The organism is Streptomyces sp. BBFR2, from assembly GCF_044497305.1.
Lineage (GTDB): Bacteria > Actinomycetota > Actinomycetes > Streptomycetales > Streptomycetaceae > Streptomyces.
Window position 1 is genome coordinate 514,723 of the sequence record NZ_CP172415.1, and the last position, 57,671, is coordinate 572,393.

Sequence of the window (57,671 nt, forward strand, 5' to 3'; positions counted from 1 at the left end):
CGACGTCGCCGCCGGCTGCCGTCAGCGCTTCGGCGAGCCGGGCCGGTGCCCCGCGCTGGAGGCTGCGCAGTTCCTCGGCGGCGGCGTCCCGGCCGATGACGATCCGCGGCCGCCAGGGCAGGGCCGGGCCGTCGGCGGGGGCGGGCCCGGCGGCGTGCCCGGGGCTCTCCCGCCGCGCGGGCGCGGGCGCGCCGTCGTGGGCGCCGCCGAGGACCCCGGCGATCGTCTCCGGTGCGGCCGGCCGGGGCTCCCTCGGGTCCGCCGCGCCGCTCAGCACCGCCGAGATCAGGTCGCGGCGGACCGGCCGCGGCTCCCGGGCCCGGTCCGCGGCGTCGGGCGCCGGCCGGGTGTCCGGCGGCCGCGGGGCGGGGTCGTCGCCGCGCAGTACCTGCGACAACGCGCTGTTCTGGGAGGTGGGCCGGCCCGGTTCGCCGGGCGGTGTGCCGGGCCGGAGGGCGGGCGCGAAGCTGTCGGCGAGGGCGTGGGCCGCGTCGTCGCCGTGGCGGTGCAGTACGTGGGCGACCTGACGGAGCCGTACGGCCTGCTCGCCCGGCGCGTCGAGGTCGAGCGCCCGGTCCGGGACGTTCACCCCGCGGGCGGCGAGGAGGTCCCGGGCGGCGCCCATGACCTGCGCGTACTTCCCCTCGGAGAGCTTGCCGAGCGCCTTCAGGCCGCGGGCGACGTTCTCCGGGCTGATGTCGATGTGCTGCTCGGCGGGGGCCTCCCGGTCCGGGGTGTCCGGGCGCGGGGCCGGGTCACGGTCGGGGGCGGGCGTGTCGGTGGGCGGGGTGTCGGCGGGGCGGGGCGCGGGGGCGCCGGTGGCCGGGTCCGGCTCCGTACCGGGCGGCGGGTCGGCGGGGGCGGCGGGCTCCGGCGTCGTGCCGGGGTCGCGGGTGCCGGTGGTGGCGTCCGCCTCGAAGAGCGGCGCCTTCTCGGGGTGCACCAGCAGTTCCACGGAGTCCCTGAGCCGGAAGGTGAAGGAACCGTCCGGACGGGTGCCCGCGGCGGGCCGCCCGGACGTTTCGAGGGTGAGGGTGTAGGCGATGCCCGCGCGGACGTGCAGATAGACCTGTTCGGCCCGTTCGACGAACCTGTTCGGGCCGAGGAGGGCATGGGTGGTGACGCTGCTCGCGGCGGAGCGCGCCGAGGTCCGGCCGGCGGTCGGGGCTCCGGTGAGGCTCGCCTCTCCAGGTTTTCCGGTGGCCGTCCCGTCGGCGGTGGTGCCCGCGGTCCGGCCGGTGCCGGCGGAGCCGACCTGGCGGCTGCGGCCGTTGTCCTCCAGTTCGTGGTTGACGATGACCTGGCCGAGCGAGGTGGCGTCGAAGAGTTCGGCGCGCACCGTGAGGTGGCCGTGGGTGTCGCTGAGGACGCCGCCGCGGACGACTCCCGGCGGCTGGAACCCTTCCGTCGCCAGTGTCCGGTCGAAGAATCCGCTGAGGAAGGGGGACGAGAGGGCGTTGCGCAGGGCCTCCTCGGACATCGTGCCCCACTCCGTGAGCAGTTCGGCGTCGCTGGGACGGAGGCGGGAGAGCAGCCCGCCGCCGGACTCGCCGCGGAGTGCGCCGAGGAACTGCTCGTACATCTCACGGACCGACAGGTCGTCCAGTCCCTTGAGGACGAGGTGGCGCTCGTGCACCGCGCGCGGGAGTTCCGCCGCGGGGAGCGGGAACGGCCGCACCGGGGTGATGTCCGCGGCGCCGGTCAGCCGCTCCACGCCGGGGCGAGCGGGGCGGGCGAGGGCTCCGGTGTCGCTGTGCAGGGCCTCCGCCACCGCGACGTGCTGCTTCAGCGTCACCTCGCGGATGTCGTCCGGGTGCGGGTCGCCGGCGCGGTGGTAGGCGCTCCGTACCCGGTCCGGTACCCCGCCGAGGAGGGTGTTGAGCAGCATGGGCAGGGGCTGGGCGACGCGTTTGACGGCCAGCGTGACGCGCAGGTCGCCGGTGTAGAGCTGGGCGCCCTGCGGGAAGGTGACCGTGTCGACGAGGGTGGGGCCTTCGTACAGTTTCCGGGAGGTGGTGCGGGACCCGCCCCGGGCGAACGTCAGGTTGCCACCGGGCTCGGTGACCCGGCTGGTCCCCGGGGGCTTGCCGGTGCCGCCGAGGTGTGCGGAGAGTTCCTTGGCGCGGGTGGCGCTCTCGCTGGTGACCGCCCAGTCGAAGGTGTTGAGGTAGCGGCCGACGGACATGTCGGCGTCCGTCCCGACATGGGTCAGCTCGCCGACGGGTACCGCCGTCACCTCCACGAAGTACGGGCCGTCGGCGCCCAGCGGGTTCAGCCGCAGGCCGGTGCCGAGCATCCGCCGGACGGCGCCCAGCAGCGACGTCGGGCTGAGCATCTGGTGCAGCGACTCCACCAGCGCGCTCTCGGCCCGCAGCGGGACCCGGGAGTCGGCGGCGTCCCCCATCAGCTTCGCGAAGGCCGGGTGGTGGCGCAACAGCCCCACCACGGCGTCGACCAGCGGATTGTCTCCCGGTGCGCGCTCGTCTCCCGGGTGGCGGGCGGCGTCGTCGAACCGCAGGGCGTACGGCACCTGGGACAGCAGTGTGGTCCGGGCGTCGAGGGGCGAGCGGGCCGCGGTGCCGCTCGCCGGGGTCCGCGGGGCGCGGCGGAGGAACTCCAGCGCGTCCGGCACCTTGACGCTGCCGCGTTCGTGCACCAGCCGCTGGGACGAGCCGAGGGCCCCGAGCTCCCAGGTGCGCCGGTGTTCCACCTCCACCGTGTAGATGACGTCCGCGAGGTGGTGGGTGTGCGGCGCGTCGGCGATGTTGGTCAGACCGCCGGAGGTGACCTTCTGGAGGCGGGACATCCCCACCGCGCTGCCGCGGCTGTAGCTCCCGGCGACGCCGAACGACGGGGCGTAGCGCCACGGCAGCCCCACGCCGATGCCGGCGCCGGCACGGTAGGTGTAGTTCGTACCGGCCGCCATCCCCGCGGTGATCTGCGGGGTGGACTCGTGCAGGGACATCCTTCCGGCGGAAACCTCTCCGGGGAGGGCCCGTGAGGCGCCGAGTTCGGCGCGGATGCGTACGACGAGACCGTGTTCGCGCAGCGTCCGGCTGTCCCGGAAGAGTTCGGTGTGGACGGCGCCGTCGCCGATGCCGCGCTGGAACAGCGCCATCAGGCGTTCGGCGTCGGTGAGGCGGTCGACCACCGAGGCGAGTTCGTCGGCGGGGAAGGACGTGATCCGGGTCAGTATCCCGGTGAGCACTCCGGCGACCTCGGCCGCGCTGTTGACGCTGATGAGGAGGTCGTCGGGGCCGAGCTGTTCCCGCTCGCGGACGGTAGCGAACTCCCGCGGGTCGGCGGCGACTTCGGCCCGGCGCGGGCCGGAGTCCGGTGTCCGGGTGTTGAAGAGCAGGCTCTCCGGCGCCCAGAACCGCACCTCGCCGTCGTCGACGGAGGCGTGGCGGGTGACCACGCGGCGCAGGGCGGCCGCGGCCCGGGTGTGCTGCGGCGGGTGCCCGGGGGCGGACGGGTGCGGGCCGGTCCGCCCCCGGGGCCCGACGGTGACCGCGATGTCGAAGCCGGCGGCGTACGCGAGCCATTTGCTGGGGCCGGAGATCGCGGGGGCGCCGGTGGTGGCGAAGACGAAGTCGGAGGTGGCCAGGGAGTGGGTGACGCTCTGTGAATAGCCGGCGCCGGCGGAGAGGTCGACGGCCGCCCGGTGGGCGAGCTTCGCCGACACCTCGATGCCCGCGCGCTGGGTCCGCGTGAGCGTCCCGCTGTGTTCGACGGAGTGCGCCATCGCCTTCACCAGCCGGACGGTGCGGTCCGCGCGGACGCCGGAGGACAGCAGCGCGTCGGGGTCGAACCGGCCGGTGACGGTGACGGCGGCGCTCCTTCCGCTGGGCAGTTCCAGGACGCGCCGCAGCCCCCGGGGCGTGAAGAGTTTCCCGCCGTGCACGCTCAGCCCGGCGAGGGAGAAGTCGGGCGCCAACTGCCGGTGCAGATGGTGCCGTTCCAGCGGGGTGATCCGGCTGCCCTGTTCCTCCCATGCCGCGACGATCAGCTCCAGCGTCTTCTCCTGCACCTGGCGGGCGGAGCCGGAGAGTTCGACGTGGGTCGGTCCGGCACCCCGGTGCTCGCGGACGGCCGGCGGCAGCAGCGCGGCGTCGGACGGCGGGGGCGGCGGGCGTTCCGGGCCGGGCGGCTCGGAGCGGAGCGCGGCCTCGAACGCGCGGACGTCCGCCAGGGGCAGCCGCAGATGGACGGTGCCCGGGTGGGTGACCTCACCGGTGGCGCCCTTCAGGTTCGACCACAGCCGCGCGACGAGGGTGACGCCCAGTTCGTAGACGACGGACGGGCCCGTGGTGCTGAGCTGCTGCCAGGTCGCGGGGCCCTGGTCCAGCTCCAGGCTCCGGGCGGTGGATCCGCCGGTGTGGAAGTCGAGTTGGGCCTTGATGGTCGCGGCGGAGGTGACACTGCCGCCGGCCTTCGCGGCGAGGCCGCCTTCCGCGGCGTTCTCCCCGGACCGGGTGTTGATGGCGAAGTGCAGGGTGCGTTGCTGGATGGAGACCGTGGCACCGCCGGGCTTTTTTTCCGTGGCGCCGCCGGACTCCGTACGGTCACCGGGCTCCGTGCGGCCGTCAGCCTCCGTCCGGCCGCCGGGCTCCGTACGGTCACTGGTCTCCGTGCGGCCGCCGGGCTCCGTACGGTCACCGGACTCCGTGCGGTCTCCGGACTCCGGACGGTCACCGGTCTCCGTGCGCTGGCCGGACTCCGTGTGGTCGACGCGCCGTGCGGAGACGAGGTGGGCGCGGACGGTGACGCCCACCTCGTGCGCACCGCCGTTCAGCGGGAACGTCTCGGAGGCGTGGCCGATGCCGGAGTGGTGGACGATCCCGTACAACTGGACGCGTTCGCTCAGGAAGCGGCGCAGCCGCCAGGCGGCTTCGGAGCCGCGGGTGAGCGCGGTGGTGTCCGGGTGGCCGTCGGGGCCGCGGTAGGCCCGGTCGAGGTGGTCGAGCACCCGTGCGTGGAGCCCTTCCAGGCCGTCGATGGCCTCGGGGGCGGCCAGGTGCGTCCACATGGCGTCGTCGAGCCGGCGCTGTTCGGCGGCGGTGCGGGGCCCGTCGCCGGTCAGGACGTACGTGTCCCGGGGGCGCGGGTGGAGCGGCAGTCCGTCGCGGAGAGGGGCCTCGGGCACGAGCGAGCCTGCCGCCTCGATCCGTACGTCGAACGGCGCGGAGCGCACGGCGGGGGCCGGGGGTGCGGCGGGCGCCGGGCCGGTCGCGGGCGGCTCCGCGGGACCACCGGTGGCTTCGCGGCGGACCGTGACCTCGGCCTGTACGCCGGAGAAGGTGAAGTGGACGGCGTCGCCGGTCGGCGGGGTGAGCCGGGCCGCGCCGATGGACATGTCACCGCTGCCGACGGAGGTGGTGCGGCTGCCCGAGAAGGGGATGCCGATGGTCGGGGCGAACGTGGCCGGCGGCATGACGTCGGTGACCGAACCCCCGAGCTTCCAGGTGACCGCCTTGCCGCGGGTGCCCGTGACCCGGGAGTCGTACTCCGGGTCCCAGGACTTCCCCAACCGCTTCACCTCCGTGGCCTCGACCGTCGCCGGACGGATCTCCCGGACGGCGTCCCGGTCCGCCGGCAGCAGCAGTCGCGCGTGGACGCGGTAGCGCCCGGCGTCCGGCAGCGCGGTGGTGACCTCGTAGCCGCCGTGGGCGAGCCAGTCGCCGAACTCCTCGTCCCCCACCGCCCGGCGCGCCACGTCGAACCGGCTCAGCGCCTGCCCGACGAGGGACTCCGGATGGCCGCCCTGCCGGACCGCGTCGGCCAGCACGCCCGCGAGCCGCTCGTACACCACCTCGGTATCCATCAGCCGGATCGCGGTCCCGAACCGGCCCGCCACCGCGAGCCCCGCGGGCAGCCCGCGCGCCGAGGGGCCGCCGGACGCGGCCGGGGGTGCGTCGTCGCCCGCGGGGACGGGCGTTTCGGGGGCGCGGGAGGACGTCTCGCGCGGGGGCGCGGCGTCCTCGGAGCCGTGGAGTGGCGGCGGTGCGCCGGAGTCGGGTGGCGTCGGCCGGTCCTCGGAGCCGTGCGCGGGTGCGTCGTGCGGCGCCGGAGAGTCTTCCGGGGCGCGGGAGGACCTGTCCCGCGAGGGGGCGGCGTCCTCGGAGCCGTCCCGTGCCGGCCGGTCCTCCGGGTCGTGGGCAGGTGTGGGCCGCGGCGGCTCGGGGGCCGTCCCGTGGGGAGCGGCGGTGGGCGCGGGCGGCGTCTCCCGGGGTGGCGCGGCGTGCGGGGCCGCGGGTTCCTCCGTACGGGATACCGCGGCGAATTCGTCACGCGGGGGCGGTGTCACGGCGGCGGACCGGTCGCCGGACGCGGCGGGGCGCGGTGCGGCGGCCGGTGCGGGGGCGGCGGGCGGCGGGGAGTCCGGGCCGGGGCGGAGGGCGGTGCCGGTCGCCGGGGGCTCCGGCGAGCGCGCCGACGGGCCCGTCGGCGCCGACGGGGAAGTCTCGTCCGCCACGGGCTCCTCCGCGGCACGCGGCCGGGGGGTCCCCTGCTCCGGGGCCCGTTCCTCGCTACGGGACGGGAAGGGCCCCTCCTCCGCAGGCCGTTCACCGGCACGGGGGGCGAACACGCCGTCCGCCGCGGGGCGTTCACCGGCGCGGGGCGAGAACGGGGATTTCCCCGAGGGCTGTTCCTCGGCGCGGGCCGAGGCCGCCTCCTCTCCCGGGCGGTAGTCGCGCCACACCGGCGTACGCCCTTCGGGGCCGTCCGCGGTGGTGGGGCGCAGGCCGTCGGGGGTTCCGGCGCGGCCGGGGGACCAGGCGCCCTCGGCCACGCGGAGGGTGAGGCCGTGGGTGTCGGCGAGGCGTTGGAAGGCGTGGTGGGCGGAGGCGGCGGCGAGGTCGGCGCCGGGGCGGCCGGGCAGGACGGCGTCCGCGGCCGGGTGGGAGACGAGCAGCCTGACCCGCGCGGCCGTGTCGGGCCGCGCGGAGAGCCGGCCGAGCACCTGGTCCAGAGCGGTCCGGGTGCCGGGCGCCGCGGGGTCGGCGGTGACGACCACGACCGGGCCCTCCGCCGACGGTGCGAGGGCCCGGATGTCGGCCGCGGCGGGCATACCGGGGTGGGCGGCGGCCGGGTCCGTGGCCGCGTCGATCCAGAGGCCGGCCGCCACGGACCGCAGCCGGGCGCCCGTGACGGGGACGGCAGCGGCGTCCTCGGTCGCCTCGTGCCAGGCGAGCGGCGGGAACACCGCGCCCTCGGACGCCGTCTCCCGCCCGGGGCGGAACCGCTGCCAGTGGCCGCCGTCGGGCCCGGTGACCAGGGACGCGCCGCCCTCCAGGACGTCGATGCGGCCGTCGGGGGCCGTGATGTCGACCTGGTAGCGGTCGGCCAGGTCCTGGAGGAAGCTGCGGCCCCGCTTGCCGGTGGCGAGGGCCGCTCCGTCCCAGGCGAGCCGCAGCGCGCGGGTGCCGGGCAGGGCCGCCAGGTCGCGCACCGTGTCCTCGACGCGTCGGCGCACCTCGGGCACGTGGAGGTCACCGTGGCCCGCGACGGTGACGCGGCCGGGGTCGGGCAGCAGCCGGGCGGCGTCGAAGGCCCCGGCGGGGGCCGGGCCGGTCAGGACCAGGCCCGCCGGGATCCGCTCCAGCCCCTCGGGGGTGCCGTACCGGGTGGCCGTGGTGAGGATCTGGTCCCAGGCGGGCGAGGGGAAGAGGGCGCCGACCGGTTCGGCGGTCAGATCCGGCCGCGGTACGGCGCCGGGCGCCGGCTGCTCCTCGGTGCGGGTGACGCGCTGCCACTGGCCCGCGCCCGCCGCACCGGATCCCGGGGTGCCGTGCTCGGGCGGCAGGACATGGGCGTAACCGGTTCCGGTGAGCTTGACGGGCCCGTCGGCGGCGATCACCTCGCGGATGCCGGGGACCGTCCGCAGCAGGCTCGCGGCGTGGTCGAGGCCGCGTTCCGGCATCACCAGCCGCAGGCTGTCGCGGGCGCCGGGCGGCAGCGCGTCGACGAGCGTGTGCAGGGCGCGCGCGGCCGCGGCGTCCGGCGCGATCACGGTGAGGCGCCGCGGATCCGGCGCGAGGGACCGCAGCATCGCCGCGACCTCGGGCCGTTCGAACAGCCCGGCGCCGCCCGCCGGATCGCGCAGCAGGATGCCCGCCGGTATCCGCTCGGCCCGCATCGCGCCCAGCCGCTCCGCCGCACCGGCGGGCAGTCCGCTCCCGTCACCGTGCGCCTGAAGCGCCCGCTCCCAGGCCGGGGCGTCGAGCACCGCCCCGGCGACCCGGGTACGCACCGGCCCCGGAGGCGGCCCGTCGGGGGTCCGCTCCCCCGGTACGGGTGCCGCGGGGCCAGGGTCCGGCGGCGGGGTGCGGTCCGCGGGGGACGCGGGAGCGTCCGGGCGCGCCGCGGGGGTGGCGCTTTCGGCGCCCGGGAAGGGTGCTTCGGTCGCCGAGTGGCCGGGAGCTCCGGCGGTGCCGGAGGACGGCATCTCGGCGGAGGGGTGACCGGGGGCTTCGGCGACGGGGGCCCGGGCTTCCGTGGCCCGGGGACCGGCGGCCGGTTGGCCGGTGGTGGCCCGCTGCCCGGAGGACGGCGCCTCCGCTCCGGGCAGCTCGGTGGTGTGGTGGCCGGCGGCGGGTGCCTCGGCGGCGGCCCGGTCGCCGGAGGGCGGGGTCAGGGCCTCGCCCTGCGGTGTCCCACCGGCCCGGCCCCCGGGCGCGGGGATCTCGGCGGCCTGAACCTGCGCGCTCCCCGGACCGGCGCCCGGAACCCCGGCGGTCCGCTGCCCGGCGTCCGGGGCACCGGCCACCGGCCCCGGCGCCGCACCGGCCGTGGCCGTCTCGCGGGACGCCCCGGTCTGCGAAGCGCCGCCGCCCGTCGCCCGCTCGCGGGACGCGCCCGCGTCCCGCCCCGTGGTCTCCGTGCTGTGCACATCGGCCCAGGCCGCACCCGTACGGCCCGTGGCCGGGGCACCGGCCCCGGCCACCTGCTGGGAGGCCGGCAGCGGGCCCGTCCGGCCCTCGGCGGCTCCGGGCATCCGGGGCGCCGGCGGCACCGCCCGCTCGGCGGTGGCGGGGTGTCCGGCGGCGGGTGCGGCGGCGGTCGGCGGGGCCGGGGCGGGCGTCCGGTGTCCGGCCTCGTCGGACGGCGGGGAGAACGTCGTCCAGCGTCCGCCGGCGGCGTCGCCGTGTCCGCTTCCGGTGACGAAGAGCGCGCCGTCCGGACCGGCGAGCACCGGCCCGCTGGGTACCCGCACCTCGACCTGATGCTGTGTCACGAACGCGTGCAGGGCGGGAAGCTCGGCCTCGGTGACGGGGGTGGCCAGGACCACCCGATCCGGCAACCGCGCCGGTGCGTCCGGTGCCGCCGCGATCTCCCGCCAGGTGGACTCCAGGTGCGCCACACCGCTCCCCGAAGGCAGTTCGGGGGTGCCGACCACCATGCGGGGCAGGCCGTCATCCATGCCCATGGTCCGTACGGCGGAGGAGAACGCGGCGTCGAAGACGGCGCTCCCCGCGTCCTGCGGGCGGGCCCAGAAATTGCCCTGCGGGGTGATCTCCACCCGCGTCGTACCGGGCAGCGAGAAGCCCCGGCCCGCGTCCTGGACGTGTTCGAAGGGGGTGAAACGGGCGGCGTCGGGGAGGGCGGACAGGTGGGCGAGGGAGGCGGCGAGGCCGGCGGGCGCGCCGGTGGGGTGGGCGCCGCCGACGCGCCGGGCGAGCCCGCCGGCCATGCCCGTCGTCAGGCCGTCCGCACCGGTGTGGGTCTTGCCGCCCATCGCCGTCGTCCCGGCGGTCATACCGGCGTAGCCGCCCGCGCCCGCCTGCACCACCGACTCCGCGAGGCCCGCCGCCACCCGGCCCGCGCTCACCCGCGGGGCGGCCTGCGCGGCCCCTTCCGCCACCTCCCGGGAACCGGCCGCAGCGGCCGACCCGGCCGCCGTGTCCGCCGCCCGGGAGCCGGCCACCGTCACCTCACGCCCGGCCGCGGCGGCGCCCTCGCCACCCACCGTCCGGGACAGCGCCGATGCGGGCTGCCCGGCGGCGGCCACCACGTCCCGCGTCCCGCCCGGCGCGATCGTGCGCTCCGCCGCGCGCCCGCCTTCGGACAGCGCCGCCTTCTCCACGCCCGCCGCGGCCTTCCCGGCGCCCCCGGCGATGCCCCGGTACGCCGCGCGGGAACCGGCGCCGATGGCCGTTCCGACACCGTGCGCGACCGCGCCCATCAGCGCGCCCATGCCCGCCGACTTGAGCACCGAGCCCCAGTCGAAGTGGTCGCTGTGCCCCTTGCCCAGCACGACGCCCTGGGCCAGCACATCGGCGCCGGCCATGACCAGGGCGCCCAGCCCGGCGGCGATCACCGCCTCCAGGAGGAAGCGGCCGACCTGGGAGAGCAGTTCCGAGACGACGATCTCGACGCCGGCCAGCCAGACCAGGGAACCGCCGAGGGTCTCCACCGCGTTGGCCACCGCCCAGGCGATGGACGCCACCAGGTACAGGCCGAAGAAGATCGCCTGCAGTTTGGCCTTCTCCACCTGCGCGGCGGTCTCGTAGGCGCCCTCCGCGATCTTCTCGGCGGAGTCCGCGAGCGCGGCCAGCCCCGAATCGTTGAGCAGCCGGTCCATCAGCCGGTCGTGCGCCTCGCGCGCCTCGCCCTCCCAGCCCCGTACGCCGTTGGGGCCGCCGGCCATCGCCTCGTGCAGTGCGCGGGCGTCCTCCGCGACGGCCCGGTGCACCTGGGACAGGACGCGGAGCTGGTCCTCGTCCGCGGCGGGCCAGACACCGATGAGGTATTTCGCGACCGACCGGACCTCGGGCGGCAAGTTCATCGACACGGTGTGTTACTCCGCGGCCTCGGCGTTGGCCTGGTAATTCCCGGACGCCTGCCGGACCGCCCGGTGTGCCTGCTCCATCTGTTCGGTGATGCCTTTCAGGCTCTCCTGGAGCTTTTCGGTCGCCGGGGAATACCACTGGGTGAAGGCTTCGGCGTAATCGTCCCCGGCGCCCCACGGTGTGCCGAGCGCCGCGAGGGAATCGCGGAACCGGTCGTGGGCGGCGCGCACCGCTTCCGCGTGATCGCTCAATTCCCGTCCATGGGCGTTCAACGGAGCGGTGTCCACGGACATGTAGTCGGAAGTCATCGACGCCGCCTTTCTGCGGACCGGTCCCCGGACGGCACGGAAATCCGGGCGCACCGTCACGGACGGGAAGGGTGAGGGGTGGGGAGAGGAAGGTGATACGGAAGAGTGGGAGATCGGGCCGGAAACATCACTCCATCACGGTGCGCCCGGCCGGGAAAAGGGTCTCTGGGCCCAATTCCCGGCAGGAGAGGGCGGGTTCGCCTCCCGACCCTCCCGAGGGAGAGGAGCAGGCCCTGACCTGGTACGTCGCCGGGGCGCCGGGTCAGTCGTCGTCCTCGTCCGGGTGGGGCGAGGGTGCCTCCGTCCGTGGTGAGAAGACGTGGCCCAGCAGATCTCCGGGCACCAAACGGCCTTCCAGGAGGGCGTCCATGTCCACGCCGGAAGGCGCCATCGGGGTCATGAGTTCCCGCATCTGCGTCATGACTTTCGCCCGTGCGCTGCGGGTGGTTTCCAAAATGAGGTGTTCGAGTTCGGGGCGGGCCATCTTGCGGTAGCCGTCCGAATGGAAGGTGACGCCGGTGGTCTCGCCCTGCGGGCCCACGGTCACGGTCAGCAGCCGTTGCGGTGACGCCGCCGAGGCGGACATCTCCCGCATTTTCCGCTGTACGGCGGTGAGTTCGTCCATCCGGCCGCGGAGTTTCTCCTGAAGGTCCTCGACGTTCAGGTCGGGAAATCCGTTCAGCCCGGCGAAGGGGTCCATCTGTGTGCTGCCTTTCTCGGATGCGTCGGTGGGTGGCGGGCGGGCGGTCAGCGCTGCGGGCGGCCGATCACTCCGTCGGTGTCCCCTCCCGTGTCGGCGCCCCAGGTGTCCTCGTCCTCCAGCAGCCAGGTGGTGCGCTCGCGTTCGGACTCTCCGCCACGCTGGGCGCCCTGGGCGCCGGTCATGGGGGGCATGAACGGCATCCCGCCCATGCCGCCGCGCGCCGCGGCGCCGGCGGTCCGGCCGGCCAGGGCGCTTTCGGCGGCCGCGGTCCGGGCCGCCTGCGCCTCCGCGGCGGCGGCCCGCCCGGCCCCGGCGGTCGCGGTCAGCCCCTTCACCGCCGGATCGTTGCGCAGCAGGTCACCGAACTCCTTCCCGAGCGGCGTCGGCTTGGGGACGCTCTTCGGGGAGGGCCCGATCCCGCCGTCGCCGATGCGCCCGCCGGGCAGACCGGAGGTGATGCCCGGGAACTTGGGCGGCGCGGGCAGCGTGGGCCGGCCGAGCGCGGAGCGGTTGCCGGACGGTCCGGTACCCGGCCGGAAGAGGGGGGCGCGGGGGCTTCCCGCGCCGCCCGCCGACGACCCCGGTCGCGTCGGCATCGTGGGCATCACCGGCATGGCGGGCAGGGCCCCGCCGTCACCCGCCGCAGCGGCGTCCGGGGCGCCGGGGGCGTAGCCGTCGGCGCCCGGCATGGCCGAGGTGTCGAGACCGCCCGCGCCGGAGGGGAATTCCGGGGTGGCGGGCAGGTCCGGGGTGGCGGGCAGATCCGGGGTGCCGGACGCGCTCATCGTGCTCATGTCCGGGACGGATCCGGTGCCGTCGCCGCTCCCGGCGGAGGGGAATTCCGGGGTGCCGGGCATCGCCGTGTCCGACGGCGCGTCCGTGCCCGTGGTGCCGGAATCCGTACGGTCCGGCATTCCCGGCATCGAGGGCAGCGAGGACGCCTTCACACCGTCCGGGCCCGTGGCCGTTTTCAGCGTGCTCGGCATGTTCGGCATTTTCAGATTCGCCGGGGAAGACCCTGCACCGGAGCCACCTCCGGCGAACTGCACCGCGCCCGGCGCGGGCATGTTCGCCTTCTGTGTGCGGTAGGCCGCGGCGAGTTTGGTGAGTTCCTCCCGCATTCTCTGTTCCATGGGCCCGTTCACGGAGGGGATGTCGGTGAGGTGGAAGTACCACACTCCGCCCTTCTGCTCGACCGGCGGGATCTTGTACTTTCTCTTCCAGGCTTCCCTGCCAGGATCGCCGAGGCCGTCCCACCAGGTGTGCACCGATTCGCAGGCGGTGTGCCACAGATTCATCACCTCCTGCCCGTGCACATCGAGCGCGTCGCCGCTGCTGTTGATGGCGCTGACATGGCGTTCCAGCGCGGAGGAGTGTTCGCCCAGTACCGTGTCCGCCTGGGTGAGCAGGCCGGAGAAGGAATCCGCCGCCGCACCCGACCAGTATTCTCCGCGGTTCACGTGTTTGTTCAGCTCGGAGAGGAGTGAGCGGGTTCTTCCCATGGCATCGGACATGGCGGTCACCGCGTCGGCCGCCAGATAGAAGGTCTGCGGATCGGGCTTGGTCCAGCTGTCGATGCGGTCCTGCGAATACGGGCGGGCCTGCCCGGTGAAAACCTTACGGATCGATTTGGCGTCCCAGGTGCTGTAATCCGAATCGGGCCGCATCTGCTGCGACTTGGAATTTGCTTCCTCTTCCTTCTGCTTGTCCTTTTCCGCTTCCTTGTCCTTGCCCATGCCCCACGCTCCCCTCTTCTCCGCGGGCCGTCCGCCGACAGCCCCTGACCTGTGCCGCGGCGGGCCCGGTCAGGCCGGTGCCGGGTCCATTGCCGGGTCCTTGCCGGCGGCGGGCGGCGCGTCCGCTCCCCCGCCGGTGGCGTCCGGGGCACCGGCGTCCTTCGCCTGGGAGAGCGCGGACGTGAACGAGCCCACGACCGGGGCGAGATCGGTCACCAGGTGGGCGTTGAGCTCCTCCGACGTGCGGTAGCGGCGGGAGACGTCGTCGAGCTTGTCGGCCAGCCGGCGGAGCTGGTCGCGGACGGTCACCGCGCTCTGCATGAGTTCGTTGATCCGGCCGTCCCGGCCCGAGCCGACGAATTTCCGCAGGTCCTCGCCGTCGGGGAACCATCCGGCGTGCAGCCCGTTGACGGCCGCGAGCTGGGATTCGGACTCTTCAAGCGGTGCCGCGGCCTCCCGCAGGAGGCCGGCGAACTTCCTGATCATGTCGGGGGTGACCTTGACGTCGGCCTTGCCGCCCGTCCCCGCCGGGCCGCTCCCCTGCGGCGGTGCCTGGTCGGTGGCCACCGGCCGCTGTGTCGTGACGCCCCCCGGTGCGGGGGCCTGTGCCGTGCTCATCGTCGTCTCCTCACGGGCCGCGCGCCGTCCGTCCGCACAGGCGCGCGGCCCTGGCGGGCCTGCGGGTGCGGCGGGTACGGGGCCGGTCCCCGTACCCGCCGGGGCCGGTGCCCGAAGACGAGTCCGGGCACCGGCGGGGGAATTCGGCTCAGCGGCCGAAGAGTCCGGCGTTCTGCTGGTCGGTGTGCTTGGTGTTGTGCGCGATCGATTCCAGCGTGGTGCCCGACGAGTTGAGCGAGGAACTCATCCGGGCGCATTCCTCGTTCCAGTGGCGCTGGGCGATTCCGTAGGCTTCCACGGCGTCGCCGGTCCAGTGGGACTTGAGCCGGGTGACTTTCTGGTCGAGCAGGTCGAGTTGGTTCTTGATGTCCGCGGTGGCCTTGCGGAGGTCTTCGACGACCACGGCCACATTGCCGAACTGCATGCTGTACTGAGCGGTCATGGTGATCCTTGGGTGAGCGTACGGAAGGGAATACGGAATCAGCCGGCGCCGAGGACGGATTGGATGGAGCCGACCGCCTCGTGGTTGGCGCTGTTGGTCCGCTCGTAGTTCGCGACGCTGTCGTTGAGGACGGTCACCATGCGGCCGAGGTCGCCGTAGACCTTCTCGAAATGCGCGGTCCATTCGGACATGACGCGCTGGTACTGCTGTGCCGTGTCGCCGGTCCAGCCGCTGGTCAGTCCCTGGAGGGTGCCCTGGACGGTGCGGAGAACGGAGTTGAGCTGATTCTGCGTGTCCTCGAAGTCGGAGATCGCCGTCCGCATGGAGCCGGTGTCGACGAAGTTGTAATTAGTGGGCACGGACATCGCCTCGTGTCTGAAGTTGCGGGTTCCGGCGCGCGGCGGGAAACCCCCTTGATTTCCCGTCCCACGCTAGGAGCCGCCGTATACGGGGAACAGGGCCCGCAGACTCAATTCCCCTTCTTTCCGACGGGAGTCGGGGCAGCCCGCTTTCACCGGTCCCCGGAAACCGGCTGTTCCCGCCGGGCGGCCGCCGGGGTCAGCGCCGGGCCGGTGGGGATCAGGGCCAGCAGTTCCGCCGGGACGGCGGCGCGGGGCGCGCCCGGGTAGCCGAGTGCGGCCGAGGCGTCGGTGCCGCCGGTCTCCGGGAGCGGGTACTTCACCCCGAGGTCGGTGATCAGGTAGGCGCTGCCGCGGGTGGCGCCGGCCCGCGGGGGCGTGGCCGCCAGGACTCCGGCGCCCGGTGCGACCCGGGCCCGGACCGGGCCGGTGTCCTTCCCCGGTGCGGCGCCGTCCGGGGTCCGGGCGAAGCGCAGCCGGCCAGGGCCGGGCCGTCCGCCGGTCCCCGGTGCCAGGGCGGCGCACGCCATCCGGTCGTGGTGTTCGGCCGGTTCGTAGAGGTCCGGCGGGGCGGGCGGCAGTCCGGTGGCGCCGGGCACCGTGGCCGCCGGTGCGGCGGCCACCTCGGCGGCGTCGGCGGCGACCGGTTCGGCGCCCGCCGACTCGGCCACGGTCAGGTCCTTCTGCGTCTCGGAAAGCGGTGCGAGGCCGCGCGGCAGGACCAGGAAGTACTGGGCGCCACGCCCCGTGCCGCTGCCGAGCCGGAGGATCTGGCCGACGCGGGTGGCGCGGTCGCCGAGCCGCGGTCCGGCGTCCCCGCGGTGCGGCACCCGGGGCGCACGCAGTTCGGGGCCCTTGGTCAGGGCGCCCGCCCAGAGCGCGGACACCCGCCACGGCTCCGCGGTGCCGTACCCCAGCGCGATCCGGGCGGCGCGTCCGGGCAGGTCCAGCAGGGTGTCCCGCCAGACGAGGTGGAGGGCGCCGTCGGGGGTCTGCACCAGTGCGGCCCGGTCGCGGCCCGGGGCGGCCGCGGTGAGCGCCCCGTCGACGGCGACCGTGTCGCGTACGGCGGTGGCGGCGCCCTTCGCCGGGGCGGGCGCGGAGCACACCAGCCAGTCGCGGCCGCCGAGCCGGTCCGGCGCGGGGAGCGCCTCGGGGGCGCCGGGGATGCCCACGGGCGCGCCGTGCGGGACGCCGGCCAGGGCGGTGCGCGGTACGGCGGTGGGGCGGGCCCTGGCGCCGAGCAGCCGGGCGGAGGCGTAGTTGGCGACCGGGTGGAGGGTGCCGTCGAGGTAGACGTAGCGGCTGCCGGTCTCCGTCTCCGTGATCAGGGTGCCGGGGGCGCGCCACGGGGGTGCGGCGGTGGCGGGCATGAGGAGCCCCGCGACGGCGAAGCCCGCCACGACGAGGGCGGCGACGACGATTCCGCCCATCGCCGCCCGGCTGAAGCGCCGCATCGGTGTCTCGGCGGCGTCCGGTTCCCCGCAGGTGAGTGCGGACACCACCCGTCCCAGGACGAACATGTGCGCCTGGAGCTGATCCTGCTTGTTCTGCATCGTTCCTCTTCGCGTCCGAACGGGCCGGTGGCTGCTGCGGCGCGGGCGTCAGCCGCCGACCGCGCGGTGGACCGCGCCGTAGACGCCGAGCACTTGGAGCAGCACCGGGAGCACGGCCAGCGCGGTCGCGGTCTCGCCGATGTCGGCGGCCCGGCCCCAGTACGGCAGCGGCCGCATCCGGGGCATAAACCGCGCGCCGACGAGGAACAGCGCGGCCACCACGAAGAGGCCGCCCAGCTCCAGGAAGAGCCGGAGCGTCGGGGAGAGGTGCCGGGCCAGCTCGGTGGTGAGCAGGAGAAGTCCGGCGGTGGCCGGGACGATCGCGGCCATCCGCTGCCAGGCGCCCCGCAGGACCCGGCTGCGCAGCAGCAGCGCCGCGCAGGCGAGGGCGACGAGGGTGGCGGGGGCCCAGCCCGGGGTGTGGACGAGCGGCCCGAAGCACAGGGCGCACACGGTGCCCAGGGTGCAGAAGAGCGCCGTCATGAAGCGGTCGGTGACGGTGACCCGGCGCAGCAGCGGGACGGCCTGGACGGGGTCGATCTCCTCGCTCAGGTCCTCGGCGCCGGTCGGCAGGGCCGTGGTCCGCAGCCGGGCCATGCGGAAGGCGAGCAGCGGCACGGCCGGGCCGAGGGCGAGCGCCACCGTCAGCAGGACGGCGGCGGCGCCGCTGCCGTCGAGTCCGGCCAGTGCGGGCAGCGCGCCGACGGCCGCGGCGAGCCCCAGTCCGCTCGCCGCGGCGAACAGCGGCCGGGCGGTGGGATGCAGCGCGATGCCGGGGGCGGCCGCGGTGAACACCGCCGCCCCGGCGCCCAGCAGTTGAGGGGCCGTCAGCATTTCGGGGTGCGGCCCGCCGGCGGCGAGGGCGCCCAGCAGTCCGGCGTACGGGAGGGCGGCGAGCCCCAGCAGGAGGCCGGCCGTGGGGTCGGCGAAGGGGCGGGCGACGACGCCGGAGGCGAGGACCAGCAGGGCGGCGAGGGTTCCGGCGGCCACCGCGCGCGGGGCGGCGGCGCCGGGGAGCAGCAGCACCGGCCAGCCCGCGGTGAGGGCGGCGAGCATGAAGCCGAGCATCAGCCGGCGGGTCATGCCCGGGTGCCAGCGGTCGGGGCGGGCGCGGATGCCGGTGGAGATCCCGTCGACGAGGTCGTCGAAGTCCATCTCGGGCAGGGCGTCGTCCCGGGGCCGCAGGGTGACCACGTCGCCGTCGCGCAGTCCCAGGGAGAGCGGGGTGCGTTCCTCGTCGAGGGGCGGCTCGCCCAGCCGTTGCAGGACCCAGCCGCCGTGTTCGAGACCGGCGTCGGCGAGGTCGCCGCCCGCGCGCCGCAGCAGCGGGGGCAGCAGGTCGCACAGGGGCACCCCGGCGGGGACGGCGACCTCCGCCTGCGCTCCGCCGGGGGCGACGACCACCAGCCGGCACATCTCTCCTGCGGGGTGGCCGCTCAGTGTGCGTGCACTCATTTCCGAACCTTTCAGGATTCCGGCCCGTACCTGTGAGTGAGGGCCGGCCGGAGGAGTTGTCCTCCCCCACCGGTCTACGGCCGGGTCCGTCCCGGAGGTTCAGTGACTGGCTGCCAAGGAGGCACGCTTCGTGACCACGGTCATCTTCCGCCGTCCGCTGCGCAGAACGGGGCCCGCGGTGCCGGAGGGGGAAATCGCCCTCCAGGAGCCGCCCGTGCTGCCGGAGAAGCAGGGCGGCGGTATGTCCAAGATGATGACGTACCTGCCGATGAGCGTCTCGTCCGCCGCGATGATGCTGATGTTCGCGCAGCCGGGCAGCGGCGGGCACGGGGCGCTCGGCTATCTGGCGCCCGGGGCGATGGCGCTGTCCATGGTGATGATGCTCGTCGGCCAGTTGGGCAACTCCGCCGGTGAGCGCAAGCGGCGGCTCCAGGGCGCGCGCCGCGACTATCTGCGGTATCTGACGCAGTCCCGGCGGCAGGCGCGGCGGACGGCGCGGCAGCAGCGGGCGGCGCTCGCCTGGCTGCACCCGGACCCGGCGGGGCTGTGGTCGGTGGCGATGAGTTCGCGGCTGTGGGAGCGGCGGGTGACCCACGACGACTTCGGCGAGGTCCGGATCGGCACCGGTGAGCAGCGGCTGGCGACGCGTATCCAGTCGCCGCAGACCAAGCCGGTGGAGGATCTGGAGCCGCTCTGCGCGTCGGCGCTGCGGCGGTTCATCCACGCCTACGCGAAGGTGCCGGAGCTGCCGCTCGCCATCTATCTGCGGGCCTTCGCGCGGGTGCTGGTCCGCGGGGACGACACGGTGCGGCGGGACATGGTGCGGGCGGTCGTCGCGCAGTTGGCGACGCTCCATTCGCCGGAGAACCTGTGTCTGGCGGTCTGCGCCGACGACTCCCGCCGTGCGGAGTGGGACTGGGTGAAGTGGCTGCCGCACGCCCTGCACCGGCGTGAGCACGACGCGACCGGGCAGGTCAGGCTGGTGGCCGACAGCTACGAGGAGCTGGAGCGGCTGCTGGGTGAGGACTTCGCCGAGCGGGCCCGTTTCGATCCGTCGGCGGCGCCCCGGAAGGGCGAGCCGTACACGGTGATCGTGCTGGACGGGGTGCCGCTGCCGGCCGGGACGCGGATCGCGGAAGGCGGGGTGGCGGGCGCCACCGTCATCGATCTCGCCGAGTCGCTGCCCTGGAAGGGCGACCGGGTCACGCTGCGGCTGAATGTGTCGCAGGACGCGGTGGAGACCGTCGACACCGACCGGACCGGTAAGGACGTCACCTCCCGCGCGGGCCGTCCCGACCGGCTCGGCACCGCGCGCTGCCGGGCGCTGGCGCGGCTGATCGCGCCGTACCGGATGGGCGCGTCGGTGGAGTCGGCGGATCCGCTCTCCGCCGACTTCGAGCTGACGACGATGCTCGGGGTGGGGGACGCCCGCTCCTTCGACCCGGAGGAGTTCTGGGCCTCGCGCGCGGCGCGGGACCGGCTGCGGGTGCCGATCGGGGTCAGCGAGGACGGCACGCCCGTCGAGCTGGACATCAAGGAGTCCGCGCAGGGCGGGATGGGTCCGCACGGCATGCTGATCGGCGCGACCGGCTCGGGCAAGAGCGAACTGCTGCGCACCCTGGTGCTGTCGCTCGCCGCCGGCCATTCGTCGGAGATCCTCAACTTCGTCCTCGTCGACTTCAAGGGCGGGGCGACCTTCGCGGGTCTGGAGGAGCTGCCGCACACCTCCGCGGTGATCACCAACCTCGCCGATGAACTGCCGCTGGTCGACCGGATGCAGGACGCGCTCCAGGGCGAGCTGGTCCGGCGCCAGGAGTATCTGCGGCAGGCCGGGTACGGCTCGCTGTACGAACACGAGAAGGCCCGGCAGCAGGGCGCGCCGCTGGAGGCCCTGCCGACGCTGTTCCTCGTCGTCGACGAGTTCAGTGAACTCCTCAGCACCAAGCGGGAGTTCATGGATCTGTTCGTGATGGTGGGGCGGCTCGGCCGGAGTCTGGGCGTCCATCTGCTGCTGGCCTCGCAGCGGCTCGACGAGGGCCGGGTGCATCTGCTGGAGTCGCATCTGTCGTACCGGATCGGGCTGCGGACGTTCTCGGCGTCCGAGAGCCGCAGCGTCCTGGGCGTCCCGGACGCCTACCAGTTGCCCTCCGCGCCGGGCAACGGCTACCTCAACTCGGACATGAACCTCACCCGCTTCAAGGCGGCGTACGTGTCGGGCCCCTACCGCGCGCCCGAGCGCCGCCGTCCGGCCGTGGTCGTCGAGCGGCAGGTCGCCGACTTCGGTACGGCGTATGTGCCCGTGGACCTGCCCGCGGAGCCGCCCGCCGGGCCGGAGGAGGCGGACGCGCCGCCGGAGGAGGGCGAGGCGGCGGCGAGCCTGTTCGAGGTGCTGGTGGACCGGTTGCGGGACGTCGGGCCGCCGGCCCGTCAGGTGTGGCTGCCGCCGCTGGCCGAACCGCCGGCCCTGGACCAGGTGCTGCCGCCGCTCGCCCCTCACCCGGCGTACGGGCTGGGCCCGGCGGACGCGGAGCGGCGCGGGACGCTGACCGCCGCGCTGGGCATCGTCGACCGGCCCTTCGACGGGGTCCGCGATCTGCTGACCGTCGATCTGTCGGGCGGCGCGGGCCACGTCGGGATCGTCGGCGCCCCGCAGTGCGGCAAGAGCACCCTCGTCCGGACGCTGATCAGCGCGCTGGCGCTGACCCACACCCCGCGGGAGGTGCAGTTCGCCTGTCTGGACTTCGGCGGCGGCACGCTCACCGCCCTCGCGGACCTGCCGCACGTCTCGGGCGTCGCGACCCGGCTGGAGCCGGAGCGCGGCGGGCGCATTTTGGCGGAGGTCGGCCAGTTGCTGGCGGACCGGGAGCGGCAGTTCCCCGAGCACCGCGTCCAGTCGATGGCCGCGTACCGCCGGATGCGCCGGGAGGGGAAGTTCCCCGACGATCCGTGGGGTGACGTCTTCGTCGTCGTGGACGGCTGGTTCACGCTGCGCCAGGAGTTCGAGGCGTGGGAGGCGGTCCTCACGGACCTGGCCAACCGCGGGCTGAACTACGGCATCCATGTGGTGATCGCCGCGAACCGCTGGTCGGAGATCCGGTCGGCCGCCCGCGATCTGCTGGGCACCCGGCTGGAGCTGCATCTGGGCGACGCCATCGAATCGGAGGTCGGCAGCCGGGCGGCGGCCGGGGTGCCCGCCCTTCCCGGGCGCGGGCTGACCGCCGACGGACTGCACTTCCTGACGGCACTGCCGCGTATCGACGGCGCCGGCACGGTGGACGACCTCCAGGAGGCGACCGCCGCCCTCACCGAGGACGTGACGCAGAGCTGGCCGGGCCCCCGGGCGCCGCGGGTGCGGATGCTGCCGCGGGCCGTCGGCGTCGGCGAACTGCCCGCCCCGCAGGGCGATCTCCAGGTGCCGCTGGGGCTGGACGAGCACCGGCTGGAGCCGCTGTGGCACGACTTCGCCCAGCAGCCGCATCTGATGCTCTTCGGCGACACCGAGTCCGGCAAGACCAACCTGCTGCGCCTCCTCGCCCGCGGTGTGGCGCACCGCTACCCGCCCCGCCGGGCCCGCATCATGACCGCCGACTACCGCCGCGATCTGTACGAGTGGATCCCGGAGGACTCCCAACTGGGCTACGCCGTCTCGGAGTCGGCGCTCGCCGAGATGGTGGCCTCCACCGCGGAGACGCTGCACGGCCGCCTCCCCGGCCCGGAGATCACCCCGGACCGGCTGCGGCTGCGCGACTGGTGGACGGGGCCGGAGCTGTTCGTCCTGGTCGACGACTACGAACTCGTCGCGGGCGGCGGTATGGGCGGCCCGCTCGCCCCGCTGCTGCCGCTGCTGCCGCAGGGCGCCGAGATCGGCCTGCACCTCGTGGTGGCGCGGGCGAGTTCCGGGGCGTCGCGCGCGATGATGACCGATCCGCTGCTGCGCCGCCTGTGGGAGCTGGGCACGCCGGGTCTGCTGATGTCGTGCGGCAAGGAGGAGGGCGTCTTCCTCGGGGACGCGAAGCCGCGGCTGCTGCCGCCGGGCCGCGCCCAGTTCGTCACCCGTCGGCACGCGCCGACGCTGGTGCAGACCGGTCTGGTGGGGACGCCGGGCGAGGTCCGGCCCGGGTAGCGGCCGGACCTCGGCCACGGGCCGGTCCGGCGCGCCCGCCGGGCCGGCCGGTGGCGCGGGCGCGCCGCCGGTGCGCGCGGGCCGGGCGACGCCGCCGCCCCGCCCGTGACCGGCAGATGAACGATCGCCCAACTCTCCCCGGATACAGTCGAGTTGGGACTTCCGGAGCCGTCGCGGCGGTCATGCTCGACGGGTGAGAAACGAACAGAGGGCGTCACAAGGCGCACCTTTCGGCGTCGGGTCCGTGAAGAATCCGGGGCACCGGCGGTGAGCGGGTACCCGGCGCCCGCCGACACCGCACAGGCCCTCGCCGCGGTGGGGTTGCCGCACCCGGGCGGCGATCCGCGGCGGCTGCGCGAACGGGCCGGGGCGCACGACGCGCTGGCGGACGGACTCGCCGCGCACGCCGAACGGATCGCGGACCTGCTGCGGCGCTCCGAGGAGCTCTGGCAGGGCGGGGCGGCGGACGCGTTCGCCGGCGGCACGGCCGCGCAGGCGGCCCGCGCCGCCCTCATGGCGCGGACCGCGGCCCGGCTGGGGCAGGCGCACGCCGAGCACGCCGAGAAGACCCACCGGGCCCTGGAGATCATCGAGGAGCTGGCGATCCAGATCGCCGCCACCTTGGTGATCATGGCGGCGGCGGCCTGGTTCCCGCCGCTGCTCGCCGTGGTCGAGGCACAGCTCGCCGCCCTGGCCGCGACCGCGGGCCGGTTCCTCCAGTGGCTGGCGGACCTGCTCTCCGCCCTCGTGCGGTTCCTGCTGCGGGCGCGGACGTGGATCGGCGAGGTGTCCCGCCTGACCTGGCGCACCGACACGCTCAGCGTCGGCTACGGCAAGCTGCTCCACGACGGGCTGCGGGACGCCGTCGTCGACGTCCTGGCCGGTCTGACCAACCGCGGCATCACCCACAAGCCGCTCGATCTCACCCTGCTGTGGTCGGCGCTGGGCAGCGGGGTGGCGGGCGGGGTGTTCGGCGCGGTGGAGGCGAGCGGCGCTCGTAAGGTCCTCACCGCCGCCGGGCGGATCGAACGGACCGCGGACGGCCTGCCGCGGTACGTCCCGTTCGGCGACCAGGCCAAGGCGTGGGCCGGCGGACTCGGCCGGTCCCGGAGCGCCGCCGACGGGACGGCCGCGCCCGTCCCGCCCACAGCGCCCGGAGCCGTGGAGCGGGTCCCGGGCCGTACGGAGATCGCGCGGGCGCTGGGCGGCCCGGGGCCGCTGGAGCGGTGGCGTACCGCCCGCGCCCAGGTCCGCGGGCACGGGCTGCGGGGGCTGCCCGGTGAACGGGACGTCCTGGCGGGCGAGATGGCCGGGGCACGGGCCGTCTCCGAGGCGGCGGACACCGCGCTGCGGACGGCCCGGGACGGACTGGGGCGGGCCCGCGCCCAACTGGCCGCCGCGGACGCGGACATCGCCGCGCACACCCGGGCGCTCACCGAACGGCCCCGTACGGAGGTCTCCGCCGCGGACGCGGCGCACCACCGGGCGGCGCTGACGGCCGCCCGGCAGGCCCGCGCCACCGCCGCCCGGGACGTCACGGCCGCGTCCGGCGCGGTACGGGAGACGGAACGCACGGCCGACGCCGCCCGGCGGGAGCTGGACGGCGTACGGGAGCGGCACCGCGCCTGGCGGGAGTTCGCGGACGCCGGTACCGAGGTCCGCGCACAGGTCCCGGTCCGCGCCCGCCTCGTCGACGCCTGGCGGCACAACGTGTGGAAGGAGGGCCTGGCGACCGGCTACCGCACCACCCCGGCGGGCGCCGCCGTCCCCGCGTCGTGGGCGAAGGAGAACGTCAGCGGCTTCGGCGACCTGGCCCTCAAGGCGCTCGGCTCCCCCAAGCCCTGGCGGCAGGTGGTGCTCTACGAGGGCGGCCTGAGCTTCCTGAAGGGCTCCCTGGGCAACGCCATCGCCACGGGGCTCGCCTTCGAACCGGGCCGGACCGATCCGCGGGTCTGGCTGGGCGTGCCGCTCGCGGGCGCCGGAGGGGCCGCGCGGGGCGCGCTGCGGGGCGCCGTCCACAACCGGACGGTGCCCGACAAGAGCGTCGAGGACGCGGTGTTCGCGCTGGGGCTGAGCAGTCTGTCGAAGGAGATCAACGGGGTGGCGGTCCGGGAGATCGCCCCCTGACCGGGCCGCCGCCGCGCTCAGGCGGCGGCGGGTACCGGCGGGTGGGCGTCGAGGTACGGCGCGAGGTAGCGCCGGGTGAGGCTGATGACCTCCTGGACGACGGCGCGGTCGTACGGGTCCTTCTCGAAGGCGAGGTCCAGCAGGCGGGAGACCAGCTCCGAGACCATCAGGCTGATGAGGTCGGCGTGCTCCCGCCCGAGGTCGGCGTTGCGGCGGCGGAGGGCGTCCGCGACCAGGTCGGCGCTGCGGCGCACCGCGGCGACGATGTCGCTCTCCGTCTCCGGCATGGCCCGCAGCGCGTTGCGCAGCGCCGCGCTGCCCGGCGCCTCGACCCGCAGCCGTACCAGCCCCGCGATGATGCCGTCGACGTGCGGCCGCCAGTCCGGCGCGGTGGCCAGGCCCGTGACGTGCGCGGCGAGGAACTCCTCCCGCATCGCGTCGAAACGGCCCGACAGCTCCCGGAGGATGGCCATCTTGTCCGGGAAGTAGGCGTACAGGGTGGAGACGTTGACCTGCGCACGGGCGGCGACGGCGTTGGTGTTCAGCGCCGGGAGGCCCGACTCCACGAGGATCGCGGTGGCCGCGGTGAGGATCTTCTCGACCGTCCGCTGCGATCTGGCCTGTACGGGCTTCCGGCGGAGCGCCGCGGCCGGCCGCGGCGCTCCGGCGCCGGTCTTGGGTGTGGGCATACCTCTATGGTGCCAGCCCTCGGCCCCGGTCGGCGGGGCGTCCCGGGCCCCGTTCCGCCGGACTCTTCCACCCTGTACGGTCCGGTGCGCCGCCGTGCCGCCCGGTGCGCGCGGAGGGGGCGGAGCGGCCGTCCGGCCTGCGGAGATTCGGGCCGCCGGCGCCGTCGCGGGAGGGCCGGCCGGGCCGCTCCAGGCCACCGCGCGGCGGGCCGGGCGAACGGTGCGTCACCCGGCATGACCCTGTGTCAATGGGCCCGTATACCCTTGCGGCCATGGGATTTCAGGCCCCGACGGCTCCCCCTCCCGGTCGGCGGACGGACGCGGCGCTGCTGCGGGAACTGGTCGAACGGGCCGCCGGCGGGCGCGGCTCCGCGGTGTGGGTGGAGGGCGAGCCGGGCATCGGCAAAACCTCACTGCTCTCCGCCGCCCTGGCCGACGCCGCGGCGCTGGGCTGCCGTACGGGGCTGGCCGCCGCGGACGAGTTCGGGGTGCGCTCCCCGCTGCGGGTGGTCCTCGGCTGCCTGGGGGTGGGCGACGGCGGGCCGGACGCGCACCACGACGAGATCCTGCGGCGGCTGCACGGCCCGCCCGCGCCCGGCGGACTGTCCGGCGCCGACCCCGTCCTGTCCGCGACGGAGAGTCTGCTGGCGCTGGTCGAGAAGGCGGCCGCCCGGCAGCCGCTGGTTCTCGTCGCCGACGATGTGCACTGGGCGGACGAGCCCAGCCTCATCGCCTGGCACCGGCTGACCCGTGCCGTCGAACGGCTGCCGCTGCTGCTGATCGCGGTGAGCCTGCCCGCACCGCCCCGCCCGGCGGTGGCACAGCTACGCCGCAGCGTGCTCGCCCGCGGCCGGCTGCTGCGGCCCAGCCCGCTCGCCGGAGACGAACTCGCCGCCCTGGTGGGCGAGTTGACCGGTGCGGCCCCCGGGCCGCGGCTGCTGCGTCTCGCGGAGCGCGCGGGCGGCAACCCGCTGCACGTCCGGGAGCTGGTCGGCGCGCTGACCGCCGGGGACCGGATCGCGGTCGAGGCGGGCCGGGCGGAGTTGCGGGAGGACGGCGACGGGAGCGCCCTGCCGCCGCTGACCTCACTGACCTCGCTGCTCCGCCACCGGCTGGCGTTCCTCACCCCGCCGGTGCTGGAGATGCTCGGCACCGCGGCCCTGATCGGCCCGGAGTTCACCGCGGGGCAACTCGCCGCCGTCCTTCAGGCCCCCGTATCGGAGCTGCTCACGGGGCTGCGCCAGGCCCTGGCCGCCACCGTGATCACCGGGTCGGGCTCCGCGTTCACCTTCCGGCACCCGCTGCTGCGGCAGGCGCTGCGCGACAGCCTGCCGTCCGCGCTGCGGCCGGTGCTGCACCGTCAGGTCGCCCGGGTCCTCGCCGCGGCCGGCGCGCCCGCCGAACGCGTCGCCGAGCACCTGCTCGCCGGGCCCGCCCCCACCGACCGCACCACCCTGGACTGGATCGCGGACCACGCCGCGCACCTCGCCCATCAAGTCCCCGCGACGGCCGTCGAGCTGCTGACCCGGGTGGCCGACGAGGGCGCCGGCGGCGGGCGGCAGGCGGTCGTCGCGGGGCTGGCGCAGGCCCAGCTCCGGCTCGGCCGGCTCGACGAGGCGGAGCGGCGTGCCTGGCAGGCGCTGGACGGACCGGCCGAGCCGGAGGCGGCGGCCGCCACCCGCTGGACGCTGACGCGGGTACTCCTCGACGCGGGGCGGGACGAGCGGGCGCGCGCGGTGATCGGGGAGACGCTGCGCCGGACGGCGCTGCCGCCGCACTGGCGGGCCCGTTTCCAGGCGCTGTCGGCGCGGGCGCTGCGCGCCGACGGCGATCCGGACGGCGCCGACGCCCGCGCCCGGCAGGCCCTCGCCCTCGCCGAGTCCTGCGGGGACGGTTTCGGGCGGGGCTACGCGCTGTGCGTACGGTGGCAGGTCGCCTCCGTACGCCGTGATCACCGGGCCGCCCTGGCGGCGGTGGAAGAGGCCCTGGCGGTGCTCGACGACCGCCCCGAGCACGGCGAGGTGCGGTCCTGGGCGCTGGAGAGCCGGCTCTTCACCCTCCAGAACCTCGACCGGCCCGACGAGGCGGACGCCGCCCGCCGGGAGGCCGTCGAGGCCGCGCGGCGCGGCGGCGGGGACCGGGTGGGCCCGCTCGTCGCCTCGGCCGTCCACGACTTCTGGCGCGGCCGCTGGGACGAGGCGGTCACCGCTCTCGGCGCGGCCGCCCCCGAGGCCGCCCCGTACGGTCCGCGTGAGCGCGGTCCGGTGCTGCTCCTCCACGGGATATCGGCGCTGATCGCCGGTCACCGCGACGAGCGGGAGCAGGCACGCCGGCATCTGGCGGCGGGCGCCGCGGGCCTGGCCGCCGACCGGGAGCACCACGACTTCCTGCTGGCCGCGCGGGCCCTGGAGGCGGAGCGCGGCGGGGCGCCGGAGCGGGCCGTGGCGCTGCTGGCGGAGTTGCTGGAGTCCGGTCCCGGCCGGCTGACCCTGGTCCACCAGTGGCTGCCCGATCTGGTGCGGCTCGCCACGGAGACCGGTGACACCGCGACGGCGACGGCCGCCGCCGAGGCATGCGCGGCGGAGGCGGCGAAGGAGACGGAGCCCGCGCGGGCGGCGGCCGCGGCCCGGCGCTGCCGGGGCCTGCTGGAGGCGGACCCGGAGCCGGTGCTGGCGGCCGCGGCGCACCACGCGGCGGTGGGCAGGGTGTTCGAGCAGGCGCAGGCCCTGGAGGACGCCGCGGTGCTGCTGGCCCGCCGGCGCCGCCCGGCCCAGGCCCGGTCGGCGCTGGTGGAGGCGGTGGCCCGCTACACGGAGCTGGGCGCGGTGTGGGACGTGCGCCGGGCGGACACCCGGGCCCGGCGCCACGGTGTACGGCGCGGCGCGCGCGGGCCGCGGCCGCGGGCGTCCTTCGGCTGGGAGGCGCTGACGCCGACGGAGCTGAGGGTGGCGCGGCTGGTCGCCGAGGGGAAGTCCAACCCGGAGGTGGCCGCGGACCTGTTCCTGTCCCGGCGCACCGTGCAGACCCATGTCTCGCACATCCTGGGCAAGTTGGGCGTCACCTCCCGCGTCGGCATCGCGACCGAGGCGCTACGGCACCCGGAGGGCCCGGCCCCGGCGGGGTGACGGCGGGGCGTGCCGGCGCCCGTACCCACGCGAGCGGCACGGCGCCCGGCCCGGGGCGGCACTCCGGGCCGGGCACCGTTCACACCACGGCGGGTCCGCCCGCGCACCGCCCGCGGCTGCTGGCCCGTACCGCCAGTTCGACGCGGGAGGCGACGCCGAGCTTGCTGAAGATGCCGCCCAGGTGGAACTGGACGGTACGGGGGGAGACGAAGAGCCGGGCGGCGATCTCGGGGTTGGAGCGGCCGGTGGCGACGTGCTCGACGACGACGCGTTCGGTCTCGGTGAGGGCGTCCCAGCCGCTCCGCGCCCGCCCGCGAGGGCCGCGCCGGGTCCGCAGTCCGGCCCCGGCGAGCTGCCGCACGGCGCGGGCCGCGTCCCGCTCCGCGCCGAGCCGGTCGTACAGGGACAGTGCGGCGCCGAGGGCGGCGCGCGCCTCGTCGGCCCGTTCACCGCGGGCGAGCACCACGGCCAGCCGCTCGCGCGCGTACCCCTCGTCGAGGACCCGTCCGGCCACCCCGAACAGCTCCGCCGCCTCCGCCAACACCCGTGCGTCGCCGTCGAGTTGACCCCGCACGAACAGTTCCAGGGCGTGCAGCCGGGGCGTGCGGCGGTCGTCGGGGGTGGCGGCCAGGGCGCGGTTGAGGTGGCGCAGCCGGGTGGTGTCGGACAGTTCTCCGGCGAGCCGGGCTGCGTCCGGGCAGAGGTGGTGCAGCATCCGGGGGCCGGCCTCGGGCAGCTCCGTCCCGCCGGCGTTCCAGAGGGCGTCGAGGGCGCCCGCGCGGTCCCCCGCGGCCTCCAGCGTCAACGCCTGTGTCCAGGGCGGAAGATGGGCGTGGAGGGCACTACCCGGCGCTCCCTCCGGCCCGTCGAGCGGCGGGCGGTGCGGGGCCTCTCCCCGGTGGACGGCGATCACGGCGGCCTGGCAGCGGAGTGCGGGGTGCAGCCGGAGGTGGTCGGTGGTCTCCAGTCCGGCGCCGATGTCGGCGAGGGCGTCGTCCCAGTGTCCGGCGTGGAAGGAGGCCGCGGCCCTACCTGCGTGACAGGCCGTCAGGAAAACGCCGCCGCCGTCGTCGTGACCGGCCGGCGCCGGCGCGAACGCCCGCCGGGCCTCCGCGAAGCGGCCGAGGTCGGTCAGGGCCAGTCCGCGCAGGACGTGCGGCGCCATGGTCAGGTCCGGGGCGACCGCCTGCCCGCCGAGGAGCCGCAGTGCCCGGTCGGAGAGTTCCAGGGCCTCGCGGACCCGCATCGCGGACAGCCGCAGCAGGGCGAGAACCACCGGCCCGTGCACGGTGGCGTCGAGCCCGCCGCCCTCCCCCGCGGCCACCGCACGGCACGCCTCCCGCTCCGCCTCGGGGAACCGGCCGAGGGCGAAGTGGCACTGCGCGGCGAACGCGTGGGCCCGGGGGTCGCCGGAGGAGGTGTCCGCGGCTTCCAGGGCCCGTTCGTGCTCGCCCTGCCGGAAGGCGCTCCAGGCGATCAGCCGGTTCAGCTCCCGCCGCGCGGACGGGGACGGGCCGTCGGCCAGCGCCGCCCGGGCCGCCCGCTCCGCGCCCGGGGCGTCGCCGGTGCGCAGCAGCGCCCGCGCCGACTCCCGGGCGAACGTCACCCGCCGCGGGTCGCCCGGACGCAGCCCGTCGAGGGCGCGCCCCAGCAGCGCGGCGGCGTCGGCCGGGGCGCGTACGGCGAGGGTCCGCGCGACGCGGGCCAGCCACTCCAGGGCTTCGGCGCCCAGCGTGACGCCCGGGCCCAGGAAGTACGGGGCGACCTGTTCCGGCGGGGCGCCCGCCGCGGCCAGCGCGGTGCCCACCTGCTGCCGGAGCGCGATCCGTACGGAGTGCGGCACCGTCTCCAGTTGCGCCTGGCGCAACAAGGGGTGACGGAAGGCCAGTTCGTGCTCGGACGCGGTCAGCAGCCCGGCGTCGACCGCTTCCCGCACCCCCTGCCACACCTTCATCACGGGCGCGGCCATCGCGGTGGCGAGATCGGCCAGGTGCACCCGCGGGCCCATGACCGCCGCCACCTCCAGCACATCCCGTGTGCGGTGGGGCAGCGGGTCCAGTTGCCGCTGCAGCGTCTCGTGGACGCGCGCCGGCAGCGCGGTGTCCTCGGCGGCGGGGGACACGAGGTCGGCGACGCCGTCGGCCACGCTCAACTCTCCGCCTGCTGTGAGGTGTCCGAGGAGTTCGGTGACGAAGAGCGGGTTGCCGGCGGCCGCGGATATCCGCCGCAGCAGTCCGGGCCCGGTACGCGCCCCGGTCCGGTCGGCGGCGAGCGCGGCGACGTCCGGCGCGGCCAGCGGAGCCAGGGCGAGCCGCCGCTCGACGGCCGTGACGACCGCGCGCAGCGCGCCGTCCGGGTCCGGGGCCACCCCGGTGGAGCGGACCGCCAGGCACAGCAGCAGCGGCAACCGGCCGGCCGCGGCGCGGCGCAGGCGGTGCAGGACGGCGAGGCTCGACGGGTCGGCCCAGTGCAGATCGTCCACGAGGAGGGCGACCGGCCCGTCGTCGCAGTGGCCGGTCAGCAGACGTTCGACCCCTTCGGCGGCGTCGAACGCCCGCCCCGGTGTCCCGATTCCCTCCGCGCCGGGCCGCGCCGCGCGGGGCCGCAGACAGCCGCGCACCGCGTGGAACGGCACGTACCGCTCCAACTCTTCGCCCGCACCCCGCAGTACGCGGAGTCCGGCGTCGGCGCACCGCCGGGCGAGGGTGTCGAGCAGGGCGCTCTTGCCGATTCCGGGCTCCCCCGAGAGCAGTACCGAGGTGCCGTGTCCGCCCCGCGCCCGGTCCATCGCCTCGCCGAGGAGTCTCAGCTCGTCGTCCCGCCCGAACAGCGGTGCGGCTGTGTGACTGGTGCTGACGATCGTCATCCCGACTCCCGATCCAGGAGGTGTACCGGCCCGTACGGCGGCCTGCGCGAGGGGGCGGCCCGGCCCCGTACCGGGACGGTCCGGGGTCCGCCACGGCGGGGACGCCGAGGGCGCACCCCACCCACAGAAGGCAAGCTTTTGCTTGAATTCAAGCTACGCCCCCGCATTCACCAGCGTCAACGCGGCCACCCCGACGGCCACCCCACCCTCGAACTGTTCGATATCAAGGGCGAGTTCGGCCACCTCGCGAGCGGCGCCCCCGGGTGTCCGGTCCCAGCGATGTGTGGGCAGCCCCGCTCTTCCGTGGGCAAGAGGACCACCGTCCCGGTCATCCGTAGCCAGGTTCCGAGGTGCTCCAGTCTTCTGTGAGCAGGGTGGCGAGGGTCTTTCGTACGGCCGGTCCGGGGCGACGGCCGGTGCCTTGGGCTCGTGGGGTGGGATTTCGTACGGGTGGGTGCGCCGGAGGCCGTGCTGATGGAGAACGTGCGGTGGCCGGCCGGCTACCGGCATCCGCCGTGCACCGCCCACAGGTTGCCGATCGTCCGGTAGAGGTGTTCGGCAAGGGGGCCTCGCTGCTGGCCGGAGTCAGGCAGGTGGGCGATCAGATCGCGGTGCGTCCGGTGCTCTTCCACCTGCTCCGGTGGCGCCTCTTCGTCGCGGATCTCCGCGCGGGACTGCTGTCGGCGGGTACGCGGGTCGAGCTCGGAGAGGTACGGGAAGGGGGCGGCGGGCGATGGTGGGGACACCGATGCGGCTGCGCGCCGGCCGGGGTGAAACCCAAGGGCGGGCGTGAGGCGGTCAGCTCACTCGTTCGCGCCTGTGGCCGGGCGGGTGGACCACGGGGGAAGCAGGGTGGGCTCTGTGTCTTGGCCCGCCGATCGTGAAGGAAGTTCATGAGCGCTTCGAAAGCAGCGCCGAAAGCGGCGCCCGCCACGGGCGGGACGGCCTCTTCCCGGCGGTCGGTGGTGTTCACCGGTGCCCGGGTCTTCGACGGCCGCTCCAACGAGCTGACCGCGCCGACCAGCGTGCTGCTCGCCGACGGGAAGATCGCCGCGATCGGCGACCAAGGCGACGCCCCGTCGGACGCCCTGGTCATCGACGCGGACGGGCGGACCCTGACGCCGGGCTTCATCGACGCCCACGCCCACGTCATGCTGCAGCCCACGCTCGCGGATGCGGCCAACACGGACCTGGCCTACCACGGGCTGTACGGCGCTTCGATGGCGAAGCTCTACCTGTCGCGCGGCTACACCACGATCCGGGACACCGGCGGCAACACCTTCTCGCTGAAGAAGGCGATCGACGCCGGGATCACCGACGGGCCCCGGATCTTCCCGTCCGGGCCGATCATCTCCCAGACCTCCGGGCACGGTGACTTCACCCCGGTGGCCGAGCCCTCCCGCCTGGTGGGAGGGCATCGCGACAGCACGCAGATGGACGGGCATCTGCTGGTGGTCGACGGTGTGCCGGAGATGCTGCAGGCAGCCCGCTACGTCCTGGGCCGCGGCGCCTCCCAGATCAAGCTGGCCGTGAGCGGCGGCTGTGCCTCCGAGCGCGACCCGCTGGACATCACCGAGTTCACGGCCGAGGAGATCGAGGCGGCGGTGAAGGTGGCCGGCGACTGGAACACCTACGTGGCCACCCACGTGTACAACACCTCGGGCGTCCGCCGCGCCGTCGAGGCCGGAGTGCGCACCATCGAGCACGCCAATCTGATCGACGCCAAGACCCTGGAGCTGATGAAGGAGCACGGGACGTGGCTGAGCCCGCAGGTCAGCGTCTACGTCCAAGACCCGCCGGGGCTCGCGCCGGCGACGAAGAAGAAGTTCGCCCAGGCCCGGGAGGGGCTGGACACGCTGTTCACGCTGGCGAAGAAGAGCGGGTTCGAGCGCATCGGTTTCGGATCGGACATCATCAGCTCGCCGGGCACCCTCGCGAGGATCAACGAGGAGTTCGTGCACCGGACCAAGTGGTTCGACCCGGCAGAGGTCCTGCGCCAGGCGACCGGCAACAACGGCCGGATGCTCGCCCTGGCCGGGCCCCGCAACCCCTACCCCGGCATCCTCGGCGTGATCGAGCCCGGGGCGCTGGCCGATGTCCTGCTCATCGACGGCGACCCGCTGGCCGACCCGTCCGTCCTCACCGACCCCGAACGGAACCTGGCCGTCATCGTGAAGGACGGACAGGTGGTCAAGAACCTCCTCGACGACGGTAAGTAGGGGTTCGGTGGGCCCGTGTCCGCCGGGGCAGTGCTCCGACGGACACGGACCCGTGTCGTCTCCCGCCCCGCGACCGCCCCCTGGAGCCGGTGTGAGATTCCGTACCAGGCGTGACGCGGACGGCGAACCGGCCTCCGCCCGGAGTGCCGAAGCCTCGGGCACGGCTCTGGAGTTCTTCCAGGACGCCGCGGTGGCCCAAGCCGACGCCGGTGTGCCGAGCTTCCACGTCTCCACGCGCATGCAGCAGATCGCCACCGCCTTGGGGCTGCCCGGCACCCGGGTGTACACCATGCCCGCCGGGGTGCTCGTCCATCACGCCGACGGCACCACCGCCTTCTTCGATGCCGACAACTCCACTGCCGGAACCGGCTCGCTGCGCATGGACCAGCTCCAGGAGCTGCAGTCCCTCCTCGACGACGTGGCGGCCGGCCGCACCGGCGCCGAGGAGGGCCTTGACCGGCTCAAGGCGATGAAGGAGGGCCCGCCCCGCTACAGAACCGCCACCGTCCTGACCGGGCACGCGTTGTTCGGCCTCGGATTCGGCATGCTGCTCAAACCCACCTGGTGGGGTCTCGTGCTCGCCGCCGCCCTGGCCGTGATCGTCGGCGGGGTCAACAGTGTGGCGGCCCGCAACCGGGCCGGAGCGGCCCTGTTCCCGGTGGTCGCCGCGTTCGCCGTCACCGCCGTTGTCGACCTGTGCGCCCCCCGCATCGGCATGAACCCCGCCCTGGCCCTGATCGCGCCGCTGGCATCACTGCTGCCCGCCGCCGCCATGACCTACGCCGTCATCGACCTGTCCGCCGGCCAGGCGATCTCCGGCACAGCCCGGCTGGCGGTCAGCGTCCAGCGCATGGTCCTGCTCGCCTTCGGCGCCTACGCCGCATCCAGGCTGGTACCCGTCGCACCCCACTACACCGGCACGACACTGGACTGGGCCCCGTGGCTCGGTGTGGCCGTCTTCTGCGCCGGTTCCCTCCTCACCGAGTCGGCACCGGTCAGAGCCCTGCCCGCACTGCTACTCGTGGCGTACACCACCTTCACCGTCCAGTTCTTCGCCACCGGCCACGGCGGGCCGATCCTGGGCGGCTTCACCGCCGGGGTCGCCACCGTCATCGCCGCCGGCGTCTTCGACCGCGTCCCCGGCGCCCTGCCGTCGTACGCCGGTTTCGTTCCCGTGCTCTGGGTTGTCGTCCCGGGCGCCCTGGGCCTGCAGGGCGCCGTCGAACTCGGAGAACCCGGCGACCACCTGAACGCCGTCACCGAGATCGGCATCGCCGCCATGGTCATCGTCGCCCTCGCCGTCGGCATCCTGTTCGCCACGCTTACCTTCGACACCGTCCGCTCAGCACTCCACCGCCGACCTCACGCCCGCACCCGCCCGCACGGCTGAGCGGAGCGCCCGACCGCTGCGCGGCTCCAGGCGGCCGGGTCTTGAGCGGAGGTCAGGCCGGTATGCCCGCCTTGATGACGTGCTTGAGGCACTCCTGCGGCCGGGTCGGGACGGAGATGTCCTCCAGCGGATCACCGTCGACGACGAGCAGGTCAGCGTGGGCACCGGCGGCGAGCGTGCCGATCCGGGTGTCACGGCCGAGGACGCGCCGGCATCGCACAGCTCCGGGAAGCGAGGCCGCGATCTGCACCGCCCTGTCACTTCCCCCGCGGCCTCCACGAGACCTCAAAAACGTCCACCCTGACCAGTGTTCGAGCCGAGAGCAACGGCACACTCAGGCCGTGATCGCCCTCGTCCGCCGCAGCAGATCACCAGCCAACAGCCGTCCACTGCAGATCAACCCGCGTGTACGGCGCGCCTGGCTCGCGGAGCCCTCACCGACGAAGTCGGCCATCGTGCGCGCACACCAGCACGCGGTGCCTGCTTCTCCCGCGCGATCCGCGACCACCCGCGCAGACGTGGCATCCGCGCGGTGATCCCGGAACGCGCCGACCAGCAGGCCAACCGGCGGCAGCGGACAGGCGGGCGGCAGACCACCAGCCTTCGACCGCGAGGCATACAAGCAGCGCAACACCGTCGCACGCCGCGTCAACCGCCCGAACCGATGGCGCGGCATCGCCACCCGCTACGAGAAGACCTCGACCCTCTACCTCGCCGGACTGTACATCGCGGGCGTATTCCTCTGGTCCGCCCGCTGATCCGAACGAAACCGCCTGGACGTGCTGGTCGTCCATGACGGCGGCATGGCGGACACCGTCGAGCTGACCGGCACCGTGGACCTCGCGACCCGCACACGGCACGAGGTAGCCGACCGTATGTCAATGAAGTTGCTCCGCCTCTGATCAGACGGAGACAAGGCCTCAGCGGCGGTCGGAGACGCGCCGAGCACCGTTGCGGATGGCCGGCACGGTCAAGCCTGTTCCGGGCATCCGCTGTACGGGGCCGGACGCCGGCGCGGCGGCCTCGCGGGCGTAGTCGGTGAGGTCTTTCGGTCGGCGGCCCGGGCCTTCCGGACGTGGATCTTCACTTCGCCGTCGGCCGGCGGCCTCTCGGCAACCAGTGTGCCGGTGTCGGTCTCGGGCACGCCCCGGGAGCTTCGTGACTACGTCAACCGTTGGCGGATGCGTTGCCGTGTCCAGCCCAGAGCGCCGGGACCGTGGGCACGATCGCGGGGCGCTCCTCGCGGCCGGAGGCTCAGGAAGCAGCCACGTTTGCGGGCGCGGTCCAGCCGGTAGCTCGGATCCACTCGACCAGGTCCAGGGTGGCCGGCTCGATCGAGCGCACCACGGCGAGGTCCGAAGGGTATTCCGCCGCCTTCGCGAACTCGCGGAACATCACCTTGTCGAGGTCGTTGGGAAGCACGCTCAACGGGAGGGGCTCGTACCGTGCCGGGAGCCCGGCGCGCGCGCCGAACGCCGCGGCGATCTGGGGGCCCGTCAGCTCGTCGCCGACGAGCTCGACGGCGCCGCCGGGCGCCTTTGCGGTGCCGAGCAGGAGCGCGGCGGCGACCCGGCCGATGTCCCTGACCGAGATCATCTTCAGGGCGACGTCCTCCGGCAGCGGCATCCTCAGCACGATCTCCCCATGCTCCAGGCTCGGTGCCATCACGCTCGCGAAGTTCTCCATGAAGGCGGTCGCGCGAACCATCGAGGCCCTGAGGCCGGACTTCCTCAGGTACTCCTCGATCGAGTGCTTCGAGTCGTGGTGCGGCACACCCCGCTCCCGGTCCGCTCCGAAGACCGAGTTGAACACGACGTGCGGGACGCCCGCCTCGACCGCCGCGTCGACGAGCGTGGTACCGATGCGGATCTCCGCCTCGACCTCTTCGAGGCTGTTCGCCTCCGGGGTCATGAAGTAGAACCCCTCGACCGTCGCCAGCGCGGCGGCCAGCGACGCCGGGTCGTCGGCCCGGACGGCCGCCAGCTCGACGCCGCGGGCGGCCAGCGCCTGAGCCCGGTCGGACTGCGGGTCGCGGACCAAAGCCCGCACCCGCGCCTTGCGGTCCAGCAGCGCGTCGGCCACCGCCCCGCCCTGTTGGCCCGTCGCGCCGAAGACCGCGATCGTGCCGGCCGTCCGTGTACTCATCGCTGCCACCCTTCACTAGTTCATGGCGTGAACGAAATTAGTTCACGCCATGAACTTCGTCAAGGTGCGGGTGTAGCGGGACCTCACGGTGTGATGGGTGGGTTCGAGGCGGGGGGAGAGAGGTCCGAGGTGTCCACGATGGCGGTGGCCACACGCTCGAAGTCGCGCTGGTCGTCGGCGTCGAGGTTCCCCGCGATCTCGGGCAGGCGCTTGGCGACCTCGGCGAAAACGGCCTCGGCGAGCACCTTCCCCGTGGGCGTCGCACTGAGCATGACGACCCGTCGGTCCTGCGCCGAGCTTGCCCGGCCGACCAACTCGCGCCGCGCGGTGCGATCGACCAACTGGCTCAATGCGTTCTTGGTCATACCCAACGACGCGGCGAGGTCAGCCATCCGCCGCGGCTCGTTCCTGACCGCGCAGAGCAACGTGGCCTGCGAGGGGGTCAGGTCGAACTCGGCGCAGATCTGCGCGTACTTGCGTTGAATCACAACCGAGAGCCAGAAAAGCTTGTCGCCATAGTCCACGCCGACCTCCCCGGTCCGATGACGAACGATCAACCTACTCGTCGCGGGCCGGCAGACCGCCACTCACCAGGAGATACACACCCCTGCGAGACCGGCCTGGCACTCCTACCCCAACCACTTTGACCGACTTACCCTATCCCTTCACCTCTCAGGCCCCAGCTCATCCATGGCGCCTGCCGGCCTGACTCCGCGGGTGAACGACCACGCGGCCTACGGTTGAGCGGGACACCAACCGCCAACCCGTCCCGCACAACCGTAGGCACCGCAGGTCAGAGCCCCACCCTGCCCACAGTCACCTGGGGCAGGACACCGGGCCTCCCCGGCCCCGCGCGCCCGACCGCACCGCCGGAACCCCCTTGCCACGCCGGACGGGAAATACCGCGCCGGACACACCTCCGGGGAATTCGGGAGAGAAAGCGCGGAGCCCGTCCGATCGATCCCGAGGGCCCCGCCCTTGACGGCCGCCAAGGGATGCCATCACTCCCCCTGGAGCACCGGAACGCATTTCCGGAACACACGAGGAGAAATCGCGCGCGAAGACGAAGCCCCGGCGAACGACCTCACGGAGGTCACCCGCGAAGCGAAATCCGCCGGAATTCAGGCGGACTCCTTCCGGAATGCCGAACGCCCCGAGAACCCCGGGCGGGACGTGGCCGCCGCCCTGCTCCTCGTGCGCGGTCGGCACCATCCGGTCCACCGCGACCGGCGCGACCGGGCGGCGCGCGAGGTGCATCCGGGCCAGGTCAGCGGCGTGACACACGCCGCCGACGGCGCCGAACTCCGGCTGGGGACGGTCGCCCACACCCCGCGCCCCGCCCCGGAGGCGCCGCTGCGGACCACGGCACGGCCGACCGTGGCACACGCGCGGGCGCAGCCCCGTCCGGCATCCCTCGCCGCGCAACCACGCCCCGCCCCACGCCCCGCACCCCGCCCCCCGGCAGTACGCCTCCGCCACCCATGTGACGACGGCCCGCACACCAATATCTACGGCTGTGTACCCGGCAATATCTACGGCTGCGTACCCGGCGCACTGAAGATGAAAATCATCGATGCCGCGGCCCGGGTACTGGCGGTGCGCGTCGCCGGCAGTCCCGCCGTGACGGCCCGCGTCGATCGGGTGGAGTTCCTCATCCCCCTTCCCATCGGGGCCGTGCCGCACGCCTACCCGAAACTCCTGGACACCGGCCGCTCCTCCGTCCGGATCGAGGTCGAGGCGCACACGGAGCGCATGCGGACCGCGCTGCCGATGCCCGCCTCCTGGGCACGGCCGGCCTTCGTCGCGGTGGACGAGGCGAACCGCCCGCGCCCCTCGCTCCGTCCACCGGCGCACGCGGTTCCCGCGCCCTGCTGACGACCGGGAGGCGGCCGGGCCACAGGTCCGCGACCGCCCCCGCCGGGCGAGGGCCCGCCCCTCGGACAGACGCCCCTCATCACAGCAGATATGTGAAATTCACGTCTTGATTTGAGAACTTCACATGTGATTCTGTTTGAAGCATCATGAACGACGTGATCCCTGAGAACTCGACGTCCGCCGTGGGCCCGCGCCCGGTGGTCGGCGTCTCGCTGAAGCTCTACTTCGGCCTGGCGCGGACCCGGGCCTGGCTCGCGGAGGTGGCCGCGCTCCGCGACGCCCTGGCCGCGCTCCCCCGCCCCGTCGACCTCTTCGTCCTCCCCGCCTTCCCGGCGCTCGCCGACGCCCGCGAACTGCTGGCCGGCACCGGTATCGCCTACGGCGCCCAGGACGTCCACTGGGCCGAGAGCGGCGCCTGGACCGGTGAGGTCTCCGCGGGCATGCTCGCCGAGACCGGCGCCCGCTACGTCGAGGTCGGCCACGCCGAACGCCGCCGCCACTTCGGCGAGACCGACGAAACGGTGGCCGCCAAGACCCGCGCCGCCACCCATGCCGGACTGATCCCCGTCATCTGCGCCGGTGAACGCCGCGCCGACAGCCTCGCCGACGCGAGCGAGGAAACCCTCACCCAGGTCCGCGCCGCCCTGTCCGGCGCCGTCCCCGGCAGCGAGGTCGTCATCGCGTACGAGCCGGTCTGGGCGATCGGCGCCCGCGAGCCCGCGCCCGCCGAGCACGTCCGGGCGGTCGCCGGGGCGATCCGCGGCGCACTGCGCGACCACGACGTCCGCGGCCGGCTGATCTACGGCGGGACCGCGGGCCCCGGTACGTACACCGAACTACGCGGCGCCGTCGACGGGCTGTTCCTGGGTCGTCTCGCCCATGACACCGAGGGCCTGCGCAAGGTCGTCGAAGAGATCTCCGGCGGCTGACCGGCCCGCGCCCGGCATCCGCCGTCCGAACCCACCCGGCCCCACGGCCCCCGCCCTCCAGGAGAGAAACCGTGACCACCGACCAGGGCACCGTCCGCATCGCCATCGGCGCCGACGACGCCGGCCTCGTCATGCGGGACGCGATGATCGCCCACCTCACCGAACGCGGCTACCCCGTCACCGACATGAGCGCCGCGCCGTCCGAGGACTACCCCGACGTCGCCGAGCGCGTCGCGCGGAGCGTGGCCCGCGGCGACCACGAGCGCGCCGTACTGATCTGCGGCACCGGCATCGGCATGGCCATCGCCGCCAACAAGATCCCCGGCATCCGCGCCGCGCAGATCCCCGACAGCTACAGCGCCGAGCGGGCCCGTAAGTCCAACGACGCGCAGATCGCCTGCTTCGGCAACCGCACGATGGGCGTCGAGGCGGCGCTGGTCTGCCTGGAGCACTGGCTGGCCTCGGAGTTCGCGGGCGGCGGCTCGGCGCCCAAGGTCGAGAAGATCAAGCAGGTCGAGTCCCGCAACCTCCTCACCGCCTGATCCCATGCCGCGGGCGGCCGGAGGGGACGGCGGCGGCCGGGGCACCGGCGCCGCCCGGCCGCCCCCTCCGGTCGCCCGGTCCCCGCCCCGGAGCCCTCCCAGGAGCCCCCGTACCCTCTCCCGCATCCACTTCCGAAAGGCGGTAACGACCATGCGCGCAGTTGTCATCGAGGAACCGAACAAGCTGAACGTGACCACCGTCGCGGACCCCACCCCGGGCCCCGGCGAGGTCGTCGTCAAGGTCACGGCCGCCGGGCTGTGCGGCACCGATGTGCACATGCTCGCGGGCGAGTTCGGGCCCACCCGCTACCCGGTGATACCCGGCCACGAGTTCTCCGGCGAGATCGTCGCGGTGGGCGCGGGCGTCACCGGCTACGCGGAGGGCGACGCCGTCGCCGCCGACCCGGCCATCTACTGCGGCGCCTGTCACTTCTGCGCCATCGGCCGCGGCAACCTCTGCGAGCAGTGGGGCACCATCGGCATCACCGTCGACGGCGCCTGCGCGGAGTACGTCAAGGTCCCGGTCCGCAACCTCTACCGGCTGCCGGAGACCGTCCGCCTGGAGCACGCCCCGCTCATCGAGCCGCTGTCGACGATCGTGCGCGGCTTCGACATCGTCGACCCGCAACTCGGCGACAACTTCCTCATCTACGGCGCGGGCACCATGGGCCTGCTCTACCTCCAGGTCGCCCAGCGGGCCGGCGCCGCCTCCGTCTCCGTCGTCGACATCAACGAGGACCGGCTCGCCGTCGCCCGCAAGCTCGGCGCCGACGCCGTCGCCACCTCCGCCGACGAGCTGACCGCCGACCACCCGCGCGGCTGGCAGGTCGTCACCGACTGCACCGGCAACATCCGCGCCATCGAGGACGGACTGACCCGCCCGATCCGCGGCGGCACCTTCCAGCAGTTCGGCTGCGCCCCCGACCAGGAGAAGGCGCAGTTCTCACCGTTCCGCATCTACAACGACGAGATCCGCATCGTCGGCAGCATGGCGATCCTGCACAGCTACGGCCGCGCGGTGGAACTGCTCGGCAAGGGCGTCATCGACTCCGAGACGATGATCACGCACCGGTTCGGCCTGGACCAGTACGCCGAGGCGCTGGAGACCTTCAAGAAGGGCACCGGCCGCAAGCTCCAGATCGTCCCGAACGGCCCGCTCGCCTGACCCTTCCGCCTCTCAAGCACCGGACGGCCGCCCGCGCACCCCGCGGGCGGCCTTCCGCGTTCCGGGCCCGGCGTCCGGCGCCGTGCGGCCCGCCCGCCGTCACCGCACCGGTCCCGCGACGACCGGCGCGAGAAGCCATCCGGGCAGGGAAAACGCAACTTCGACAAGGCCCGCCGGGGCGGCTACCTTCACTGATCCCCGGCGATCGCCCACGGTCGTACCGGAGTTCCTCCGGCCGGACCACCCGCGACGCGGAGAGCCGGCCACGCCCCACGAGCCCCGCCCCATGCGTGAACCGCCAACCCTGCCCCACCGGGCACCCCGACCAGGGAGAGACGCTTGCCCCACCTCGCGCTGTACACCTTCGGAGTCCTGAAGTCGCCCCTCGCCGACCCCGCACCGCTCACCCGCGAATTCCACGACAGCGCCGACCCCATCTACCAAGAGATCAGCCGGCACCCCGGATACCTCGCCCGCGCCGAACCGGCGCCCGTCGCCCGGGGCGCGCACTTCGACCTGGACTGGGGCGCATGGGGAGAGTTCACCGTACCGGCCTGGTACGACAGGGGCCGCACGGTGGAGACCACCGCCCTGGCCACCACCCTCTCCCTCTGGACCGACCTGCGCCCCGCCTTCGACGCCCTCTACAACGGCCTGCACCGTACGGCCCTGAACAGGCGTTACGACTGGTTCGAGAGAACGGCACACCCGAGTTACGTGTTCTGGTGGGTCGCCGACGACGCGATACCCACCTGGCAGGACGGCGTCTCCCGGCTGGAACACCTCCACACCCACGACGCCACGCCGCACGCCTTCACCTTCCACCACCCGTTCACCCCGGACGGAACCCCGGCCAGGACCAGAGGCGCCGGCCCGAAGCGCGACCGGACCCGCTGACGGGCGAAGCCCGGACGACCGGATCCGCCGCCGGTTTCACCGGGCCCGGAGGATTGACGGAGCCGGCCTCAGCTCACGCCTCCCGTGCCAGCTCCGGGAGCCGGCCGGCGGTCTCCGCGTCCGAGGGCAGGCACGAGACCACCGTGACGCCCGGCGCCTCGACCGCCGCCAGCTTGACGTAGTCGAAGGTCAGCCGGCCCAGCCGGGGATGGTCGAAGCGGCGGCGCGCCGGGCGGAATTCCGCCACGTCGTGCGTGCCCCACCAGGTCCGGAACTCCTCGCTGCGGGCGCACAGTTCCGCGGTCAGCTCCTCGAACGCGGCGTCGCCGAGGTGACGGTCGGCGCTCGCGCGGTACTGCTCCAGCAGCGCCCGCGCCTGCCCCGGCCAGTCGGCGAGGAGGGCGCGGACCGGCGGATGGGTGAACACCCGCCGCAGCAGATTGCGCCCGGGGTCCGCCCAGGTGGCGGGCGAGCCGATGAGACCGGCCTCGGCGCGGTTCCACGCCAGCAGATCCCAGTTGGGCGCGAGGACGTAGGCGGGGTGCGGGTCCAGCGCGTCCACCAGGCGGTGCAGCGCCGGGCCGGCGTCGCGGACCGGGGCCGGACCGGGCGGGGCGTGTCCGGCCAGCGCGGACAGATGACGGGCCTCGGCCGGGGAGAGCCGCAGCACCCGGGCCAGGCTCTCCAGCACCTGGCGGCTCACGGTGATGTCGCGGCCCTGCTCCATCCACGTGTACCAGGTGACACTGACACCGGAGAGCGCCGCGACCTCCTCACGGCGCAGCCCGGGGGTGCGCCGCCGCGGGCCCGAGGGGAGCCCGGCCGCCTTCGGGGAGACCCGTTCGCGGCGCGAGCGCAGGAACTCCGCCAGCACCCGGCGCCGTTCCTCGTCCGCCATCGCCTCTCCCCGCCCGCGGGCACCGTGCCCACTCCCCCGCCCCGCCGGCCCGGGGCGTACGACCGCAGGTCAGCGTAACGCCCGCGGGATGGGGCCGGGTTGCTCCGCCCACGGGGGCGCCTCGGGGCGGCCCGTCGTCCCCGATCGCGGCGGAACGGCACGGCCCCGCCCGGGGGTGCCGCACCGGCTTTGGACGCTGTGCCCCGACCGGCCCCCCGGGGCGCGCGGCCCGCACCCGCCACCGGACGCCCGAGGTGGTACCCCCACCACCAGCATCAACCGGCTCTGTATCCGCCCCGCCGCGCCGACCAGGCTCGGGGCATGACACCTTCCCGGCCTCCCGCCACACCCGTACCGTCCCGCCCGGCTCCCGCCCCGGAGGCGGACGGTCGCGCCCCGGCCCCGTGGCGGGCCCTCTCCCTCGTCCTCGTCGGTGTGTTCATGGCCGTACTGGACACCTTCATCGTGCTGGTGGCGGCGCCCGCCATCCGGAGCGGGCTGCACGCCTCCGACGCCGATGTGCAGCTCGTCCTCGCGGGCTACCAACTCGCCTACGCCCTCGCCCTGATCACCGGCGCCCGGCTCGGCGACCGCTACGGCCGCAAGCGGTGCTTCCTCCTCGGCATGGGCGCTTTCACCCTCGCGTCGGTGGCCTGCGCCGCCGCGCCCGCGCCCGGCGCGCTGATCGCCGCGCGGGTGGCGCAGGGGCTGGCCGCCGCGGTGATGTTCCCGCAGGTGTTCGCGGTGATCCAGGTGGTTCTGCCACCCGAGCGGCGGGCCCGCGCGTTCGGTGTCCTCGGCGCGGTCATCGGCCTGGCGGGCGTCGCGGGCCAGTTGCTCGGCGGGGCGTTGCTCGCCGCCGACCTGTTCGGTGCCTCCTGGCGGCCGCTGTTCTGGGTCAACGTCCCCGTCGGCGTGGTGACGTCGGCGCTCGCCGCGGTGTACCTCCCCGAGTCGCGCGCCGCCGGACGGCACCGCCTGGACCTCACCGGCGCCGCCGTCCTGACCCTCGCGCTGTTCTTGCTGATCGTGCCGCTGATCGAGGCGCGGAACGCCGCCTGGGCGCCGTGGCTCCGGTGCGGCCCGCTCGCCGGGGCGGCCGCGCTGTACGGCTTCGTGGTGGTGGAGCGGCGGGTCGAGGCGCGTGGCGGGGCGCCGCTGCTGCGCCCGCGGCTGCTGGGCGACCGCGCCTTCGCCACCGGCATCGCACTGGTTCTGCTGACGTACTGCCAGATCAACTCGTTCTTCCTGATCCTCTCCCTGACACTCCAGGACGGGCTCGGGCTGGACGCCCTGGGCGCCGGGCTGTGCTACCTACCGTTCGCCGCGGCGTTCTTCGCGGGCAGCGTCGCCACCGGGCGCCGCTCCCGTCCGGGCCACGGCCCGCTGCGGGCCGGTGCGCTGATCCTCGCGCTCGGGTACGCCGTCACCCTCACCACCGTCGCCGCCCTCGGCGCGGCCCTCACCCCGTGGGCGCTGGTGGCGCCGTTGCTGCTGGTCGGGCTGGGCAACGGGGTGCTGGTGCCGCCGCTGCTGCACACCGTGCTCGCCCGGATCGCTCCCGCCGAGACCGGGATGGCCTCCGGGGTGCTGTCGACCGGCCAGCAGGTCGGCGGCTCGGCCGGCGTCGCCGTCCTCGGCCTGGTCTTCTACGACGCGCTGGGCGGCGCCGCCCGGCACGACACCGGCGCCTGGGCCCACGCACTGGCCGCGGCGCTGGTCCTCAGCCTCGCTCTGGCGGTGGCGGTCCGGGTGCTGCTGCGGTGGCTGCCCGGCGAGGCGGGCCCGGGCAGCCACTGACCACCGGGCGCGGGCTACCCCACCAGCGCCGCCAGCTCCGTCCCGGCGAGCAGGAAGCCGCCGACGCCGAAGTCCGCGGTGGTGTCCGGGCCGACCGGCTGGCCCGACTCCGGCCGGTCCCCGGCGGGCTGGACGTAGCCGAGGAAGCCGTCCGGGTGCACGGCGTGCGTGACGAGGGCGTGCCAGGCGCGGGCGGCGACCGGCCGGAAGAGCCGGGCCGGGACGAGGCCGGTGCGCAGCGCGTACGCCGTCGCGTAGAGGAAGAAGACGGTGCCGCTGGTCTCGGGGCCCGGCAGGTGGGCGGGGTCGGCGAGGTTGACGTTCCAGAAGCCGTCGGGGCGCTGGATGCCGCGCAGGGTGCGCAGTTCGGTGGTGAGGGCGGTGCGGTACACCGGGGCGTGCGGGTGATCGGCGGGGAGTGCGGCGAGGACCTTGGTGTGGGCGCCGGCGACCCAGCCGTTGCCGCGCGACCACAGCACCGGTTTCCCGTCCGGGGAAACGATCCCGCCGGGGAGGAAGCGCTTGTCGCGGTACCAGAGTCCGCTGCCGGGGTCGAGCAGCCCGGGGCCGCCCTCGGCGTCACGGGTGTGGGTGTAGAGGGTGTGCATCGCCTCGGCGTAGGCGGGGTCACCGCGGACCGCGCCGAGGCGGGCGAACGGCGGCATCGCCATGTGCAGCGCGTCATCCCACGTCCAGTCGGCGTGCCGGTCCGCCGCGGAGTCGACCATCGCGCGCACCGACGCGTCCAGCACCGCGATCTTCGTCTCGTCCGGTGCGCGGTCCAGCGCGTACAGGTCGAGATACGCCTGGCCGGCGCACTGGTTGTCGGCGTGGCGGGTGGCGGGGCCGTCGTTGAGCCCGTAGGAGTGCTTCTCGGCCCAGCCGCGGGCGTACGCGGCGTAGCGGGGTTCGCCGGTCAGCCGGTGCAGGGCGAGCAGTCCGCCGAAGAAGACGGCGCGGGCCCATTTGTTGTCGCCGGGGTCGGTGTGCGCGCCGATCCAGTGGTCGGCGACGCGGCGCAGTACGGCGATGATCTCCGCCCGCGGGGGCAGTCCGCCGCCCGCCCCGGCCCGGTCCGCCGCGGCCGCGCCACCGGCCGCGAACGGGGGCAGGCCGCCTCCGACGGCCAGCACGGCTCCGGTGGCGAGAAAGTGCCGACGTTCCATGACACACCCCTTCCGGGTACGACGATCGGGCACGAGCACCACGGGACGGGGCGGGCCGGGGCCGGGGCTGTCCGGTCGGGCCGGTGCGGGGCGGGCGGAATGCGCGGCCCGGCGCCCCTCCCGTTCACGTACGGGAACGCTGTTCGTTCATGGGAAGCGCTGCCATGGTGACAGCGAACCCCACACCGGGGAAGGGGGCCGCACAGGAGCGGCCGAACGGCGTCACCCGCTCCCCCGGAGATCCGAGGTCTCGCCGCCCTTCACCCCCAGCAGGGCGCAACTCCCCCTCACCTGCGGCCCGTTGCTCCGATGTTTGTCCGGTCGCGGGGCTTCCCGTGGCGCGGGGGCCGCTGCACCATGCGGGTGGCACGGCGGGCGGTACGTCCTCGGGGCGGCGGCCGCCGGAGGTCATCCACCGAGCGAAGGAGCCCGCGATGGGACGCCGCATCAGACCGTTCCGGCTGCTGGGGGTACTGGGGCTGTTGGGGGCGCTGCTGGCCGCAGGGGCGCCCGCCGGAGCGGCGGCGCGGCCCGCCCCCGGCGGCGGCTCGGGCCCCGGCACCAACCACGCGGCCGACGACCCCTTCACCGCCGACCGCACCTCCTGGTGGCGGCAGGACCGCTTCGGGATGTTCATCCACTTCGGCCCGTACTCCCACCTGGAGGGCGAGTACACCCGGCCGGACGGCACGGTCTGCCGCGACGCCGAGTGGATCAAGCGCCAGTGCAAGATCCCCACCGCCGCGTACGAACGGTTGGCCGCCGCCTTCGACCCGGCGGACTTCGACGCGCAAGCGATCGTCCGGACCGCCAAAGAAGCAGGTCAGCGCTATATCGTCATCACCGCAAAACACCACGACGGCTACGCGATGTGGCCGACCCGGCAGAACACCTGGAACCTGCGCGACCACTCCGCGTTCGACCCGCGCCGCGATCTCCTCGCCGAGCTGAAACGCGCCGCCGACGCCGCCGGGATCAAGCTCGGCTTCTACTACTCGATCTGGGACTGGCACGACCCCGACTTCGCCGGCCCGGCGACCTTCCCGCGCTACAGAAAACGGATGTACGCGCAGCTCAAGGAGTTGGTCGACGGCTACGACCCGGCGCTGTTGTGGTTCGACGGCGACTGGGACGCCGACGACCCCGTCAACCGCTGGTCCCGCCGCGACGGCGCCGACCTCCAGGCGTATCTGCACCGGCTCGATCCGGACCTGCTCGTCAACAACCGCGTCGGCAAACGCGGCGTGACCGACGGCGACTTCGGCACCCCGGAGCAGAAGATCCCCGACGAGCCGGTGGCCGGTCAGTTGTGGGAGAGCTGTATGACGCTCAACGACCACTGGGGCTTCGCCCGCTACGACACCCACTGGAAGTCCCCCGCCACCCTCGTCACCAACCTCCTCACCGTGGCGAGCCGCGGCGGCAACTACCTCCTCAACGTCGGCCCGGACGCCCGCGGCCGTATCCCGCGGGCGTCCGTGGACCGGCTGCGGGAGACCGGCCGGTGGCTCGCCGCGTACGGGCAGGGCGCCGCGGTGTACGGCGCCGGGTACACCGGGCTGGTCGCGGAGCCGTCGTGGGGCGCGGTCTCCCGGAACGGCGACACGCTGTACGCCTCGGTCACCGCCTGGCCGGAGCCCGGCGCCCCGCTGCACCTGACGGCCCGCGCGCCGTTCACCGTCACCGGCGCGCGGGTCCTGGGCAGCGACCGGCCGGTCACCGTCACCCCGAAGGGCGACGGCTGGGACCTGACCCCGACGGGCCCGGCGCCCGGCCCGCTCCCCGCCGTGATCCGGCTGACGCTCACGCCCCCGGAGGCGGCCCCCGCCGGCCACGGCACCGGACTGCACGCCCAAAGCTGGGACAACGCCACCTTCACGGGACGCCCGGTGGTCTTCGGCACCGACCCGACGGTCAACAAGTCGTACGGCTTCGACGGCTCCCCCGACCCCCGGATCCCGGCGGACCGCTTCAGCACCCGCTGGAGCGGCCGTATCGAACCGCGCTACACCGAGACGTACACGCTGACCACCGTCTCCGACGACACCGTGCGGCTGTGGATCGACGGCCGGCTGGTGATCGACCACGCCACCCCGCACGCCGTCGCCGTCGACCGGGCGACGGTGTCGCTGACGGCCGGGCACCGGCACCGCATCCGGATCGAGCACACCCAGCGCTCCGGCGAGGCGCACATGAAGCTGCTGTGGTCGAGCCCGAGCCAGTCGCAGCAGATCGTGCCGCGCCGTCAGCTCTACGCGGACTGAGGTCCGGGCCGCACACCGCGACGGGGAGCGGCAGCCGATCGCTGCCGCTCCCCGTCGGGTGCCGCTCCTCGCCGGGAGCGGGTGGTGCTCCGGGCCGCCCTCCGCCGGCCGGGGCGGAGGGGCGCCGGTCAGTCGATACCGCGGAAGATGTGCGGCTCGACGGGTTCCTCGTCACAGCCGGCGAGCCGGACCGGAGCGCCACGCCCCCACACCTCAAGGTTGCGGACTTCCTTGATGCGGCCGGGGCGTTCGCTCTGCTTCGAGCGGGGCTCCTTGTACTGCGTCTTGTCGAATGCCACCACGCACTCCTTCATCAGAGGTATTGGTACCGACGCGGTGGCGCCTCGTTCACAAACCGGGAGGTCGGCCAGGGTTTGTGGCGTTCCCGCGACGGGCCAAATGGTGTTGGCGTCTCCCAGGAGGGTCGTCCGTCGTCCCCCACCCTAACGACACCTAACCCCTCACGCGCGACTTTTTCCGGCGGCTTCACCCCCTATCTCCCGGGGCCGGAAACCACCCCCGGCGCGTCGGCCCCGGTCATCGGGCCGGGCGGCGCGGACGGCGGGCGCCGCGGCCACCTCGCGGGGCCCGCCATTCGGATGACCGCCGCCGGTCAGGGCGCCGCCCGCCGCCCGGACGTACCGGCGCGTCGGGTGGCGGGCGGTGAGCCTGCCCGCGGGGCGGCGCCGGGCGGTGCTACCCCTGGGCGGGTGGATTGGTTCACCGACTCCGGTTACTGGCTCGGCCGGCTGGTCTTCCAGCGGCTGCTGGCCCTCGTCTACCTCACGGCGTTCGTGGCCGCGGCGCGGCAGTTCCGGGCGCTGATCGGCGCGCGGGGGATGCTACCGGTGCCGCGCTTCACGGCGCGGGTGCCGTTCCGTGCCGCGCCGTCCGTCTTCCACCTGCGCTACTCGGACCGGTTCTTCGCCGGCTGGTCCTGGTGCGGGGCGCTGCTGGCCGCCGCGGTGGCCGCGGGCGCCGCCGACGCGGTCCCGCTGGGCGCGGCCATGGCGATGTGGGCGGCGCTGTGGGTGATGTACCTGTCGATCGTGAACGTCGGCCAGACCTGGTACGGCTTCGGCTGGGAGTCGCTGCTGCTGGAGACGGGGGTGCTGGCGGTCTTCCTCGGCAACGGCTCCGTCGCGCCGCCGGTCCTGGCGATGTGGCTGCTGCGCTGGCTGCTGTTCCGGGTGGAGTTCGGCGCCGGGCTGATCAAGATGCGCGGGGACCGCTGCTGGCGCGATCTGACCTGCCTGTACTACCACCACGAGACGCAGCCGATGCCGGGCCCGCTGAGCTGGTTCTTCCACCATCTGCCGCGCCCGCTGCACAAGATCGAGACGGCGGCCAACCATGTGGCGCAGCTCGCGCTGCCGGTGCTGCTGTTCACCCCGCAGCCGGTGGCGGGGTGGGCCGCGGCGGCGATGGCGGTCACCCAGCTCTGGCTGGTGCTCTCCGGCAACTTCGCCTGGCTGAACTGGCTGACCCTCGCACTCGCCCTCTCCGTCGCCGCCGGCGCCCGCCCCTGGATCGCCCCGCCACCGTTCCCGGCGGGCGCCCCGGTGTGGTTCACCGCCGTCGTCTGCGCCGCGACCGCCGGAGTGCTGGCCCTGAGCTACCGCCCGGCCCGTAACCTCCTCGCCCGCGACCAGCGGATGAACACCTCGTACGAGCCGCTGCGCCTGGTCAACTCGTACGGCGCCTTCGGCAGTGTCACGCGGGTGCGGCGGGAGGTGGTGGTGGAGGGGACGGCGTCGGCGGTGGACGGGCCGGGGACGGTGTGGAAGGAGTACGGCTTCCGCGGGAAGCCCGGTGAGGTGGGGCGGCTGCCGCGGCAGTTCGCCCCCTATCACCTGCGGCTGGATTGGCTGATGTGGTTCGCGGCGCTGTCGCCGGGCTACGCCGCCGGCTGGTTCGGCGGCTTCGTGGAGCGGCTGCTCGAAGGCGACCGGGACACGCTGCGGCTGCTGCGGGCCAATCCGTTCCCGGACGCCCCGCCGGCGCGGGTGCGGGCCCGGCTCTTCGAGTACCGCTTCACGACGTGGCGCGAGCTACGGGCGTCAGGCGCATGGTGGCACCGTCGAGAACTCCGGCCGTTTCTGCCGCCCACCACGCTGTCACCTCGTCCCGGAAGACGGTGAGCGTCCGCAGCGCCTCCCGCAGCCCGATACGGGTGAACTCCCGCTCCAGCACGTCGAGTTCGGCGAGCGCCTCCATGGGATCGCGGCCCGGCGCGGAGCGGGACCTGGCCAGTCCCGGCGTGGCCAGGGCGCAGCCGCGGGACTCCGCCGCTCCGCAGCGCCCAGCCCGTGGCTCCGCGGTCACCGGCCTCGCGGGCGCAGCGGTAGCCGGCGCGCCAGGGGGCGCCGGCGGCCTCGACATGGCCCGGACGACGGTTGGCCTCCCCCTCGGCGAAGGCTGCGCGGGCCCGGTCCGGCAAGGCGGCGACCTCGCGACGGGGACGGACGGCGACGGCCGGCACCTTCTCGCAGGAGGAGTTGACATCGAGCTTCGCGCCCGGCGCGCCCCGGTACTCGGGGGCGAATGCCTTGCTACGGCTCCGTTCCGCGCCTGCCCGTGCCTCCTCCCCTTGCCGTGGCGCGCCGTCCGGGTCAGGCTGTCTGCCGTCCATCCGCGGGCACCGGTGGTCCGCGGGCCGTACGGACCGATGCCGAGGTGGAGCATGAGCGCAGCAGGGACGGGGCCGGGCTTCGGCCGGCGGCGTTTTCTCGGGGGTGTGGCCGCCGGGATCGCCGTGACGGCCACAGGCGCGGCGCTGACCGCCCGGGACGCCGCTCCGGCACAGGCCCGGGGCCGGGAGCCGGGCCGTGGGCACGCCGGACGGCCGCGCGCCGCGCGGTCGGTGTTCCTGGGGACGTACACCTCGTCGGGAGGCGCGGGCATCGTCCTCGCGGAGTACGCCGCGGACGGCACGCTGACCGCCACCGGCACGGTCGGCGGCGTCCCCGACCCCTCGTATCTGGCGCTCGCCCCCGACGGCGGGACGCTCTACGCGGTCGACGAGCGGCAGGAGGGCGCGGTGACCGCGCTGGCACTGCCGGAGCAGGGCCCGCCGAAGGTGCTGGGCAGCCGCCCCACCGGCGGCGCCGGGCCCTGCCATCTGTCGGTCCATCCGGGCGGGCGCTGGCTGCTGAGCGCCAACTACACGTCGGGGAGCGTCGCGGTGCACCCGATCGGGGCGGACGGCGCACTGGGTGAGCGTACGGATCTGGTCACCCACTCCGCGCCGCCGCCCGGCCCCGGGCAGGACGGGCCGCACGCGCACCAGATCCTCACCTCGCCGGACGGCGGCCATGTCCTCGCGGTGGATCTGGGCACCGACACCGTCTACACGTACCGGCTGGACACCTCCGCCGGGAAGCTCGCCGAGGTGTCGCGGGCGGCGCTGCGGCCGGGCGCGGGGCCGCGGCATCTGACGTTCCATCCCTCGGGCCGGTACGCGTATCTGGCGAACGAGGTCGACAACACGGTGGTGGTCTGCGGCTACGACGCCGGCAGCGGGCGGCTGACGCCGGGCGATCCGCAGCCGACCGGCACCGGGGAGGGCACCAGCTATCCGGCGCAGTTGCTGGTCACCGCGGACGGGAGGTTCGCGTTCCTGGCCAACCGCGGGCACAACAGCCTGACCCGGTACGCGGTCGAGGACGGCGGGGCGCGGCTGCGGCTGCTGGACACGGTGCCGGTGGGCGGTGACTTCCCGCGGCAGATCGCCTTCTCGCCGGACGGGCGGCTGCTCTTCGCGGCGAACCAGCGGTCGGGGACGGTGACGGTCTTCGCGGTCGATGAGGACTCCGGTGCGCTGACGCGGCGCGGGGAGCCGTTCGCGGCGGCGGCAGCGGTGTGCGTCCTGCCGCGGTGACCGGGCGCCCCGCGCGCGGCCGGGCGCTTCGCGGGGAGTGAAACACTGCCGCAACAGTGCGGCAGTGTCCGGAAGTTAGCGTCGCCCTCCATGAGTACGGAGACACCGGGGACGCACACCCCCGCAAGCGGCCCGGCACCGGCGGAGGGTGCGCTGCGCCAGGGCCTCAAGCGCCGCCACATGCGGCTGATCGCGCTCGGTGGGGTGATCGGCGCGGGGCTCTTCGTCGGCAGCGGTGTGGTGGTGCACGCGACGGGCCCGGCGGCGGTGGTGTCGTTCCTGGCCGCCGGGGCGCTGACCGTGCTGATCATGCGGATGCTGGCGGAGATGACCGTCGCCCGGCCCGCGCAGGGCTCGTTCTACGCCCATGTGCGCGAGACGCTGGGGCTGCGGGCGGGTTTCACCGTCGGCTGGCTGTACTGGTACTTCTTCGTGATCGTGGTGGCCGTGGAGGCGGTGGCCGGCGGCCGGATCGTGCAGTTGTGGCTGCCCGGTGTGCCGTTGTGGGCGGTCAGCCTGGTCCTGATGGGGCTGCTGACGGCGACGAACATGGTCTCGGCGCGGTCCTACGGCGAGTTCGAGTACTGGTTCTCGTCGATCAAGGTCGTGGCGATCGTCGTCTTCCTCTTCCTGGGCGCGCTGTACGTGCTCGGGCTCTGGCCGCACGCCGAGGGCGGGCTGGCGCTGCTGACGTCGCACGGCGGGTTCGCGCCGGCGGGTGTGGGCGCGGTGCTGGCGGCGGTGGTGCCCTGTGTCGGGTTCTTCACCGGCGCGGAGATCGTGACGATCGCGGCGGCGGAGTCGGTCGAGCCGGAGCGGGCGGTGGCCGACGCGATCCGCTCGATCGTGTTGCGGGTGGTGGCGTTCTACGTCCTGTCGATCTTCCTGGTGGTGGCCGTCGTGCCGTGGACCTCCCGGGCGATCGAGGTCAGCCCGTACGCGGCGGTGCTGGAGCGGCTGGCGGTGCCGGCGGCGGGGACGGTGATGAACGCGCTGGTGCTGATCGCGGTGCTGTCCTGCCTGAACTCCGCGCTCTACACCTCGTCGCGGATGCTCTTCGCGCTCACCGGCAACGGGGACGCGCCGCGGACGTTCACCAAGGTCAGCCGGGGCGGGGTGCCGCGCCGGGCGCTGCTGGCCGGGACGTCGGTCGGCTATCTGTCGGTGATCGCCGCGTGGATCTCCCCCGACGTGATCTTCTCGTTCCTGATCAACTCCTACGGCGCCATCGCGCTCTTCGTCTATCTGGCCATCGCCTTCGCGCAGGTGCGGATGCGGCGGCGGCTGGAGCGGGAGGACCCGGCGCGGCTGACGCTGCGGATGTGGCTGTTCCCCTGGCTGAGCTGGTTGACCATCGCGGCGATGACGGCGGTGATCGCCGCGATGGCGGTGCTGCCCGACAGCCGTTCGCAGTTCTGGCTGAGCCTGGTGACGGTGGCGGTGGTGCTGCTCGGCTACGAGGTGCGGCGGCGGACCGCGGCGGCGCCGGAGACAGCGGTGCCCGGCCCGGACGTGGTGGGGGCGGCGACCGGCGAGAGGTAGTGCCGCAGCAGCTCGCGCAGCTCGTCGACGAAGGCGTCGTAGCCCTTCCGCAGCTCGCTGCCGGGCCAGTCGGCGGGCAGCAGCGCGGTGGGCAGCAGCGGGTCGGTCATCAGATGGCGCTGGGCCGCGGCGGCGACGGTGAAGCGGTGCGCGGGGTCGTCGGCGGCGGCGAGCCGGGCGCCGAGGTCGCGGGCGCGGGCGGCCCAGCCGTCGAGGTCCCAGAGCTTGCCGGCCAGCGCGACCGGGTCGCCGTCGGGGGTGCCGGTGAGCCAGGTGCACTGATCGGCGGCGGGCGGGCGGGGCCGGTCGAGGTTGGCGGGGCGCAGCCAGCTTCCCTCGCGCAGCTCGGCCAGGCGCAGCCCGTCCATGGCGCGGCGCAGCGCGGTGCGCTCGGCGGCGGTCCGCCGCTCGCCGGTGACCAGCGCGATCTCCCAGGCGCCGGACCACGGCAGGGTGCGCGGGGTGTGGCTGTCGTCCTGCCGGCGCTGGCGGGCCAGCAGCCGGGAGGTGAGGGCGTAGTCCCCATCGGCGTGGGTGAGGTCTCCGGCGGCCACCATGCGGGAGAGTGCGACACGGACCGTGCCCTCGGCGATGCCGAACAGTTCTCCGATACGGACGAGGGCGCGGACCGGGAGTTGCGGCGGGTGGTTGCCCAGGAGGGTGCTGAGGACGACGGAGCGCGCGGTGAGCGGCCGGACGCCCAGGTCCTCCGCGTCGTCCGCCGCGCTCCGCGGGGCGTTCGCGGGGGCCGCCCCGCGAGTGCCGTCAGATCCGTCCGCGCCGTTCATTCATTACATCCTTTCCACGCTTGTCGTACAACTGTAACGTCGAGGTATGACCGTCACTCATGAAGTCGTGAATCAGCCGCCGCCGCTGACCGGTTTCACCGCCGCGGACGAGCCGGCCCTGCTGGAGACCTTGCGCCGGGAGGGCGCCGGATGGGGCGAGCGGGAGGTGGCCGAACTGGGCGCGCTGGCGGGCAGTGCGGCCGTCCAGGAACAGGCCCGCTGGGCGGAGGAGGTGCCGCCCCGGCTGCACACCCACGACCGCTTCGGCCACCGCGTCGACGAGGTCGCCTTCCACCCCGCCTGGCATCAGTTGATGACGGTCGCCGTGGACCAGGGGCTGCACGCCGCGCCCTGGGCCGACGAGCGGCCCGGCGCCCACCTGGTGCGCGCCGCGAAGTTCTACCTCTGGTCCCAGGCGGAGCCGGGCCACGGCTGCCCCGTCTCGATGACGTACGCCGCCGTCCCCGCGCTGCGGGCCGAGCCCGAGCTGGCGGCGGTGTACGAACCGCTGCTGACCTCGCGGGTCTACGACTTCGGGCTGCGGCCGCCGCTGGCCAAGTCCGGCCTGATCGCGGGCATGTCGATGACGGAGAAGCAGGGCGGCTCCGACGTCCGCGCCAACACCACGCGCGCGGTGGCGGCGGCCGACGGGACCTACCGGATCACCGGACACAAGTGGTTCACCTCCGCACCGATGAGCGATGTCTTCCTGACCCTGGCACAGACCGCGGAGGGTCTGAGCTGTTTTCTGCTACCGCGCGTCCTGCCGGACGGCAGCCGCAACGGGCTGCGGCTGATGCGGCTGAAGGACAAACTCGGCAACCGCTCGAACGCCTCGGCGGAGATCGAGTACGAGGCGGCGGTGGCCTGGCCGGTGGGTGAGCCGGGGCGCGGGGTGCGCACCATCGTGGAGATGGTCAACATGACCCGCCTGGACTGCGTGCTGGGCTCCGCCGCCGCGATGCGGGCCGGACTGCGGCAGGCGCTGCACCACACCGCGCACCGGCAGGCGTTCGGCCGGGCCCTCGACCACCAGCCGCTGATGCGCTCCGTCCTCGCGGACCTCGCCGTCGAGTCGGAGGCGGCGACGCTGCTGGGGATGCGGCTGGCGGCGGCCGTGGACCGCTCGCAGGCCGGGGACGCGCACGAGGCGGCGCTGCGGCGGCTGGCGCTGGCCGCCGCCAAGTACTGGGTCTGCAAGCGCGGCAGCACCCATGTGGGTGAGGCGCTGGAGTGCCTGGGCGGCAACGGCTACGTCGAGGAGTCCGGCATGCCGCGGCTCTACCGGGAGGCGCCGCTGCTGTCGATCTGGGAGGGCTCGGGCAATGTCGCGGCGCTCGACGTGCTGCGGGCGCTGCACCGCGAACCGGAGGCGCTCCAGGCGTACTTCGCGGAGGTCGACGCCGCGGCGGGCGCCGACCGGCGGCTGGACGCCGCCGCCGCCGGGCTGCGCGCACTCCTGGGCGAGCTGGACGACCCGGAGCGGGCGCAACTGCTGGCCCGCACCCTCGCCGAGCGGATGGCCCTGGTGCTGCAGGGCGCGCTGCTGGTGCGGCACAGCTCCCCCGCGGTCGCCGACGCGTTCTGCGCCTCCCGCCTCGACGGCGCCTGGGGCAACGCCTTCGGCACCCTGCCCCCCGGCACGGACCTCACCGCGATCCTGGAACGCACCCGTACCGGTGACGCGGGCTGAGCCCGGGACGGCGGACGGGACGGACGGCGCGGGAGGGAAGCGCGCCCGGCGGCACGGCACCGCGGGCGCGCGGCAGAGGGAGTTCGCTCCGGTCGGTCAGGGCGGAGGGAGGGCTCCACGGGGTGCGGAGGGACCGCGCCGCGGGGCACGGAAGAGAGCCGCCGGGGCTCGGAGGGCGGAAGCCGCCGGGCCGCCGGGGCGGTAGCCTCCGGCCATGCCCTTCGACGACGAGATCGCCCCGGTGGCCGTGGTCGCCCACCGTCCGTGCTGGCCGGAGGAGTTCGCCGAGCACGCGGCCCGGCTGCGGGCCCTGCTGGGGGACCTCGTGGTCACGGTCGACCACGTCGGCTCCACCTCCGTGCCGGGGCTGGCGGCGAAGGACTGCCTCGACATCCAGGTACGGACGGTGCCGCTCGGCGCGGAGGTCACGGAGCGGGCCGCCGCGCTGCTCGGGGCGGCCGGATTCCGCCTGCGCCCCGAGCCGTGGAACCGTACCGAGGTCTCGTCCGGCCACCGCTGCCGCAAGCTGGTCTTCGCCCCGCCTCCCGGTGCCCGGCGGATCAACGTCCATCTGCGCGAGCACGGCGGGCCCAACGCCCGGTACGCGCTGCTCTTCCGCGACCATCTGCGCGCGGACGGAACCGCCCGGGACGCCTGGGGCGCGTTCAAACAGCGGCTGGCCGCCGCCGTCCCGGACCTCGCCGCCTACGGACAGATCAAACAACCGGCCACCGAGGTACTGATGCTCGGGGCCGAACGCTGGGCGGCGGCCACGGGATGGGAGCCGTCCTGAAACGGGCCCGGCGCGGTGCGGCGTACGGCTCCTGACCGTCCGCCGGCGCACCGGACGACCGCCGCCCCGTACACAGGACCGTGGCGTTCGGCCCCGCCGCTACCGGGCCCCGTCCCACCAGACGGCGACGCCCGCGGCGAGTGTGCCGACGGCGGGGAGGGCGACACGGCCGAAGCCCCGGCCGGTGTCCGGGAGCGGCGCCCGCGCCGGGCGGCGGCCCGCGGGTTCCCTCCCGTCGGCGCCTCGGCCGGCGGGGCGGGACGGTCCGGAGGGGGCGGACGGTCCCGGGGCCGCCGGGGCGCGCGTGATCGTGAACGAGGCGATGGCCACGGGCCGTCCGTCCGACGGTGCGCACCGCGCGTCGATCACACCGCGCACGCTGCCGTCCGACGCCCGTCCGACGAGATGCAGTACGAGGTCACCGGCGGTGAGCCGGCCGGAGCCCGGGCGGCTGAAGGTCATCGCGGGCGCGCTGCCGTGCGCCGCCAGGACCAGCGGGCCGGCTGCCGGGACGGGGGTCCGGGGGATGGTGAGGGCCACCGGGACCTGACGGTCGCCCTGCGGTGCGGCCACGCCGATCCGCGCGGTCACCGTCCCCTCGGCGCTCGCCACCCCGACCTGGCCGAGCAGTGAGGTGATGCCCGCGTCCACCGGTGTCGTGGCGCCGATCGGGAACGTCCGGCTGCGCGCGCCGACCGCGACCGTGCCCGGGACCTCCGTGGTGAGCCGCGCCGTGGCCCGCTGTTCGCCGATCCAGGGCAGTTGGCAGGTGTACGCGAGCGGGG

General features: G+C 74.7%; 38 protein-coding genes and 1 pseudogene (2 of these 39 only partly in view). 19 read left to right on the forward strand and 20 right to left on the reverse strand.

Features of this window, described 5'->3' with window-relative positions:
* The 9 genes from ACGH2B_RS01885 to eccD all read right to left on the reverse strand — a co-directional run.
* On the reverse strand, positions 1 to 10,789 hold the 5' portion of the coding sequence (locus tag ACGH2B_RS01885) for a hypothetical protein (protein WP_399082997.1). Its footprint begins 6,371 nt before the window's first position; the window shows 10,789 of its 17,160 coding nt (coding positions 1–10,789); it begins with the start codon at positions 10,787 to 10,789; the stop codon falls past the left edge of the window.
* A 12-nt stretch (positions 10,790 to 10,801) separates the two neighbouring features.
* Positions 10,802 to 11,101 carry a WXG100 family type VII secretion target gene (locus ACGH2B_RS01890; RefSeq protein WP_399083000.1) on the reverse strand — a complete coding sequence of 100 codons (300 nt, stop codon included), beginning with the start codon at positions 11,099 to 11,101 and terminating at the stop codon, positions 10,802 to 10,804.
* 262 nt (positions 11,102 to 11,363) lie between these two features.
* The gene (locus tag ACGH2B_RS01895) at positions 11,364 to 11,801 is read right to left on the reverse strand and encodes a YbaB/EbfC family nucleoid-associated protein (protein ID WP_399083003.1); all 438 of its coding nucleotides are present in this window, start codon (positions 11,799 to 11,801) and stop codon (positions 11,364 to 11,366) included.
* Between the two features lie 47 nt (positions 11,802 to 11,848).
* Positions 11,849 to 13,540, reverse strand: a complete 1,692-nt coding sequence (locus tag ACGH2B_RS01900; RefSeq protein WP_399083006.1) for a hypothetical protein — start codon at positions 13,538 to 13,540, stop codon at positions 11,849 to 11,851.
* A gap of 69 nt (positions 13,541 to 13,609) precedes the next feature.
* Positions 13,610 to 14,158, reverse strand: a complete 549-nt coding sequence (locus ACGH2B_RS01905) for a hypothetical protein (RefSeq protein ID WP_399083009.1) — start codon at positions 14,156 to 14,158, stop codon at positions 13,610 to 13,612.
* A gap of 148 nt (positions 14,159 to 14,306) precedes the next feature.
* Positions 14,307 to 14,600, reverse strand: coding sequence for a WXG100 family type VII secretion target (locus tag ACGH2B_RS01910; RefSeq protein ID WP_399083011.1), 294 nt, complete (start codon positions 14,598 to 14,600; stop codon positions 14,307 to 14,309).
* Between the two features lie 38 nt (positions 14,601 to 14,638).
* The gene (locus ACGH2B_RS01915) at positions 14,639 to 14,965 is read right to left on the reverse strand and encodes a WXG100 family type VII secretion target (protein WP_399083014.1); all 327 of its coding nucleotides are present in this window, start codon (positions 14,963 to 14,965) and stop codon (positions 14,639 to 14,641) included.
* Between the two features lie 146 nt (positions 14,966 to 15,111).
* The gene (gene eccB, locus ACGH2B_RS01920; protein ID WP_399083017.1) at positions 15,112 to 16,515 is read right to left on the reverse strand and encodes a type VII secretion protein EccB; all 1,404 of its coding nucleotides are present in this window, start codon (positions 16,513 to 16,515) and stop codon (positions 15,112 to 15,114) included.
* A 48-nt stretch (positions 16,516 to 16,563) separates the two neighbouring features.
* Positions 16,564 to 17,970: a type VII secretion integral membrane protein EccD gene (gene eccD, locus ACGH2B_RS01925; protein WP_399083020.1), complete on the reverse strand. Its 1,407-nt coding sequence runs from the start codon at positions 17,968 to 17,970 to the stop codon at positions 16,564 to 16,566.
* A gap of 130 nt (positions 17,971 to 18,100) precedes the next feature.
* On the opposite strand from eccD, the gene eccCa reads away from it, so the two are divergent.
* Positions 18,101 to 22,093, forward strand: coding sequence for a type VII secretion protein EccCa (gene eccCa / locus ACGH2B_RS01930; protein WP_399083023.1), 3,993 nt, complete (start codon positions 18,101 to 18,103; stop codon positions 22,091 to 22,093).
* A 267-nt stretch (positions 22,094 to 22,360) separates the two neighbouring features.
* Positions 22,361 to 24,220 (forward strand): hypothetical protein, encoded by a 1,860-nt coding sequence (locus ACGH2B_RS01935; protein WP_399083027.1) that lies wholly within the window; start codon positions 22,361 to 22,363, stop codon positions 24,218 to 24,220.
* Between the two features lie 17 nt (positions 24,221 to 24,237).
* Here the strand turns inward: ACGH2B_RS01935 and ACGH2B_RS01940 are convergent, their stop codons facing one another.
* A complete protein-coding gene (locus ACGH2B_RS01940) occupies positions 24,238 to 24,909 on the reverse strand; it encodes a TetR/AcrR family transcriptional regulator (protein ID WP_399083029.1) in 672 nt (223 codons plus the stop codon).
* Positions 24,910 to 25,181: 272 nt separating this feature from the next.
* Here ACGH2B_RS01940 and ACGH2B_RS01945 point away from each other — a divergent pair, with 272 nt between their 5' ends.
* Positions 25,182 to 28,034 carry a helix-turn-helix transcriptional regulator gene (locus tag ACGH2B_RS01945; RefSeq protein ID WP_399083032.1) on the forward strand — a complete coding sequence of 951 codons (2,853 nt, stop codon included), beginning with the start codon at positions 25,182 to 25,184 and terminating at the stop codon, positions 28,032 to 28,034.
* 79 nt (positions 28,035 to 28,113) lie between these two features.
* Here ACGH2B_RS01945 and ACGH2B_RS01950 read toward each other — a convergent pair whose 3' ends face one another.
* Together ACGH2B_RS01950 and ACGH2B_RS01955 are read right to left on the reverse strand one after the other, a co-directional pair.
* Positions 28,114 to 30,900, reverse strand: coding sequence for an AAA family ATPase (locus ACGH2B_RS01950; RefSeq protein ID WP_399083035.1), 2,787 nt, complete (start codon positions 30,898 to 30,900; stop codon positions 28,114 to 28,116).
* A gap of 500 nt (positions 30,901 to 31,400) precedes the next feature.
* The gene (locus ACGH2B_RS01955; RefSeq protein WP_399083038.1) at positions 31,401 to 31,646 is read right to left on the reverse strand and encodes a hypothetical protein; all 246 of its coding nucleotides are present in this window, start codon (positions 31,644 to 31,646) and stop codon (positions 31,401 to 31,403) included.
* 147 nt (positions 31,647 to 31,793) lie between these two features.
* Between ACGH2B_RS01955 and ACGH2B_RS01960 the strand changes: the two genes are divergently transcribed.
* Both ACGH2B_RS01960 and ACGH2B_RS01965 read left to right on the forward strand, forming a co-directional pair.
* Entirely contained in the window at positions 31,794 to 33,119 is a 1,326-nt protein-coding gene (locus tag ACGH2B_RS01960) for an amidohydrolase family protein (protein ID WP_399083041.1), read from the forward strand.
* 91 nt (positions 33,120 to 33,210) lie between these two features.
* A complete protein-coding gene (locus ACGH2B_RS01965; protein WP_399083044.1) occupies positions 33,211 to 34,509 on the forward strand; it encodes a threonine/serine exporter ThrE family protein in 1,299 nt (432 codons plus the stop codon).
* A 52-nt stretch (positions 34,510 to 34,561) separates the two neighbouring features.
* Here ACGH2B_RS01965 and ACGH2B_RS01970 read toward each other — a convergent pair whose 3' ends face one another.
* Entirely contained in the window at positions 34,562 to 34,729 is a 168-nt protein-coding gene (locus ACGH2B_RS01970) for a hypothetical protein (RefSeq protein ID WP_399083047.1), read from the reverse strand.
* Positions 34,730 to 34,996: 267 nt separating this feature from the next.
* Between ACGH2B_RS01970 and ACGH2B_RS01975 the strand changes: the two are divergent.
* Positions 34,997 to 35,267: pseudogene (locus tag ACGH2B_RS01975) on the forward strand (IS5/IS1182 family transposase); the annotation flags it as partial.
* Between the two features lie 21 nt (positions 35,268 to 35,288).
* Complete coding sequence (locus tag ACGH2B_RS01980) at positions 35,289 to 35,411, forward strand: hypothetical protein (RefSeq protein ID WP_399083050.1); 123 nt, start codon at positions 35,289 to 35,291, stop codon at positions 35,409 to 35,411.
* Between the two features lie 352 nt (positions 35,412 to 35,763).
* Here the strand turns inward: ACGH2B_RS01980 and ACGH2B_RS01985 are convergent, their stop codons facing one another.
* Both ACGH2B_RS01985 and ACGH2B_RS01990 read right to left on the reverse strand, forming a co-directional pair.
* Positions 35,764 to 36,654 (reverse strand): NmrA/HSCARG family protein, encoded by an 891-nt coding sequence (locus tag ACGH2B_RS01985; protein WP_399083053.1) that lies wholly within the window; start codon positions 36,652 to 36,654, stop codon positions 35,764 to 35,766.
* A gap of 83 nt (positions 36,655 to 36,737) precedes the next feature.
* The gene (locus ACGH2B_RS01990) at positions 36,738 to 37,178 is read right to left on the reverse strand and encodes a MarR family winged helix-turn-helix transcriptional regulator (RefSeq protein ID WP_399083057.1); all 441 of its coding nucleotides are present in this window, start codon (positions 37,176 to 37,178) and stop codon (positions 36,738 to 36,740) included.
* A gap of 649 nt (positions 37,179 to 37,827) precedes the next feature.
* Here ACGH2B_RS01990 and ACGH2B_RS01995 point away from each other — a divergent pair.
* The 5 genes from ACGH2B_RS01995 to ACGH2B_RS02015 all read left to right on the forward strand — a co-directional run bounded on the left by ACGH2B_RS01995 (position 37,828) and on the right by ACGH2B_RS02015 (position 42,062).
* Positions 37,828 to 38,529 carry an acyl-CoA thioesterase gene (locus tag ACGH2B_RS01995; protein ID WP_399083060.1) on the forward strand — a complete coding sequence of 234 codons (702 nt, stop codon included), beginning with the start codon at positions 37,828 to 37,830 and terminating at the stop codon, positions 38,527 to 38,529.
* Between the two features lie 155 nt (positions 38,530 to 38,684).
* A complete protein-coding gene (locus ACGH2B_RS02000; RefSeq protein ID WP_399083063.1) occupies positions 38,685 to 39,458 on the forward strand; it encodes a triose-phosphate isomerase family protein in 774 nt (257 codons plus the stop codon).
* Between the two features lie 71 nt (positions 39,459 to 39,529).
* On the forward strand, positions 39,530 to 40,000 hold the full coding sequence (locus tag ACGH2B_RS02005; protein WP_399083066.1) for an RpiB/LacA/LacB family sugar-phosphate isomerase: 471 nt from the start codon (positions 39,530 to 39,532) through the stop codon (positions 39,998 to 40,000).
* A gap of 151 nt (positions 40,001 to 40,151) precedes the next feature.
* Entirely contained in the window at positions 40,152 to 41,165 is a 1,014-nt protein-coding gene (locus ACGH2B_RS02010; RefSeq protein WP_399083069.1) for a zinc-dependent alcohol dehydrogenase family protein, read from the forward strand.
* A 339-nt stretch (positions 41,166 to 41,504) separates the two neighbouring features.
* Entirely contained in the window at positions 41,505 to 42,062 is a 558-nt protein-coding gene (locus ACGH2B_RS02015; protein WP_399083072.1) for a DUF3291 domain-containing protein, read from the forward strand.
* A gap of 73 nt (positions 42,063 to 42,135) precedes the next feature.
* Here the strand turns inward: ACGH2B_RS02015 and ACGH2B_RS02020 are convergent, their stop codons facing one another.
* Positions 42,136 to 42,960: a helix-turn-helix transcriptional regulator gene (locus tag ACGH2B_RS02020; RefSeq protein ID WP_399083075.1), complete on the reverse strand. Its 825-nt coding sequence runs from the start codon at positions 42,958 to 42,960 to the stop codon at positions 42,136 to 42,138.
* A 321-nt stretch (positions 42,961 to 43,281) separates the two neighbouring features.
* On the opposite strand from ACGH2B_RS02020, the gene ACGH2B_RS02025 reads away from it, so the two are divergent.
* On the forward strand, positions 43,282 to 44,760 hold the full coding sequence (locus ACGH2B_RS02025; RefSeq protein ID WP_399083078.1) for an MFS transporter: 1,479 nt from the start codon (positions 43,282 to 43,284) through the stop codon (positions 44,758 to 44,760).
* Positions 44,761 to 44,774: 14 nt separating this feature from the next.
* Here the strand turns inward: ACGH2B_RS02025 and ACGH2B_RS02030 are convergent, their stop codons facing one another.
* Positions 44,775 to 45,926, reverse strand: coding sequence for a glycoside hydrolase family 88 protein (locus ACGH2B_RS02030; protein WP_399083081.1), 1,152 nt, complete (start codon positions 45,924 to 45,926; stop codon positions 44,775 to 44,777).
* 434 nt (positions 45,927 to 46,360) lie between these two features.
* Between ACGH2B_RS02030 and ACGH2B_RS02035 the strand changes: the two genes are divergently transcribed.
* On the forward strand, positions 46,361 to 48,190 hold the full coding sequence (locus ACGH2B_RS02035; protein ID WP_399083084.1) for an alpha-L-fucosidase: 1,830 nt from the start codon (positions 46,361 to 46,363) through the stop codon (positions 48,188 to 48,190).
* A 128-nt stretch (positions 48,191 to 48,318) separates the two neighbouring features.
* On the opposite strand, the gene ACGH2B_RS02040 is transcribed toward ACGH2B_RS02035, so the two are convergent.
* Positions 48,319 to 48,489, reverse strand: coding sequence for a hypothetical protein (locus ACGH2B_RS02040; RefSeq protein ID WP_399083086.1), 171 nt, complete (start codon positions 48,487 to 48,489; stop codon positions 48,319 to 48,321).
* A gap of 411 nt (positions 48,490 to 48,900) precedes the next feature.
* Here ACGH2B_RS02040 and ACGH2B_RS02045 point away from each other — a divergent pair, with 411 nt between their 5' ends.
* From ACGH2B_RS02045 to ACGH2B_RS02055, 3 genes are all read left to right on the forward strand, one after another.
* Positions 48,901 to 50,331 (forward strand): lipase maturation factor family protein, encoded by a 1,431-nt coding sequence (locus ACGH2B_RS02045; RefSeq protein ID WP_399083089.1) that lies wholly within the window; start codon positions 48,901 to 48,903, stop codon positions 50,329 to 50,331.
* Positions 50,332 to 50,873: 542 nt separating this feature from the next.
* Entirely contained in the window at positions 50,874 to 52,070 is a 1,197-nt protein-coding gene (locus ACGH2B_RS02050; RefSeq protein WP_399083092.1) for a lactonase family protein, read from the forward strand.
* A gap of 90 nt (positions 52,071 to 52,160) precedes the next feature.
* The gene (locus ACGH2B_RS02055; protein ID WP_399083095.1) at positions 52,161 to 53,612 is read left to right on the forward strand and encodes an amino acid permease; all 1,452 of its coding nucleotides are present in this window, start codon (positions 52,161 to 52,163) and stop codon (positions 53,610 to 53,612) included.
* Here ACGH2B_RS02055 and ACGH2B_RS02060 read toward each other — a convergent pair.
* Positions 53,525 to 54,400, reverse strand: coding sequence for a PaaX family transcriptional regulator C-terminal domain-containing protein (locus tag ACGH2B_RS02060; protein WP_399083098.1), 876 nt, complete (start codon positions 54,398 to 54,400; stop codon positions 53,525 to 53,527). The genes ACGH2B_RS02055 and ACGH2B_RS02060 overlap by 88 nt on opposite strands.
* 46 nt (positions 54,401 to 54,446) lie before the next feature.
* Here ACGH2B_RS02060 and ACGH2B_RS02065 point away from each other — a divergent pair, with 46 nt between their 5' ends.
* On the forward strand, positions 54,447 to 56,093 hold the full coding sequence (locus ACGH2B_RS02065) for an acyl-CoA dehydrogenase family protein (protein ID WP_399083101.1): 1,647 nt from the start codon (positions 54,447 to 54,449) through the stop codon (positions 56,091 to 56,093).
* Between the two features lie 214 nt (positions 56,094 to 56,307).
* Positions 56,308 to 56,886, forward strand: a complete 579-nt coding sequence (locus ACGH2B_RS02070) for a GrpB family protein (RefSeq protein WP_399083104.1) — start codon at positions 56,308 to 56,310, stop codon at positions 56,884 to 56,886.
* 99 nt (positions 56,887 to 56,985) lie between these two features.
* Here ACGH2B_RS02070 and ACGH2B_RS02075 read toward each other — a convergent pair whose 3' ends face one another.
* A protein-coding gene (locus ACGH2B_RS02075; protein WP_399083107.1) for a DUF6801 domain-containing protein crosses the window boundary here: on the reverse strand, positions 56,986 to 57,671 show its 3' portion. It continues 61 nt past the right edge of the window; only the last 686 of its 747 coding nucleotides appear in the window; its start codon lies beyond the right edge, outside the window — the gene reads right to left on this strand; the stop codon is at positions 56,986 to 56,988.

What these genes read in the sequence shown, in the direction of transcription:
- ACGH2B_RS01890 (WP_399083000.1), bottom strand. Translation starts at nt 11,101, where the DNA reads ATGACTTCCGACTACATGTCCGTGGACACCGCTCCGTTGAACGCCCAT.
- ACGH2B_RS01895 (WP_399083003.1), bottom strand. Translation starts at nt 11,801, where the DNA reads ATGGACCCCTTCGCCGGGCTGAACGGATTTCCCGACCTGAACGTCGAG.
- ACGH2B_RS01900 (WP_399083006.1), bottom strand. Translation starts at nt 13,540, where the DNA reads ATGGGCAAGGACAAGGAAGCGGAAAAGGACAAGCAGAAGGAAGAGGAA.
- ACGH2B_RS01905 (WP_399083009.1), bottom strand. Translation starts at nt 14,158, where the DNA reads ATGAGCACGGCACAGGCCCCCGCACCGGGGGGCGTCACGACACAGCGG.
- ACGH2B_RS01910 (WP_399083011.1), bottom strand. Translation starts at nt 14,600, where the DNA reads ATGACCGCTCAGTACAGCATGCAGTTCGGCAATGTGGCCGTGGTCGTC.
- ACGH2B_RS01915 (WP_399083014.1), bottom strand. Translation starts at nt 14,965, where the DNA reads ATGTCCGTGCCCACTAATTACAACTTCGTCGACACCGGCTCCATGCGG.
- eccB (WP_399083017.1), bottom strand. Translation starts at nt 16,515, where the DNA reads ATGCAGAACAAGCAGGATCAGCTCCAGGCGCACATGTTCGTCCTGGGA.
- eccD (WP_399083020.1), bottom strand. Translation starts at nt 17,970, where the DNA reads ATGAGTGCACGCACACTGAGCGGCCACCCCGCAGGAGAGATGTGCCGG.
- ACGH2B_RS01940 (WP_399083029.1), bottom strand. Translation starts at nt 24,909, where the DNA reads ATGCCCACACCCAAGACCGGCGCCGGAGCGCCGCGGCCGGCCGCGGCG.
- ACGH2B_RS01945 (WP_399083032.1), top strand. Translation starts at nt 25,182, where the DNA reads ATGGGATTTCAGGCCCCGACGGCTCCCCCTCCCGGTCGGCGGACGGAC.
- ACGH2B_RS01950 (WP_399083035.1), bottom strand. Translation starts at nt 30,900, where the DNA reads ATGACGATCGTCAGCACCAGTCACACAGCCGCACCGCTGTTCGGGCGG.
- ACGH2B_RS01960 (WP_399083041.1), top strand. Translation starts at nt 31,794, where the DNA reads ATGAGCGCTTCGAAAGCAGCGCCGAAAGCGGCGCCCGCCACGGGCGGG.
- ACGH2B_RS01985 (WP_399083053.1), bottom strand. Translation starts at nt 36,654, where the DNA reads ATGAGTACACGGACGGCCGGCACGATCGCGGTCTTCGGCGCGACGGGC.
- ACGH2B_RS02010 (WP_399083069.1), top strand. Translation starts at nt 40,152, where the DNA reads ATGCGCGCAGTTGTCATCGAGGAACCGAACAAGCTGAACGTGACCACC.
- ACGH2B_RS02020 (WP_399083075.1), bottom strand. Translation starts at nt 42,960, where the DNA reads ATGGCGGACGAGGAACGGCGCCGGGTGCTGGCGGAGTTCCTGCGCTCG.
- ACGH2B_RS02025 (WP_399083078.1), top strand. Translation starts at nt 43,282, where the DNA reads ATGACACCTTCCCGGCCTCCCGCCACACCCGTACCGTCCCGCCCGGCT.
- ACGH2B_RS02030 (WP_399083081.1), bottom strand. Translation starts at nt 45,926, where the DNA reads ATGGAACGTCGGCACTTTCTCGCCACCGGAGCCGTGCTGGCCGTCGGA.
- ACGH2B_RS02035 (WP_399083084.1), top strand. Translation starts at nt 46,361, where the DNA reads ATGGGACGCCGCATCAGACCGTTCCGGCTGCTGGGGGTACTGGGGCTG.
- ACGH2B_RS02050 (WP_399083092.1), top strand. Translation starts at nt 50,874, where the DNA reads ATGAGCGCAGCAGGGACGGGGCCGGGCTTCGGCCGGCGGCGTTTTCTC.
- ACGH2B_RS02055 (WP_399083095.1), top strand. Translation starts at nt 52,161, where the DNA reads ATGAGTACGGAGACACCGGGGACGCACACCCCCGCAAGCGGCCCGGCA.
- ACGH2B_RS02060 (WP_399083098.1), bottom strand. Translation starts at nt 54,400, where the DNA reads ATGAACGGCGCGGACGGATCTGACGGCACTCGCGGGGCGGCCCCCGCG.
- ACGH2B_RS02065 (WP_399083101.1), top strand. Translation starts at nt 54,447, where the DNA reads ATGACCGTCACTCATGAAGTCGTGAATCAGCCGCCGCCGCTGACCGGT.
- ACGH2B_RS02070 (WP_399083104.1), top strand. Translation starts at nt 56,308, where the DNA reads ATGCCCTTCGACGACGAGATCGCCCCGGTGGCCGTGGTCGCCCACCGT.